Origin of the sequence: Thioalkalivibrio sulfidiphilus HL-EbGr7 (genome assembly GCF_000021985.1) — a bacterium.
In the GTDB taxonomy this organism is placed as follows: Bacteria; Pseudomonadota; Gammaproteobacteria; order Ectothiorhodospirales; family Ectothiorhodospiraceae; genus Thioalkalivibrio_A; species Thioalkalivibrio_A sulfidiphilus.
This window is the reverse complement of record NC_011901.1, coordinates 2,484,195-2,541,865: the sequence shown is the minus strand read 5'-3', so window position 1 is coordinate 2,541,865 and position 57,671 is coordinate 2,484,195. Positions and strand designations below refer to the sequence as shown.

Here is a 57,671-nt window from a genome sequence, read left to right as displayed (position 1 = left end):
GGACTCTGCGAGCGCATTCAGTCGAATCTGTCAGATGCCCCGAGACGCATTCTTTGTGGCGGGGATGCGCCGCGCATCCTGAGTCAGCTCCAGGGCCGTTACGAATACTGTCCCTGGCTGGTGCTGCAGGGGCTGGACGTGATGACGGGGGGGCGTGCATGCGAACCCTGGTCCTGATTCTGGTGCTGCTCAACGGGGCGTATCTGTACTGGCAGACCCAGGTCAAGCCGCCCCGGGAGGCCGGCACCCCGGTCGAGAGCCTCGAGACCCGTAACGCCACCCGGCTGGTACTCCTGTCCGAACGTATTGCCGGGCCTGCGCCTGAAGCCCCGGCGAGCCCGGAAACGCTCGGCACTGCTCCGCGCTGGCATTGCGAAACCGTCGGACCGTTCGTATCACGGATGGAGGCCCAGACCCTCAGCGCCCAGCTGGAGGCTCAGGGGCTGATGGGGGACCTGCGCAGCGTCAGCCGGGAGATCGTCTCCAGTTACTGGGTATTCCTGCCGCCACGGGCGACCCGCGAGGCCGCGCTCAACCTGGCCCGGGACCTGGCCGGGCGCGGTCTGCTGGATCTCTATGTCATCGGTGAGGGGGAGCACCGCAACGGTATCTCCCTGGGCCTGTTTTCCGAGCACGAACGGGCCAGAAGGCGTGTGGAGCAGGTCGAGGCCATGGGTTACGGGCCACGTATCGAGGCGCGTACCCGCACTCAGACCCTCTACTGGCTGGATCTGGCCGGACCCGAGGAATCCTACGCCGATGTCACCCTGCCCGATGGGGTCAACCGCATGGAGCGGGCCTGCCCGCCCCTTGTGGTGCCTTGATTGGCGCCTGTCCCCGCCCTGGAGTACACTTCTCGACCGGATTGCGCTGGCGTAGCTCAGTTGGTAGAGCGGCTGATTTGTAATCAGTAGGTCGCAGGTTCGACTCCTGTCGCCAGCTCCACGATTGCGCAGCTCGTCCGGGACTCTGGATCCTCCATCCGAGCCCGGAGACCGAGTTTCCCCTGCCTTTGCCAAGGACCCGGTGCCTTAAAACATTTGCAATCTTCTGAACGTACACTATGCTATGCATAATGTGACCTGTGTCACATTGCTGGCTCGGGGGCTCACCTCTTCCTGATGGGCCAATCCGACCAAAACCGGTTTCATTGCAAGGGTTTGTTCCGACGCTTGAATCCCCGGTGTGAAGGGCCTCTCAGGCCCAGGGCCCCCTGGTTCAGGAAGGGGTATCATGTTGTATCTGGGCAGTCCTGCAGCCGTCTCAAATCGGCTCGGATCGGCTGCCCCCACGGCCAAGGAGGCGTGTGGATCATGACGCAGAAAGCTGAATACAAGGCCGCAGTCCCCAGTGAGTCGGGCATGTCCGGCTTCAGCGGCCCGGATCGCAGGCGGGCAGGCGAACGCGGATCCGTCCAGGCGCCCGAGCATGGCGGCGGTACGGTCACCATGCTGCCGGTCGCTGAGCCTGCAAGACGTCAGAAACCACGCGGCATCCGCCTCAAACACAGTCACGTCCAGATCCTCGGGCGCGAACTCTCCACCCCCCTGGTGGTGCTGGCCATGGCCGAGGCCGTGATCATCATGGCGGCCTTCTATCTCGCCGTGCAGTTTCGTTTCCCCCAGGGCGCGGCCCCCGTTGTTTTTGATGGCCTGGGCCTGAAGCTGGTGATCTTTGCCGCCGTAAACATGCTGGCCATGCTCAGCATGGGTCTCTACCGGCGCGGGTTCCGGGATTCCACCCTTGCGGTGGTCCTGCGTGTGGTCGGCGCGTTCGCCCTGGGTGCCGCGATGCTGGCTGCACTGTTCTATGCCTTTCCCTCGCTCCTGTTCGGTCGCGGCATCATGGTGCTGGCCATGGCAGGTGCCTTTGCGGGCGTGATCGTGACCCGTCTGGTCGGTGTGCGTCTGCTGGATCTGGACGCGCTCAAGCGTCGGGTGCTGGTGCTGGGTGCGGGGAACACCGCCACCCTGTTCAACCGGCTGCGCCGTCGCAGTGATCGGCGCGGTTTTGAGCTCTTCGGGTTTGTGCCCCAGGCTCAGGAAGTGAGTCTGGTGCCACAGGACAGCCTGGTGCATCTGGATCAGCCCCTGGACCAGTACGTGCGCGCCCACCAGATCGATGATGTGGTCATCGCCATGGATGATCCTCGCGGCGGGTTCCCGGTGGATGAACTGATGGCCTGCAAGATGAACGGGGTCAACGTGCTGGATGTCTCGGATTTCTTTGAACGGGAGGGCGGGTTCCTCAAGCTGGATATCCTGCGCCCGAGCACCATGATCTTCTCCCGGGGCTTCCGTCAGTGCCTGTACCGGGACTACGCCAAGCGCATGCTGGATGTTGCGACCAGTCTGGTTCTGCTCGCATTGGCCTGGCCCCTGATGCTGCTGACGGCGCTGGGCATCTGGATCGAGAGCCGGGGCAAGGGGTCAGTGCTGTTCCGTCAGGTGCGGGTCGGGCAGAACGGCAAGCCGTTCACCCTGACCAAGTTTCGCAGCATGGTCATGGATGCCGAGGGGGATGGCGTGGCCCGCTGGGCCCAGAAGCAGGACCCGCGCGTGACCCGCTTTGGCAATTTCATGCGCAAGACGCGCCTTGATGAACTGCCGCAGCTGTTCAACGTGTTGCGGGGTGACATGAGCTTTGTGGGTCCGCGTCCGGAACGCCCGGAATTCGTGGAACAGCTGGCCGCCAAGCTGCCCTATTACCATCACCGTCACTGGGTCAAGCCGGGCCTGACCGGCTGGGCGCAGATCAACTATCCCTACGGCGCTTCCGAGAAGGATGCCTTCGAGAAGCTCCAGTACGATCTCTACTATGTGAAAAACCAGAGCATCGCACTGGACCTGCTCACCATCATCCAGACCGTTGAAGTGGTCCTGTGGGGCAGGGGTTCCCGCTAACTTTGGCAACCAGGTGACCTTGCTTGCATGGTCACCTGGTGACCCGCAGTCTCCTGCGTACAGAATCCCGGATCGTCCTATCATTCCTGCCGACGACCGGTTTTCCTGGTTCCATGCGCCAAACCTGTGAGACCTCCCGCTTGCCTGCGATCCGTGCCACGAGTCACGAGAAGCCACGGATGTCTGACCTGATATGCCGTCGGGATCGATAGCATGAACATCGGCCTGACCGGCTACCTCCTGTCCGCCATTGCCTTTTCGGCGCTGCTGGCAATCCTGCTGATCGGCTGGAGACGTCCGGGCCCCGTGGGACATGTCTTGATGTGGGCGGTCGCCGTCAGCGTGCTCTGGTCTGTCCTGTTCGCCTGGCAGTGGAGCAGGCCCGTCTTCAATCCCGGCTTCCTGTTCATCATCGAGGTGTTCCGGGACAGCGCCTGGCTCGGCTTCCTGTGGCTGTTGAACTGGAAAGCCACGGGGCCTGAGGATCGAGCCAGACGGTATCTGGCCGCCATCGGTCTGGTGGCGGGCGTGATCGCCCTTGCGCTGGTGGTCCGCTTTGTCATCTCGCCTGCCATTGTCAGCGATGAACCGCTGCGTGATTTGTTGCTTCTTGGCAAGCTTGGCCTTGCCCTGTGCCTGCTCGTGATGATTGAGCATCTGCTGCGTTCCACCAGTTCCGCAGACCGGTGGCAGGTTAAGTACGTGGCCCTCGGTCTGGGGTGCGTCTACGTCTTCGAGTTCTATATCCATGCCGAGGCGCTGATGCTCGGCGGCATGTCCCAGCACATGCTGGATGCGCGCGGTTACATCTTCGCGCTGATGGCACCGCTCATCGCCATCTCGGCCGCGCGCAATCCTCGCTGGGAGCTGGACGTGTTCGTCTCCCGAGGTGTGGTGTTCCAGGGCGTGACCCTGATGGCGGCAGGTCTGTATCTAGTGATCATGGCCGCCGCCGGGTACTACGTGCGTGTCTTCGGCGGCGACTGGGGCACAGTACTGCAGGTGGTGTTCCTGTTCGCGGCCCTCATGGTGCTGGTCGGCGCACTGTTGTCCGAGAGGCTGCGTGCCCGGCTGCGTGTGTTTGTCAGCAAGCACTTTTTCAGTTACCGCTTCGATTATCGTGACGAGTGGCTGCGGTTCATCGCCACCATGTCGGCCACAGATAGCCACGAGGATCTACCGGTCCGGGTGATCAGGGCGCTGGCCAATATCGTGGACAGTGGCGGGGGGCAGATCTGGTTGCGGGATGGTGGCCGAACCTATCAGCTGGCGGGCGCCATTGGTATGCCTGGGCAGGTGGCGACCGGGATTGCGATAGACGACCCATTGCCGGTATTCCTGCACGACTCTGAATGGATCGTGGATCTTCCTGAATATCTTCAGTATCCAGAACGCTACGGGAACCTGGTACTGCCGTCCGTGCTGGACGATAAGGATGCCGTTTGGCTCATCGTGCCCCTGTTTCATGACCAGGATCTGATGGGCTTCGTGGTGCTCATGCCGTCGCTTTCCGTATCCCGCTTGACCTGGGAAGAGCGGGATCTGCTCAAGACCGCGGGCCTACAGGCGGCCACGCACCTGGCCCAACTGGATGCGTCTCGTGCGCTCGCGGAGGTCCGCCAATTCGAGGGCTTCAATCGCCTCTCGGCGTATGTGCTCCATGATCTCAAGAATCTCATTGCCCAACTTTCATTGGTGGTCAGCAATGCCAGGCGACATGGTGACAACCCTGCGTTCCTGAAGGATGCCATTGCGACGGTGGAGAACGCGGTCAATCGCATGAACCGGCTCATGGAGCAGCTCAGGAACGGCGATGTGGAGCCCAGGTATCAGATCGTCGATCTAGTTGATCTGTCCATCCAGGCCGTTAATAGCCGCTCTACGCACAGGCCAGTTCCTGAACTTGAGGTCGGAGGAGGTCCGTTTGTCGTACGAGGAGTCCGCGATAGGTTGCTATCTGTGATCAATCATCTGATACAGAATGCACAGGAGGCAACACCGCCGGATGGGGAGGTGCGGGTATATCTATGGCGAGATGCGGACCAAGTATATCTTTCCGTGAAGGATACGGGGTGCGGTATGGATGCGGATTTTGTTCGCAATCGTTTGTTCAAGCCATTTGATACCACAAAGGGGTTGACGGGGATGGGTATCGGAGCTTACGAATGCCGTGAGCTAGTGCGTTTCCTCGGCGGCAATGTTCAAGTGAAGAGTGAACCTGGCAAGGGCACTGAGATTCAAATCCAGCTGCCCTCCGACGTGGGAGATAGGTCTGGTATTACAGACGCGACGCGATGACGCTCTTCCGCATCTGGTGTTATTTTGCCTATCAATACTTGATGGGCTGCAACAGCTGAATTTGGAAGCCCCGTGGTTAACTGGGTTCCTATAATATCAACAGGTCGACCCAATGAGACTGTCTGTTCATTCTGGAATGGCGGAGCCTGGCAAGGGATGTTTTCAACGGCTTCTGGCTGTTGTCATCCTGATTGCAGGAATTCTGATGATTCTTCCTGGGCAAGTGGGAGGGGCCGCATTGGATACGAATTTTCGGGGCGTGGTCATTATCGGGGCGTCTTACGCTGCTGGCTGGGAAATCGCAGCCATCGAAGGTATTTCTGTCGTAAACAAGGGTGTGGGTGGTCAGGAAAGTCATGAGCTTTTAGGTCGATTTTCGAACGATGTGATTGCGCTCAATCCCCAGTACGTGATTGTCTGGGGATTCATTAATGATATCTTTCGCAGTGACCCAGAGCAGGTAGATAGCCGCTTGGCCCGCACCCGTGCGGACATTGCGCAGATGGTGGATATGGCGCGCGGCGAGGGTATCCAACCGGTGCTTGCAACCGAGATCTTGATGGCACGACCCCAGGGCCTGGTGAACGCACTCAGGGCATGGGTGGGTGCATTGAGAGGCAAGCAAGCCTATGGCGAAAGAGTCAATCAGCACGTGATGCAAACGAATGCCTGGTTGCGTGCCTACGCAGAGGAAAACAAGCTTCCGTTACTGGATTTTGAGAGTGCGTTGTCAGGAGGAGACGGCTGGCGTAAACAGCATTTCGCTACGGAAGATGGAAGTCATATCAGTCCTGCGGGCTACCAGGCCTTGAATGACTATGTCCTGGAAAAATGGCCAGAGTTCATGTCACCTGTACCCTGACTTCAACATGAGTCATCTCTTCAAGGCGCTCGTGCTGCTTGTCATGCGCAGCAATTTACCATTACGAGTCTCCACAACTTAAACCGTTCCCTATGGAAGCCATGCTCCAGTTTCTGGTGTTGCCCTCTGGCCTCTTGGTGCTCTGTCTGGCGGGTGCGCTGGTACTGTCTCCCTGGCGGCGTATGAGGCCGGGGGCTGCGGGATTGGTGGCGCTCGCTGCGGTGATTTATCTTGTCTTTGGATCCGGCCCCGTCGCTCATGCCCTGCTTGGGGGCCTCGAGTACCGATATCCGGCACCGGAGAACATGCCTGAACTCGACCATATTGTGGTGCTTGCCGCTTATGGAGCCCATGATCCAAGGGTTTCTGTCATCAATCAGGTCAACAGTCATGCCTTGATCAGGCTGGTGGAGGCTTCACTGCTGGCGCGCGAGCATCCTGAAGCGATTCTGACGGTCACTGGTGGTGGGGAGGTGCCAAAATTGATGGCGGATGTCCTCATCGTGCTAGGGGTGCCCGAGAGCAGGATCCGGGTTGAAGCGCTCTCCAGCAATACCTTTGAGAGTGCGTTACATCTGCAGGCCGAACTCAAGGATCAGCGTTTTGCGCTGGTTACATCAGCGGGTCATATGTCCCGTGCCATGATGGTCTTCCGGGGACAGGGGCTGGAACCCATTCCAGCCCCGACTGATTATCTGTCTTTCGCAGATATCTGGTCAGCGCAAATTATGGCCAAGCCGGGAAACCTGCTGCTGTCTGATCTGGCCATTCATGAGTACATCGCCCTGGTTTGGTATCGCTGGCGAGGTCTTGATGGGCGTGGCGAGGACCCAGGTTCGCACTGAGTTGTCGACCTGGCCTGGCCTAGTCTGATCCCGTTCCTGGGCTGTACGGAGGACTTGCAGGTGACGCGGCACACCTGCCAATATGCTTATTCGGATCGCTTCCCCACAACCCTTCATGTAGCCAAATACCCATGTACCTTGAATTCTTCAACCTGGACAGGCCGCCGTTTCAACTCGCGCCTGATTCGGGCTTTCTCTACATGAGCAAGCCCCATGCTCGGGCGCTGGCATACATGAAGTACACAGTACTCAATCGGGACGGTTTCGCGGTCGTTACCGGGGAAATCGGTTCGGGCAAGACTATCGTTCTGGAGCGGTTGCTGGACTCCCTGGATGACTCGGTGACTGTCGCCCGGATCCACCAGACCCAACTCTCCGAGGTGGAGTTTCTCCAGCACCTGGCCACCATACTCGGGATCAAGTCACCCCAGGGTACCAAGGTCGAGCTGATTGAGAAGCTCAATCGGTACCTGGCCGATCAGGGCCGGCGGCGCCGTAGTGTGTTGCTGGTGGTGGATGAGTCGCAGAATCTGGGAGTTACTGCGCTGGAGGAGATTCGTTTGCTCAGCGATGGCGAATCATCCCGCAACAAGGTGCTCAGTGTCATTCTGGTGGGGCAGCCGGAACTGGCCGACCGGCTTGACGACCCTGTCCTGGAGCAGCTTGAGCAGCGTATCCGTTTGCGATTCCATCTTCGGCCACTGAATGTGGGCGAGATCGGGGAGTATATTCGCCATCGACTGGAGGTCGCGGGGTGGCAGGGCGCTGATCTGTTTGATGATCATGCTGTGGAACTTATACACCACTATACCGGTGGTATTCCCCGCCTGATTAACGTCTTGTGTGACACGGTCTTGCTTGCCGCTTTCATTGAGGAAACCAGGGAAGTATCACGCGAGCTCGTCGAGTCGTCCATTGAGGAGCTTCAATGGGTGCCTTTCGAGCAGAGGCGTGCGATTCTCCCTGTGACGGAGGAAGCAGAGACTGTATCTTCCGAGGCTATAAGGCCAGCTGCCGCCACTGGTGCCAGACTGGTCGTGAGCCTCAAAGACCGGGTGCTCTCAACTCATATGCTCACCGAGCCAGTGGAGAGCATTGGGCGCATTACCGATAACCGTATCCAACTGGCCCACATGTCCGTCAGCCGGCATCATGCAGCGATACTCCATGTGGACCAGCACTTTTATCTAGTTGATTTCAACAGCTTGAATGGTGTCAAGGTTAACGGGGAACCTGTTGTCCGGCATCAACTCAGGGATGGGGATCGGATAGGTGTTGGCTGCTACCAGATGACATTCCATCTGGCTGCCGGCATCACGGTCCCGCGCAACAGCGTGCAAGAAGACACCATTACCGCCGAGCGAGGTTTCCCAGATCGACTGCAACAGACCCGGGTGAGTTCCTCCCCCAGCTGAATTTGAGCGGCGAGTATCTCGGCAAGATGCATCTTCGTCTCTCTGTCTTCTGACACTTCAGTGCCTGTGCCTCCCGGTGATGCATGTTGGCACAAGGATTGCCTTGCCATCTGCCTCCCCTAGTGTCAATAAGAAAATCCTTGAAATGTGAAGCCCATCAACTGTAAATTGAGTCGTCACCTTAGGTGATTATCGACCATAATTGTGTAAATTATTTCGACAGTCACTGGTTGGAGTTGCGTCGCCTCTGGCGCACAGTGCAACTTAGCAATTCACGGATTGAGCCGCATGAGGAATTCGCACGCGATGGTTGATGGTGCTCGCCTGAAGGTGCCTTTGGAAGGCATTTGGGCTGGCAGTCCAGAGATGCTGCGTGTCTGTGAGGCAGCGGAACGTGTCGCGAGTACCGATGCATCAATCATGCTGCTCGGAGAGAGCGGCACGGGCAAGGAGTTGTTAGCCCGGGCGGTGCACCGCTTAAGTGCCTACAGCAACGGCCGGTTCGTGGCCATCAACTGCGCCGCTATTCCAGACAGTCTTCTTGAAAGTGAACTGTTCGGGTACGAGAAGGGTGCCTTTACGGATGCGGGTCAGCGCACCCGTGGAAAGATCGAACTGGCTCATGAGGGCACGCTTTTCCTGGACGAAATCGGAGATCTGCCCCTGTCGCTTCAGGCCAAATTGCTGCGTTTTCTGCAGGAGCGAACGATCGAGCGTGTCGGGGGCAGGACCGAAATACCCGTCAACACAAGGATTCTCTGTGCTACCCACCGTGATCTTCAGGGCATGATCTCTGAAGCAAGCTTCCGTCAGGATCTGTACTACCGGCTCAGCGAAATCACCTTCACTATCCCGCCATTGCGCGATCGCAGTGGCGAGGTCCTGCTTCTGGCGAAGAGATTTTTGGATCAATACAGCGCTGAACTCGCTCGGCCACTACGTGGTTTCAGTCATCAGGCATTGGCGGCGTTGGAGGAATACGACTGGCCCGGCAATGTCCGCGAGTTGGAGAACCGCGTGCGCCGTGCGGTCATTCTTTGCGACAAGATGGAAATCACGCCCCAGGATCTGGAGTTGAGCGGGGCAAAAATCCCCGAGGAGAGTTTCAAATTGCGTCATGTGCGCCGCCTGGCCGAGGAGCGTGCCGTACGCAAGGCCTTGGCGTATTGCGAAGGCAATATATCCAGGGCGGCCAGTCTGCTTGGCGTAAGTCGCCCCTCTCTCTACGACCTCATGCGCAAGCTGGGGGTGACATGAACACTGCTGCACTGGGCGGTCGTATCTCCAGCATGGTGTTGCCGTCGTTCTTGCTGATGCTGTTGTTGGGGCTTGTGCTACTGGTCTACCGGGATGTGTTCGCCGGATTGTGGAGCCTTTGGCTCAGTCCGGATGACTTCACCTACTCCCACGGAACCATGTTGTTGGCCCTATCGGTGGGTATTGCGGCACATACGCTTTGGCGTGACCCGGCTGCGCTTCGTTGGGCGCCCAGTTACTCCGGTGGCCTGGTTCTGATCGCGGCGGTGTCGCTGTGGATGCTTTCAACGCTCATGGTGGTCAAAGTGGGCGCCATGTTGAGTGCCTGGATGATTGTCGTGGGAACTGTCTGGGCAGCCTTCGGCATGCAGGGTCTGCGTCGGCTCGCCCTGCCATTAGGGCTGGTGGTGTTTGCCATACCCATGTGGTTCTTTATCAATGAGCCTCTGAGGCTCTTGACGGCCCATGCAGTCAGCCTATTGCTCGCCGCAACCGGTGTTCCCAATATTCTTGAGGGGGCGATCATAGGTGTGGTCCCCGGCAGTTTCTATGTGGATGACAACTGCACCGGACTGCGCCAGCTTGTAGTGGCGATGCCGCTTGCCCTGTTGTATGCCGCATGGGTGAGCCTGCGGCCGATCTATGGCGTGGTGGTGTTTGTCTCCGCCATTGTGCTGTCATTCGCCATGAATACCCTGCGCATCTACATCGTCGTCATGGCTGGCGTGATGACCGACATGCAGCATTATCTGGTGCGTGAGGATCACGTGACTCTGGGCTGGGTCCTGTTCGGTATTGGTATGGCCGGTTTCTTTTTTCTTGCCGGACGGCTGATGCCTGAGCGCTGGTACCGTGCTGACAGCACGACGCCCCCCGCACGTCCCGAGTCGCCCGCTACTACCCGGCCTGCTGCAAGCCTTTTGGTCATCCTGACCATTGCCATCGCCCTTGCCGTGCCGCTGGGCGTCAATCGCAGCGTCTCTGAAGTCGATGGTTTGGCCGGGCATGGGTTGTCATTGCCCGAGGCGTTTGGGCCCTGGCGCATGGAGACCGGTGCCTGGAAGCCGATATTGGCTGGGCGGTTTCGCGACCCGGACCTGCAAGGTCAGGTGGTCTATCGACGCGAGGACGGGGCACGGGTGCAGGTCCACGTGGCCTGGTTCCAGACACAAAGGGAAGAGCGCAAACTGGTGTCTTGGGACAATCGTGCTTTTGATCCAGCGCTTTGGCATCAGCAAGATTGGAATCGCCACAGCGTTTCAACGGACACGCAGCCCGCTGTGGTCCGTGAAGATCTCTTGAGTTCTGCTCAGCACGGCCAGCGTCTGGTGTGGTCCTGGTACCAATTGGCCGGTCGTACGTCTGCGAGCGATCGGTCTGCGTTGATGACGGGTATGCTCGGCGCCCTGTGTGGAAGACCCGACGGGGCTATGTGGGTGATCACTCCACTGGGTTCTGCGGGAGCCGAACGCGATCGAGTGTTGCTGGCTGAATTTCTGTATGCTGGCGGGATGCCATTGACGGATGCCGTACAGACATTGTCACAGCGGATCCATGCCTCATCATGGTGCTGAGCCAAGGGGCAAGGGTGACGGGAAACGCCGTATGTTCAGAGACATGATGCCCATGGTGTATGGAAACGACGGATCGGCTGGTCGTACTCTGCGTGCGTTCGTTGGGGCGATACTGCTTCTTGTGCTTGCAAACCTGCTGGGTTGTTCCCCGGGAGAGGACAGCGCCACTCGCCTGGAAAGGGCGCAAACGCTGGAGGCTGCGGGCGACGTGCGAGCCGCCGCCTTTGAACTGCGGCGCATCCTTCAGGATGATCCGGACCATGCTCAGGCACGCTTTGGCCTAGGGCGCTTAAATGTCCTGGCCGCACGAGGCGACGCCGCACAGCGTGAATTACGAAGGGCGCTGGAACTGGGTATTCCGGGCGATGAGGTGATGCCCTGGCTGATTGACGCACTCCTGATCCAGGAGCGGTTTGCCGATGCACTTTCAGAAGTTTCCTCCCTGCTCTCTGCAGACAATGCATCTACCGCCCGATGGCTGTTGCGCCGGGTTGAGGCGAACCTGGGTCTGGGGCGATACGATGAACTATCAACTGATCTGGACGCGATCGCCGATTACGGTGTCGAGCAGGCCCGCGTGTGGATGGCTCAGGCCCAGTTCGCTAACCACCAAGGTGATTCTGCTGCCGCGCTGAATCTGGCCCGCAAGGCCGCGCGGGCCGACCCCGATGACCCGCGAACCGCTTTCACGCATGGCTGGCTTGCCCTGAGGCAGGCACTGTTCCAGGAAGCGGAATCAGCGTTGCTGGAATCCACGCGCGCTGCACGTGCTCGTGCCAATGATTCTGATCTCACCCGTGCCAATCTGCTGCTGGTTGAAGCCCGTTTGGGGCAGGGCAAGACCTCAGAGGCCGAGGCGGTTATCGTTGAACTTGAGTCGCTGCTCGGTGACATCCCTGAGCTCAGCTATCTGAAAGGTCTGGTTGCCTATCGTCAGGGTAATTTTGGGGTGGCGCGGGATTCGCTACGGGATACGCTTCAACGCAGGCCCGAGCATCATCAGGCCAGGTTGCTTGCGGGAGGTACGGCCTTTGCGTTGAATGAGTACGAAGAGGCATCCCGTCAGTTGCGCCGCTATCTGGCCGTGGTGCCATCCAATGACGCCGCCCGCCGGTTGCTGGCTGCTGCTCAAGCCCGGCTGGGGCGTCACGGTGATGCCATGGCCGTCCTTGAGCCCTTGCGCGCGGGCGGTCAGGATGCCGAAAGTGTCGCATTGCTGGCCATGATTGGCCGCTCCGCCACGGTCTCAGGAGAATTTGAGACAGCAGAAAGTGCCTTCAGGGAGGCATTGGCCGCATCTCCGGGGGATCCAGCCTTGCGTGGGGACCTGGCGCGGCTGCATGCCGCCCAGGGTCGCTACGATGAGGCGATTGATCAGCTTTCCGCCCTGGTCAGGGAAGGGGATGCCGCCGCAGAACTGTTCCTGGTGCGCACGCTGGTGGCCAGTGGCAACGTGGCGCTGGCCTTGAGTCAGGCGCGGGCCCTTGCGGAGCGCAGTCCTGACCGTCCCGAGTGGCACACCTTGGTGGGCCTGATTCAATTACAGCAAGGTGAACGAACGCAAGGTCGAGCAAGCCTCATCAATGCTTTGAACGTGGATGATGCATATCTTCCGGCCCTGCTCGCCTTGGGTCGCCTGGGGCTCGAAGAAGGCAATCAGGCCTCTGCTGAGCGATACTTCAATGCGGTGCTGCGAATTGAGCCACGCCATGGTCTGGCCATGCTCGGGCTTGCCGAGTCAGCCGTGCGGCGCGGTGATGTTTCCACGGCGGAATCCTGGCTGCAACGGGCAGTCGAGGCCAATCCGGACGCTGTTCTGCCCCGGCTCTGGTTAAGTCGTTTTCATGCGCAGTCAGGCAATGCGGATGCTGCCATCAGCACGGCCCGTGAGGCCGTGGCTGCCTCACCCCGGGATCCACGCGCGCTTGGCCTGCTGGCCGAGTTGCAGGCTCGAAACGGTGATCTTGATGGCGCGGCGGATACCTATGGCATGCTCATCAATGTGGTTCCCGATGATCTGACCGGCCGGTTGGCCCTGGCAGGCATCGCGGCGCAGCAGGGCAGGGAGGGGGAGGCTCGTCAGCACATCAATGCCGCCCTTGAAGTGGCTCCACGGGATCTGCGTGTACTGGAACAGGCTGGCAGGGTCGAGCTGATCCTGGGCCAGGTGGATGCGAGCCTCGCCTATGCGCGTCAGGCGCGCGAGTCCTACCCGTCTTCCCCGGTCGGATGGATGCTGGAGGCTGATGCCCTTGTAAGTGCCGGGCGGCATGAACAGGCACGTGATGCTTACGCCCGGGCCCATCGCGTCTTGCCTGCCTCGCTGAGCGCCCGCCGTCTGGCGCAAATGGCGGAGCGCGCCGGTGACGAGCGACAGGCGCTTGAGGTGCTGCAGGATTGGCTGGAAACGAGTCCACAAGATGTTTCGGCCATGCTCAATCTTGCCATGCTGCACCAGCGACATGGACGTCGCAACGAGGCGGAGGTGCTCTATGGACAAGTGCTGACCTTTGACCCCGATCAGGTGGCGGCCCTGAACAATCTCGCCTGGCTCTATCATGAGCGGCAGGACAGCAGGGCACTGGAAATGGCACGCAAGGCCTATGAGCTTCAGCCGGGCGCTGCAACCTCGCACACCTATGGCTGGATGCTGGTCGAAAGTGGTGATGTGGCCAGTGGGCTGTCCCTGATTGAATCGGCGGCAGAGGCGGCCCCGATTCCGGAGGTGAGATACCGCCTGGCAGTTGCTTTGACCCGGGCCGGAGATGACCCACGGGCACGCCAGGTGCTTGGCCAGTTGCTGGGCGAACACGCTCAATTCCAACAGCGCACCGAGGCAGAGGCCCTTTACCGGAGTCTGCAGTAGTACCTGGATTGCGACGGCGAGCAAGAATGACAGGCAAGGGTCAGCCCGGGCATTCTGCGTCCAGCGTGGCGATTGTCCTGGCAGGCTCCCAGGCGATCCATTTTTGAGGATGCGCTGGATTAGATACAAAAACGCATGGTGGCAAGGAGAAGGGAAATGCTCAAGTCAATGTATGTGAGTAAGTGGCTGCGCTGGAGTGGTCTGGTGCTGGTTGTGATGTTGTTGGGTGCTTGTGCGGCGGGACCTGATGTGCCCTTGAGCGAGGCGCCGGCTGCACAGGCGGAACCCCGCTATACCATCGGGCCCGGTGACCAGCTCAACGTTTTTGTCTGGGGTAACCCGGACCTGACCGTGACAGTGCCGGTCCGACCCGATGGCAGGATCACGACGCCTCTGGTGGAAGATGTTCAGGCCAGTGGCAAGACGCCCACGGAACTTGCCCGGGACATCGAGCAAAGTCTGGCCCACTATGTACAGAACCCGATTGTAACCGTGACGGTCACCAATTTTGTGGGCACCTCTACCGAACAGATCCGGGTGATCGGTCAGGCCGTACAGCCCCGTTCCATTCCCTACCGTGTGGGCATGACCGTGCTGGACGTGATCATCGAGGTGGGAGGGCTCACAGAGTTCGCCGCAGGCAACCGGGCGACCATTATCCGGGGGCCAACGGGGGCGCAGCAGGCATTTCGCGTCCGATTGTCGGATCTTGTGACACGGGGTGATATCTCAGCCAATGTACCCATGCAGCCGGGCGACGTCCTGATCATTCCGGAATCCTGGTTCTGAAAAAACCGGGTGAGGATCGTCCCGCCAGTGAGGCAGTGCCCTAATGCAGAAGTTGATCGAAAAGCTGTTGTTACTGATACGCGGAATGTGGCGATTCCGTTGGTATGGAATCCTCGTCGCGTGGCTGGTCTGCATAGCAGGATGGTACGGACTCTCCAAGGTGGATAATGTCTATGAGGCGAGTGCCACGGTGTACGTCGATACCGACTCTATGCTACGTCCGCTGCTGCGGGGGCTGGCGGTGGATATCAATGTGGGTGAGAAGCTGGGCCTCATGAGTCGCCAGCTCCTGAGTCGCCCCAATCTTGAGAAGGTCATCCGTATGACCGATCTGGATCATGGTGCGACTACGCCCGCAGCACAGGAGCGGATCCTTCAAGACCTCACGCGCAACGTCAATCTGCAACAGACGCACGCCGCCCGGCCCCTGGCACCCAGGAGCCCGGACCTCTATGTGATCAGTTCGCGTCACAAAGATCCGGAGATGGCACGCAGAATCGTCGAAGCGTTACTTTCGACCTTTGTGGATGAAACCGCTGGAGAGAGACGGCAGCGTAGCGATGTTGCCCAACAGTTTCTTGTCCAACAGATTGCAGAGTATGAATCCCGTCTGGTCGAGGCGGAAGACCGACTCAGAGAGTTCAAGCGCGAGCATATCGACGTGCTTCCTGATCAGGAAGCCAATTACTATGGCCGACTGCAGGCAGCAAGGTCTAACCTTGAGGCAGTGGAGCTTGCGTTACGCGAGGCCAATTTCCGTCGCGACGAATTGCGTCGTCAGCTTGAGGGAACTCCTTCCACGCAGCGCGGCTTGTCAGCTGACGGCGCTCTTGTGCAGACGCCCACGGAAGAGCGCTTGCTTACTCTGCAGAGACGCTTGGACGAGTTGCTTCTTCGTTTCACGGAGAACCACCCGGACGTCGTCCAGACGCGCCGCAGTATCGAAGCCCTGGAAGTGCAGCGCGATCGAGAACTCTCGGGCATAGATCCCGCTTCCAGTAGCTCAGCGGTGGCCAATCCGCTGCACCAGCAGTTGCGACTTGCCCTCGGAGAGGTGGAAGGCGAGATCGCCGCGCTCAGGGTGCGTCGCGATGAGTTCAGCACGCGTGTCCAGCGATTGCAGCAGCAGCTGGAGATCATTCCCCAGGTTGAGGCGGAACTGCGGCGTCTGGATCGCAACTATGAAATCTACCGCGATCAGTACAATTCCCTTGTTGCCCGTCGTGAGTCTGCCCGGATATCTGAGGACGTGGAGCAGACGGGCCAGGATGTGCGTTTCCGCGTCATTGAACCACCTCGTACACCGGCCACCCCCATCTTTCCTGGCAGGCTCAAATTTTCCGCGGCCATCCTGCTGATGGGCCTTGGCGCCGGAGCCGGCGTTGCATTGCTCATGTCCCAGCTGTTTCCGGTGGTCCACGGCCGACGCATGCTTGGTGACTTGAGCGGGCGGCCCGTATTCGGTGCTGTAACCAGGGTATTGACGCCTCGGGCACGCTGGATGATGCGTCTTGATTTTGCGGCGTTTGCTACGGTTATCGCCTTGATGATTCCGGCCTTCCTGATGGCTGTGTACATGCAGCTGACGGGCCGCAGCCTCATGGCTGCGGTGACATCACTGGGGGGCCTTGTGTAATGGATATCTTCGAACGCGCTGTGAATAACGCCGGCGATGCTGTATCACCCCGCGTTGCAAAGCCAGTCAAGCTGCCTCTTGCCCGTGAGCAGGAGGCTAACGACAGGCAGGGTGTGGAGTGCCGTATAGATCTTGAGTCCCTGCACAAGTCCGGCTATCTGACGCCGGGCAGGACACAGACACGCCAGGCCGAAGAATACCGACTGCTCAAAAGGCCGGTGCTCATGAATGCCTTCGGTAAAGGCAGTGAACTTATTGAAAGGGGCAATCTGGTAGCAGTCACCAGCGCGCTGCCCGGAGATGGCAAGACGTTTACGTCGCTCAATCTGGCCATGAGCATTTCACAGGAGCAAGACAGAACCGTTTTGCTGATCGATGCTGATCTCTCCAAGCGGTCACTGAGCCACCTGCTGGGGCTGGATCAGGCCAAGGGGCTGATAGATGTACTCAAAGGCGATGACGTGAGTCTGTCGGACGTGATCAACCGAACTAATATTCCCAAGCTCAGGGTCATCCCTGCAGGTTCCCCCTCGCCCGATGTGACCGAATTGATGGCCAGTGAGCAGATGGAATCACTCATGGCGGAACTGGCTGCCCGGTATGACGATCGGATTATCCTGCTGGATACACCCCCGCTGCTCTCCACGAGCCAGGCTCAGATTCTCACCCACCTGGTGGGACAAACTCTCATGGTCGTCCGCGAGGGGAAAACGCCCCAATCCGCCATTGACGAGGCATTGGATATGCTCGAAGAGAATGACGTGGTCGGGATGGTCCTCAATTATTGCGGGCGTAGCAAGGGATCGTCCTACTACGGCGGATATTATGGCGGGTCTGAGGACCGGGAGGGCTGATGTCTGCAGGTTGCCATCTTCACCGTACATGGCGGAACATTCCCATGAAAGTGGCGGCGTCACACAGTTGTATCCACCGAGTCGGGCTCGTTGTGTTGTTTTGCTGTGCCGTCATTGTTGCCCCTGTCTGCAGCGCAAACTGGGAATTGACCCCGTCTGTAGCGGTGGGTGTTATCTATTCAGACAACATCAATCTTGAGCCCCGTGGTCAGGAGAACGCTGACCTGGTGATGGAGGTCACCCCGGGCATTGATGCCAGCTTTGATGGGCGGCGTGTGGATGCAGATATCCGCTACCGACTCCAAAGCTATTTTTATCGCGACAATTCAGATCTGGACGAGGTGTTTCACCAGCTCTCCGCCCGTGGAACTGCCGAATTGTCCGATGAGACATTCTATCTGGATGGCGGTCTTGCGGTGCGTCAGCAGGTCATCGATGCCAGTGCCCCGGTGCCGACAGGGACGATCGCCGGGGCCGGCAATCTTACCGACGAATACACTGCCTACATCAGTCCGCATTGGCGCACACAACTCACAGATACGGTACGGGCAGACCTGCGCTACGCCATCGGAATGGTGAGCTATGACGACAACACGCTCGATGACAGCGTGCAACATGCCGTTGCAGCCCAGGTCGAGAATACCTCCGTGGCAGACCGCTTGTATTGGGCCGCACGCTATCGGCTCTCCAGGGTGGATTACGAAGATCAGGACAGCATCACTCTGGAGCAGGCCACCGTTGAACTCGGCATTCCTATTACCACTCAGGCACGACTGGTGGTAATCGGGGGCGCTGAGCGCAACGAATTCGAGTTGACCGACGGCAGCGATGCGCCGGATGACACCCTCTGGGCCATTGGCATCCGGTCCCAGCGGGCCGGCCGGTACGAGTTTGAGGCATTGGTCGGGGAACGCTCGTTCGGGGACACCTACAGTCTGCGCTGGGTACAGGAAGGGCGCCGCTGGCGCACGCAGGCCCTGTACGACGAGGACTTTGTCACCTATGCGCAGACACGACTGGAGTTTGATCCCCGGTCACCAGAGTCAATTCTGCCCGGCCCCGCGCTGGGTACCGCGGTCGGCGAGGTCTATCTGAGGGAGCTTGGGCAGTTGGAGCTGGCTTTGAACACCGCCAGAACCACCACGACGGCGCGTGTATACAACGAACGGCGTCTTTATCAGACCACGGATCGTGAGGAGACCCTCAAGGGCTTCGATCTGACCTGGAACTGGGCGCTACGGCCTCGCACAACAGTGCTGCTCTCCGCTGGCGTTCAGGAATCCAGGTTGCTGGGTATCGACACGCCAGACGAGTTGACCCTGGTGAGTGCGGGTGTGCAACAGCAACTTGGGCGACGACTGTCGGGCACGCTGTTCCTGCGCAGAACCGATGTGAAGTCGGATCTTCCTGAGCGGGAGTACCGTGAACATTCCGTGGCTGCCCGTCTGATTGCCACTTTCTGACCTCGAGTGAAGCAGATGTCGGTTTCGTCCAGCAGCGGGCACATTGTCAACGCCATGACCGTCGATGTGGAGGACTACTTCCACGTCTCCGCCTTCGCCGATGCCATCGACCGCGCCGACTGGCATGACATGCCGTCCCGGGTGGTGGCCAATACCCATCGCCTGCTGGACCTGTTCGACGGACAGGGTGTGAAGTCCACCTTCTTCGTGCTGGGCTGGGTGGCTGAGCGGGAGCCGGGGCTGGTACGCGAGATCGTCGAGCGCGGGCACGAGCTGGCCTGCCACGGCTACAGCCACCAGCTGGTCTACAACCAGACGCCTGAACTGTTCCGGGAGGAGACCTTCCGCTCCAAGGATCTCCTGGAGCAGGCGGGCCAGGTGCCCGTGCGCGGCTATCGCGCGGCCAGCTACTCCATCACCCGCCGCTCCCAGTGGGCCCTGGATATCCTGGGCGAGGCCGGTTTTGAGTACGACTCCAGCATCTTCCCGGTGCGTCACGATCGCTATGGCATCCCGGGCGCCGGTCGTTGGCCCCACGAGATGACCCTCAATGAAGGCCGGCGCCTGGTGGAGTTCCCCCTCTCCACGGTGCGCTGGGCCGGCATGACCCTGCCCATGGCCGGCGGTGGTTATTTCCGGCTCTACCCCTATGCCCTGAGCCGGGCCGGTTTTCGCAACATCAACCAGGGCGCCGGCAAACCCTTCGTGTTCTACCTGCACCCTTGGGAGGTGGACCCCGGGCAGCCGCGCATCAAGGCCAAGGCCCTGTCGCGGTTTCGGCACTACAACAACCTGCACCGCTGTGAATCCAGGTTGCGCAGGCTGTTAAATGATTTCCGTTTCGCCCCCATGCGCGACGTGCTGGCGTCCATGGAGCTGGTGCCTGGCGAATCTTCGGCGCCCGTGGGCGCTGCGACCGCCCAGGGCTGATCGTCCATCATGTGCGGCATCGCAGGCATCCTGAACCTGAACGGCGGACCGGCCGTCGAACAGCGTGAGCTGGAATCCATGGTGGATCGTCTGTATCACCGGGGTCCGGACGGCCATGGCTTCTACCGGGATGCCCATGTGGGTCTTGGCCATGCCCGCCTGAGCATCATCGATCTCGAGGGTGGCCGTCAGCCCCTGCACAACGAGGATGCCTCGGTGTGGGTGGTGTTCAACGGCGAGATCTTCAACTACCTGGAACTGCGCGCCGAGCTCATCGCCCGGGGCCATCGCTTCGCCACCCAGTCGGACACCGAGGTCATCGTCCACCTCTACGAGGAATACGGCGACGACCTCGTCCACCACCTGAACGGCCAGTTCGCCATCGCCCTGTGGGACATCCCCCGCAAGCGCCTGGTGCTGGTCCGCGACCGGGTGGGTATCCTGCCCCTGTTCTATACCCTGCAAAACGGACGCCTGCTGTTCGCCTCGGAGATCAAGGCCATCCTGCCGCTCCTGGATGCTGCGCCGCGACTCAACGCCACCGCCCTGGACGAACTCATGACCTTCTGGGCGCCACTCACGCCCCACACCCTGTTCGAGGGCATCGAGGAGGTCTCGCCCGGGCAGCGTATCGTGGTGCAGAACGGGCACATCACCCGCGAAACCTACTGGGACTGGTCTTTCCCCATTGATGGCCGTTATCGGCAAGGAACCGAGGACGAACTGGCCGCCGAACTGGGCGAACTGCTCGTCGATGCCACGCGCATCCGGCTGCGAGCAGACGTGCCCGTGGGGGCCTATCTTTCCGGCGGCCTGGATTCCTCGGCCCTGGTTTCGATGATCCACCGCCAGGGCACCGCGCGACTTCGCACCTTCTCCATCGGCTTCGAGGATGAGGGCCTGGACGAGTCGGGTTTCCAGCAGCAGATGATCCGCCACGTGAATGCCGACCACAGCAGCATCCGCTGCGACACGGCCCGGGTCGGAGAGGCCTTCTTCGATACGATATTGCGTACCGAGGCCCCGGTGCTGCGCACCGCGCCGGTACCCATGTCCCTGCTCTCTGGCCTGGTGCGGGAGCAGGGCTACAAGGTGGTGCTGACCGGCGAGGGTTCCGACGAGGTGCTGGGCGGTTACGATCTGTTCAAGGAAGGCAAGATCCGCCAGTTCTGGGCGCGCAACGCCGATTCCAGCTGGCGCCCCCTGCTCATCAAGCGCCTGTACCCCTACCTGAACCTGACCCAGGCCCAGGGGCTGACTTATCTGAAGAGCTTCTTCGGTACCGGCCTGGATCAGCCCGAATCCCCCTTCTTCAGCCACATGACCCGCTGGCAGTCCACCGCCCAGTGCAAGGTCTTCTTCTCCGAAGAACTGGGCGCGCAGTTGCGGGGAGACGCCGTGGAGCGGCTGGCGGGTGGTCTTCCGGAAGGCATACAGCGTTGGCACCCCTTCAACCGGGGCCAGTACGTGGAGGCGCACACCCTCATGTCGGGCTACCTGCTGTGCTCCCAGGGCGACCGAATGCTCATGGCCAACTCCGTGGAAGGCCGTTTCCCGTTCCTGGATCACCGGGTCATCGAATTCGCCAACCAGCTGCATCCCCGCCACAAGATGCGGGTGCTCAACGAGAAATACCTGCTCAAGCGAGTCATGAGGCCCTATCTCCCCGAAGCCATCGTTGCCCGCCACAAGCAGCCCTACCGGGCCCCCGACATCCCGGCCTTCTTCAGCGGCGGCAAAACTGAGTACGTGCGGGAGTTGCTCAGTCCGGAAGTGGTGTCCCGGTACGGCTATTTCGACGCCGCCAAGGTGCAGCGTCTGTACCAAAAAATCGAACGGGGCAGGGCCATCGGTTACAAGGACAACATGGCCTTAGTGGGTATCCTCTCCACCCAGCTCTGGCATTACCATTTCGTTGAGCGTTTCCATGAGAATTTCCGTGTGGATGGGTCGGGATTGGTTCGGGGACTGGGCTGAGAAAACATCAAAAGCGTATTCTCTCGCGGAGGCGCAGGGGCGCGGAGGAAGGCAAGATAATTGATGGGTAGTCAGGTTGGTATATCAAGCTCTTTGATTGCAATGTCAGCTTGATGATGGGTGGGCACAGGGAGGTGTCTGGAATGACCGAGAATCAGATCGGCGACTATGTGGTCGAGGTGGCAATTCAGGTTCATCGTGATCTTGGACCGGGCTTGATGGAGTCGGTCTATGAGACCGTCTTGGAATATGAATTGTGTGGCTTGGGCCTGCGTGTGGAGCGCCAGGTTCCCATCGCGATCGAGTATCGCGGATTGAGGTTTGAGGAAGGTTTCCGTGCGGACATTGTTGTCGAGGACAAGGTGATACTTGAGCTGAAATGCGTGGAGCGTCTTAATGACGCACACAAAAAACAGCTTCTGACTTACCTTAGACTGACTGAAAGAAGATTGGGCTATTTGTTGAATTTCGGTGAAGCCCTCATGAAGAGGGGCATCGTGCGAGTTGTTAATGGTCTTGCAGAACCCGGGGCTTGATTCGTTTGGCATAGATTGGGCGGCATTAAGAGATGTTGAATTATTCGGCGGGCACGGCCCGCCCTATAACCGGTTTTCTCCGCGCCCCTGCGCCTCTGCGAGAGAACGATTTTTGTGTTTTGCTTGGGCATTTTCGCGGGCACGGCCCGCCCTATAAAGGGTTTTCTCCGCGTCTCTGCGCCTCCGCGAGAGAATAGTCTTTGATTTTCTGACTTGGGGTAAAAAATGGAACTGGAAAAAAAGATAAAGGGCTACATCCTCGAGAATTACCTCTTCACCGACGACGAGTCCCAGCTCGCCAGCGGGGACTCCCTGCTGGAGCGGGGCATCATCGACTCCACCGGCATCCTGGAAGTCATCATGTTCCTGGAAGACGAATTCGGCGTCACCGTCGACGACGATGAAATGGTCCCCGAGAACCTGGACTCCGTGGCCAACCTGGTGGCCTTCGTGCAGCGCAAGAAGGCCACGGCCTGAAGGGCCACTGCCCGGACGGGAAAGGAATATGCCGATCAAGCCCCAACGACTGCTCCACGAGATCCTGCCGCTCCATGCCCGGAACCTCCCGGACAAGGTGGCGGTTGTCGTCGGTGGGGAGTCCTATACCTACGCGCAACTGGAAGACCAGAGCGCCCGCCTCGCCGCGGCCCTGCAGCAACGCGGGCTCGGGCGTGGCGACCGGGTCGCCATCTACATGGACAACACCTGGCCCTGCGTGGTCAGCATCTATGCCGTGCTCCGGGCGGGCGCCACCTTCCTGGTGGTCAACCCCCAGACCAAGCACGACAAGCTTGCCTACGTGCTCAACGACTGCACGGTGCGTCACCTGATCACCGATGCTCACCTGGCCTTCGTGTTCCGGGAAGTGCTGCCGGATGTGCCCAGCCTCACCCATCTGATCGTCTCCGGCGGCGATAAGGTGGCGGAGCAGTGTGAGGGTCTATCCCCTGCAGCAGAGGTGTTCGAGACCGTGGTCGAAGGCGCCCCGGCCGAGGTCTTCGATCCGGGCACCATCGCCCTGGACCTGGCCTCGCTCATCTACACCTCCGGCAGCACGGGCAATCCCAAGGGGGTGATGCACACCCACCAGTCCATGCTGTTCGCCGCCCAGAGCCTGATCGAATACCTGCGCATGGACGAGCAGGAAGTGATCATCAACGTCCTGCCCATGGCCTTTGATTACGGTCTCTACCAGCTGCTCATGAGTGTGCAGATGGGCGCCACGCTGGTGCTGGAGCGCTCCTTCACCTACCCGGCGGAGGTGTTCAATCGCATGGATCAGCATGGCGTGACCGCCTTCCCCGGCGTGCCCACCATCTACTCCATGATCCTCGCGGCCCACGGCCGCAAGCCCTTGTGTTTCCCCTCCATCAAACGCATCACCAACACCGCCGCCGCGCTGCCGGCGGATTACGTACCGCGCTTGAAGGAGGTCTTCCCCAACGCCCTGATCTTCAAGATGTACGGACTGACCGAGTGCAAGCGGGTGAGTTACCTGGAACCGGAACTGGCCGAGGTCAAGCCGCGCTCCGTCGGCAAGGCGATCCCGGGCACCGAGGTCTATCTGCTGAGTCCCGAGGGCGAGCCCGTGCCGCCTGGCCAGCCAGGCATTCTCCACGTGCGTGGCCCGCACCTGATGCGCGGTTACTGGAACCTGCCGGAGAAAAGCGCCGAGATGCTCAAGGATGGCCCCTATCCCGGCGAGAAGGTGCTGCGCACCGGCGACTGGTTCCACATGGACGAGGACGGCTGCCTGTACTTCGAGGGCCGCAGCGACGACATCATCAAGACTCGGGGCGAGAAGGTCAGCCCGGTGGAAGTGGAGAACGCACTCTATGCCATCCCGGGGGTGGAGGAGGCGGCCGTCATTGGCGTGACCGACGACCTGCTGGGGCAGGCGGTGCGTGCCTACGTCGTGCTCACCGCGGGTTGTGAGTTGGACGAGCGGCGGCTCAGAAAGGAACTCACTTCAAGGCTTGAGAACTTCATGGTGCCCAGGGACATCCTGCTGGTGGACAGCCTGCCCAAGTCCGCCAACGGCAAGATCAACAAGAAGGACCTGGTTGGCATATGACTGATATGTGCAAAGAAGATCAAATGCGGTTTTCTCGCGGAGGCGCTGGGACGCGGAGAAAGTCACAATCATGATTTTGTATGAAGGCAGCAAGGCACGAAGCAATTAATGATGAGAACGCATTTCTTAGGGGCTTTGGCATCTAGGGGCAAATAATATGTTGCTTTTCTCCGCGCCTCAGCGCCTCCGCGAGAGAGAAGGATTTGGTGTTTTAAGCGCCATCGGGAGAAAGGAATGATTCGAAGTTCTATTCACGGTGAACAAGTGACGACCTCATGAACCATCCCCTCTATCTGCAGCTGCTGGCGCGACTGGAACAGGATCTCCAGGTCCTGCCCGACAAGCCGGACGAGACACCGCGCAATACCCTGGACTGTCTCTGGGCCCTGGCTGCCGGCCAACCGCTGGCGCTGAGCCAGGTGCGGGATGCGGTAATCGCTGATCTTGATCAGGCTGCCGAGGGGCTGTTGAACACCCTGGTAGACAAGCGCCTTGCAGGCACGCCGCTTTCGCATCTGACCGGTCGGCAGGACTTCATGGGTCTGGTGCTCAAGTCCTCCGAGGCGGCCCTGGTGCCCCGACGCGAGACCGAGATCCTGGGTCGTGCCGCCATCGGCAAACTGGCGGACGTGGAAGGGGAAAGCCCCAGGGTGGTGGATCTGTGCACCGGCTGCGGCAATCTGGCCCTGGCCATGGCCGTGAGCGCCCCCCGGGCCCGCGTCTGGGGCAGCGACCTTTCCGAAGAGGCCGTCGCCCTGGCCCGGGAGAACGCGGCGTTCATCGGACGTCCCGACGTGAGCTTCATGGCCGGCGATCTGGCGGCCCCCTTCGACAATGACGACTTCCTGGGCCGCATGGATCTGCTCACCTGTAACCCGCCCTATATCTCCAGTGCCAAGGTGGAGCAGCTGCCCGAGGAGATCTCCGGCCATGAACCCCACATGGCCTTCGATGGTGGTCCCTTCGGCATCAAGATCATCCAGCGCCTGATCAATGACGCCCCGCGCCTGCTCAAACCGGGCGGCTGGCTGCTGTTCGAAGTCGGCCTGGGCCAGGGCGAGCCCATGAAACATCGCCTGGAGCGCAATGACGCCTTCGACCAGGTGGAAACCTTCGCTGATTACCAAGGCGACGTCCGCGCCCTCGCGGCCCGGCGCGGTCATTGAGCAGCCATCCTCCTGCGACGGTGCAAGGAAATTCAAAAGCGATTCTCTCGCGGAGGCGCTGAGACGCGGAGAAAATCAAAAATCATGGTTATTCGTAAAGGCACCAAAATCACAAAAACCTTTTCTCTCGCGAAGGCGCGAAGACGCCAAGGAAACAATTTTTAAGTGCTTTTCTCTTAGCGTCTTTGCGCCTTCGCGAGAGATCATGATTTTGACTTTCTCCGCGCCTCAGCGCCTCTGCGAGAGAACATGATTTTGATTTTCTTAGCGTCTTCGCGAGAGAACAACGATTTGAACCTCAGTTCATGGAGAACAAGATGTCTCAGAAACTAAGCCCGGATGTCCTCAAGATCGACGCCGAAGCGGAGGTCGAGCGCATCAGCGCGGCCCTGCGGGAGATCCTGCGCAAGGACCTTAACCGTCGCGGGCTGATCATCGCCATTTCCGGTGGCGTGGACAGTGCCGTCTGCGCGGCACTGTGCGTCAAGGCGCTGGGGCCGGGCAAGGTCTTCGGACTGCTGCTGCCGGAGCGGGACTCCTCTTCCAACAGCGTGCGCCTGGGACGCATGGTGGCCGAGCAACTGGGTATCGAGTACACCGTGGAAGATATTGCTCCGACGCTTGAGGCCATCGGCTGCTACCGCTGGCGGGACGATGCCATCCGCAGCGTGTTCCCGGACTACGATGGGACCTGGAAGAACAAGCTGGTCATCCAGGGCGGTCAGCAGGGGCAGATCAACCGCTTCGCCCTTGTTGTGCAGAAGCCTAATGGAGAACTGGCCGAGGAACGCCTGGATCTCAAGAGCTACCTGCAGATCGTCGCTGCCACCAACTTCAAACAGCGCATCCGCAAGACCCTGGAGTACTTCCACGCCGACCGGCTCAATTACGCCGTGGTGGGTACCCCCAACCGCCTGGAATATGACCAGGGCTTTTTCGTCAAGAACGGCGACGGCTCGGCGGATGTCAAACCCATCGCCCATCTCTACAAGACCCAGGTCTACCAGCTCGCCCGTCACCTGGGCCTGCCCGAGGAGATCTGCACCGCCAAGCCCACCACCGACACCTACAGCCTGCCCCAGGGCCAGGACGAGTTCTACTTCGCACTCCCCTACGACAAGATGGACCTGGCGCTCTGGTCCCTGAACCACCAGGTTCCCGCCGAAGAATTGGCTGCTGTGCTCGGCTGCGAAACCAGGCAGGCGGAATGGATCTACCGTGACATTGAGGCCAAGCGGCGCACTACCCGTTATTTGCATGCCAGGCCGGCAATGGTGGGATCGCCTACGGCGGCGTCTGGAGTCGGCACGGGTATGGATTGATTCCAGCGACTGTCAAGGTGCAGCAAATGGGGCTTCTTCAGAAAGTGCAGCTGAGATTCGCTACATACCGTGCCCTGCGATCAGCAAGGTGTCAGACACTTGAACGCGCTGCTCAACTGGGATTCAGACGTATCCTGGTGATGTGTTACGGCAATATCTATCGTAGTCCACTTGTGGCTGCGTACCTGAGACGATCATTGTCAGGTCAGGATGGAATCGAAATCCGCTCCGCAGGTTTTCATCCGAAGCCCGGTCGCCGGTCTCCAGATGATTATGTGGGCCACGTCAGGTGTCTCACAGGCCTTGACCTAAGCCAGCATAAATCCAGAGTGATTGAACAGAGTGACCTTGAGTGGGCAGATTCGATTGTCATTATGGATCGTCATAACTGGCATGCCATAACTGGTCTGGGTCGAGTGTACGAGGCGAAGGTGGTATGGCTGGGGGCATTCTTGCCTGGTGGTCCGCTGGAGGTTGATGATCCATACGGACAAGACGTGCAGCGGGTCCTTGAATTGGTGGGTATGGCTGTGCGGGCGGCAGAGTCCATGTCGGCGAAAATTCTGGATGCTGTGAGCGAGTCATCGCAGAAAATCCACTAATTGATGCGCCTGTGCTCTTGAATGCTGATGATGCCCGATTCTCTGTACCTTTTCATACCAACAAATTTTCAGATAATGTTCTTCAAGAGAATCCATTAAGTGACAGTTCAGGCGAATATCGGCGAGAAGTACAGGGTGATGATCGTGAACTCTGCGCTCTACATCGGGGGCGCAGAAAATGTAACGGCAGCTTTGTGTCGTGGTTTGAACAGGAACCTTTTTGACATCTCTGTCGTTCACTTGAAAGGACATGGGCAGATTGCTAAAGATCTCGAGCGTGAAGGTTACGAAGTGATCGGTCTGCCCCCGAGAAAATCCGGGAGGCGTGACCTGCTGACCTTCTTAAAGCTTCGTCATTTGATGGCAGAGCGCCGTGTTCAATTGGTGCATACGCAGGATATTCATGCGATGGTCGATGCCAGTCTGAGTGTCATGACGCTGCCACATATCAAGCATGTAACGACATTCCACTATGGGAACTACCCACGAAACAACAGACGCTACCACTACCTCGAAAAATTCTTTCACCGGTTCCCAGATCGTTTGATTGCGGTTGGTGAAGTACAGCGACAATCAATTGCGCAAACTTACCATCTTGAATCGGAAGCCTTGTCCGTTATACGGAACGGAGTCACTGATTCTTATCGTCGGGCACGGATTGAGGACAAGGACAGGGTGAGGCAGGGAGCCGATGTTGTGATCGGCAGTATAAGCACGCTCATCGAGCAGAAGGGAATCGATGATCTGTTGAAGGCGGCGAGAATACTCGCGGACCAAGGCCTGAAATTCCGTCTGGTGATTGTCGGGGATGGACATCTCCGTGGCGCGCTCGAGGCCTATGCTCGGGAACTCAATCTCAACGGTTATGTAGAGTTCCTTGGCTGGATAGAAGATGCGGCTAGTCGTGTACTCCCATGGCTGGATATCTTCGTCCAGAGTTCACTCTGGGAGGCGATGTCCATGGTGGTCCTGGAGGCCATGTCATGTCGATGTGCTGTGGTTGCCACTACAGTGGGAGACAATCCCTATGTAATACGAGATGGCCAGAGCGGTGCCCTGGTCTCCTCGAATGCGCCGAAAGAGCTGGCGGCGAGTCTTTGTGTCCTGATCGGTGATTCTGAAATGCGCATGCGGTTTGCCGAACAGGCGAGGCGCGATTATGAAGCTAATTACACGGCCTCACGGATGTGCCTAGACTACGAAGCTATGTATTTGAATGTGATTCGCGGGGCAGATATCAAGGTCGACAGGTAGGCGAAGCGGTAAGCGCGAAACAGTATGGCTCACGATGCGTCTAATGTGTTTCTCATCATCCGCTAAGGTTTATTCCGTAGAAAGTAACCCACAAGTCTGTAGTGAAATGCGCATCTGAGTAGATGCATGGACACATCAAAACTGGACAAATAGCCTGTGCAAACTGAATCAAGTCAATCACACATTTACTTCCAATCGTTGGATGGATTGCGTGTCGTCGCGGCGCTCAGTATTGCAGTGTTTCATTTTTATGACCAATGGGCCGGCTACTTGGCGGTGGAGTTCTTCTTCATGCTGAGTGGCTTCTTGTTCGCACATGGATACTTGTCGCGAAATAAAGTACTGACATTGCGGAGCTACGCTCAACGGCGCTTTGCAAGGTTGTATCCTATGCATCTATTCTCCCTTGTTGTATTCGTACTTGTGTACTGGCTAATCGATGGGGGTCTCCCTTCCTACGCGGATGGGACACTCACGAGCTTCGTCAGTCATTTATTCATGATGCACGGTATCGGTCTGAATCCCCATGGTCTGACATGGAACTACCCGAGCTGGGCCATATCAGTCGAGCTTTGGGTCGGCGCGGCAGCTTTTTTTCTAGTGAGCGCGGGTTTGAGGTTGAGAGTGCTTTTGTCCATATCTCTTGTCTGCCTGCTCGTAATGTATCTGGCGGTCGGGAATCTGTCGGGAACGTACCAGAACATCAGCGGATTCTTAAATGCCGGCCTATTGCGCGGATTGTCAGCGTTTTTATTGGGCATAATGTCTTACGCGATCTTTTTGCGTTATCGCAAAACAGTCTGGTCCAGGTTTGAGTCAAACCGACTTGAGATGTTGATTCTCCTGGCAATTCTCTTGGTGGTGTTCGGCCGTACGGATGTTGTCAGCAAACTGGATTTTTTTGCACCATTTCTGTTTATGACCGGAATAGCTGTATTTGCGACTGAGAATGGTTATTTGTCGGCTTTGGTGGCTCAGCTTAGCGGTTGGTCTATGCTGTCCTACTCGATTTATCTTAATCAAGCGATGATGATCATGGTTGTCGAGCGTATATTTTCACAATATAACGATAATCCCATCTTCCCTCTGCTGACATATTTGTCAATGTTAATATTTTACTCATATATGACGCATTATCTTGTCGAGAGGCCGGCGAGAGCTTTTCTTTCAATCAGGCATCAACGGAATATGAGTGTGTGTCCCAAGAGAAATATATGAATTACATTGCTTCTGCCTCTAGAAGGTATGCCGGTCATTGATCTATTTAATCATTTAAATAGCGGGATGCGTCGTATTGCATGTTTTAAGAACCTCATGGGGTATGCCCGGACAAGGCGTAATACTTCATCCATTGTTTCCGTGCCAGGGGGCGCTACAACCGTGTTGGGATGAAAAATCCATACGTTATGACCAAACATCCTGTTTTCACGTGACAAGTGTTTCGTGTGACTGGGTTTGATATTGGAAAGAATTTTCTGATGAACGTCCTCTCTCGCCAGATATAGCTTGTTAGGGCTGATGGCAAAAGGGCGGAGCAGGGTAGCGTCGTCAGTGCAATATCTCGCAATGCCGGTTGCCACGTCAGGCCATTGTTCATTGAAGCAGTCATCGATAACAACAACACCATCTGGCAGTAGTACCTTCTCGGCTAGTTTAAGATCAGACAGTGTGCATATCTCGGTATGTCCGCCGTCAATAGATATGAACTGGCACTTGCCAACCAGGTTCAATAGCTCTTCGGGTTGAACATCGAGCGATGATCTCTTGATAACATGGACATGATTCAGCGACTTTGACCACTTTATTATGTTGCTTTTAAATTTATCGATATTTCCTAACCCTGAGTGGTCAAGGTTCAGATGTTGATCGTCGAATACATCTATTGCAAAACCCTGCGCATTCTGAGTCGCGAGCTTTAATAGAATAAACAGCTTGCCGTGGTGTACGCCAATTTCTCCATATGCGCCCTTTGTGCCGGATTCCCGCAGGATTTCGATAAGATCCGCAATGAATAGCGCGCTGTATGGTTCAAGCCATCCATGGACTTCGTAGATTCCACGTTCTATGTAATCCTTGAGTTCGGTGTCCACGTTATTTCCTGTATACAATTTGTCGTTATAGAGATTCTTTGAGGTGTCTGAATCCGCGTATGCTATTGCATCATGGCGTTCCCGGATCGCTGGGTGACGATGCCAGATGCTACATAGTGTCTTTTCTAGCCCTTATCGTTCAGCTTGTGTAATGAGGTACCTCGAATCACGATTTGCCAGAAATCTGGCTGGAACGCCACCCACTGTTATGCCTGGCGGTACGTCTTTAACAACCACTGCGTTAGCGCCAATAACCGCAGCGTCTCCAATGTTCACACCACCCACGATCTTGGCGCCAGGTCCGATGTAGACGCTGTTTCCGAGCCTGGGGGCGTCTCCTCTGTGTTCACCGATATTCACGCCTGCGTGTATCCTGCAATTCATTCCAATACTGGCTTTGCGGCTGACGACTATTCCGCATGGATGGACAACAGCCAGTCCTTTGCCAAATACGTTTGTGGGAATTTCCAGACCAAGGTAACGACCATGCTTTTTGAGGCGCCACTTGACGATTTTCAGGTGAAGCGAGGACAGGTTGCCGGCAGTGCAATTCGTCAGGTATTCGGCTTTTCTGAGCAGGCGAATGAAATAAAGGACATCATGTCTGAATCTGTAGTGCCATCGCCACTTTGTCAGGCCTGCCGCAGCCAGGTCTGCCGTGAGGTAATCCTTGTAGTCATCGCGATTTGTGATTGGCATTTGTTTTTGCCCGATTACCAAGGGTGGGACAAAGATCAAACATGGCCCAACAGTAACGGATTATTGCTTCTGCACTCTTGCTTATCACATACGGAAATCCTAATGTGACTTTGATCGTTTCGGAAACAACCAGTGTCGGCTCTCGTATATCCAGGGGCGAGGGTCTTCGAGAGAAAGTACTTCGTAGCGCAGACCCCTGCTCCACGGGACAAGAAAATCAAGCAGTGTACGCCAGCGGCCTGGATGATCGGGCGGGAGGTTAAGTTCTTCCCGGGATTTGAGAAACAAAGCCAGGATAGAATCTACATCACCCCACAACCACCGTGTGCGCACACCGATTCGGTATGAGAGAACCGGGGTGACATTGTCTTCGGCCATGATCCTTGCCATCAGTCTGGGGAAGTCCACTCCAGCATCAATGGCAAGCTGCAGTGATCCCCAGAGCCGGCCGTTGATCTCCATCAGTTTCAGGGAGTTGTCCCTCTGGTCCATCTTGAACTCCACCATGGCCGGGCCATGCCATGCCAATGCGCCCAGCAATGCCTGTGCGTGAGCATCGGCAGCGGGGTCTACCGGCACGGACTCCCTCAATACGCTGACCCCGCCTGAAGGGGGTTTTTCCCTGAGGCGTCTGTGGCTGAATAGCGCAACCAGTCGACCCCTGTCGTAGCAGGCGAATACTCCGACTCCCGGTCCTTCAATGCGTTCCTGAAGCAATACGGGAAACTGTGCGGGTACAAATTCGCGCAATGTTGCCTGGAGTTCTTCCGGCGTGCGTGCATAGGAGACCGCGTTGAACAGCCATTTTCCCTTGTACCAGACCCGGGACCGTGCGGGTTTGATCACCAGGGGGTAGGGCAGATCCAGGTCGCGCTCGGCGTCACGATGCTGTTCAAGCACGATGCTGCGCGGCACCGGGACACCGAGCTGCATGGCCAGTTCAAGCGTGGTCCGCTTGTCTGCAGCCGCCTCAAGTTTGTCCAGAGGTGGTGCACACATCCGGCAGTCCAACAGGCCATCCTGCATGGCGCGTGCGAGTGTCAGTGTCGTGATGTCCGACATGGGCATCACGGCATCCAAGCGATGCGTGCGTACTGCCTCGACGATGGCTGTGCAGAAGGCCTCCGGGTCCTTTTGAGGATCGGGCGTCTGGATACGCGCTCGACAGTAGCGTGATGAGGATGCCAGGGCCGGGTGATGATGGTGGGCAACGGCTACATGGTAGCCCGCTCGCCCGAGGGATCTTGTCGCGGCCAGTGCCGACCGGTTGTCTCCGTCAGTCACCAGGATGCGCAGTTTTGTGCCCCCGGTCATTAAAGGATCCCCAGGGTGCGACAGAGAAATAAAGGTTTCGTATCAGTGGCCGTCTCGTGGATATTCATGCGCGGCAGCACCAGCGGTGGCATGTCCGCTGACGCATATCCGGGTTGGGTGGTAAATGCCAGTTTATAACCGCAAGCCCTGGTGGTCGCCTCCACGGTTGGATCGAAATCTCCATTGGGATAGGCCACTGTAACGACGGCTCCGCCCAGGCGGGATTCCAGCAGACGCCTGGATTGCTCCAGTTCTTTTCCCATGGCGGTGCTGTCCAGACGGGTGAGGATGCGGTGTGAACAGGTGTGGGAAGCAATGCTGATACCGTTGTCAGACAAGTCTCCCAGTTGTCGCCAGTCCATGAACCGGTCGGGCGGTCTCAGGGCATCCTCGAATCCCCCTTCCCGAAGATCATCGCTCAGGTCTGCCATGAGGGCCTGGATATTGTCGTAGGTTTCTCTGCGGAAGCGGTCAACCACGCGCGCAATGTCTGTGCGCAGGGTGTGCTCGTCCCTGGATGGTTCCAGGTGGATCTCCCGTGCAGCCAGGGTGGCTGAACCGACGCCATGCCGGGTTGCCTCGTAGAGCAGATGACCGAGTTGCTCCTGCCAGAATGTGCGGGTGGTGCCGATGTAATCGGTGGCGGCAAAGACCACGGCAGGTAGAGCGCGTTCACGCAGCAGTGGCATGGCATAGCGATGATTGTCCGCCCAGCCGTCGTCGAAGGTGATCAGGCATGATTTGGGTGGGAAGCCTTGTCCCGAGTCCATGTATGACAGGAATTCCGGGAGCGACAGTGGTCGGAAATGGCGTTTCAGGATGTCCAGATGGCGTGCAAAGGTCTCCGGTGTGACGACGATGCCCGGGTGGGAGAAGGATTTGCTTGCCTCGTCACGGGGCAGGACCCGGTGGTACATCAACACGACTGCCCGGTTTCTCAGGCGGCGGCTTGCTAGAAGCCAGAGCAGACCCGTGCCGTAGAGCAGGGCGGCGGCGGCTCGTTTGATACGGGCTTTGATGAGGGACGGCGTCATGTCTGTGTGTTCCCGGTAAGGCGGTGCTGGCGGCGGAAGCGCATCATGACCATGGCAAACGCTCATCATAAACTATCCCGCCGGACCGGATCATGGCGCCCGGCTCAAGCTGGAGCGGCCCGGTCTGGCCGGCTTGTATGGCGACCGAGTCTGGTGCTTGCCAGATCCAGAAGGCCGCGCATGCCCTCGGCACTCAAGGGCAGACAGATCCGCGTCCCGTGGGACTCCCGGCGGGTAGGCCATGCCCCTTGCCAGTCCTCCGCAGAGCCCAGGAATTCATAGGCAGACAGGCCATTCTGGGCGGCGTGCCGGATGGTTTCCAGCGCCAGGTAGAGGCCGGGCGAAAGGTTGCGCCAGCGCTCGTCGTAGCCGATCTTGAGTACCCAGAGGACGCTGGCGAATGATACGGTGACATGCATGGCAACGGTATGCCCGCCAAGGCGCAGGTAGTAGAGATGGAGCGCGCCGTGTTCAGCCATGCGACGGCAATAGCGGTGAAAAAAATCGGCCAGGATCGGGTCTTGCCTCAGGGTGTTACCCCGCGAGGCCTTCCAGCCTGCCGCCTCAATGTCCATTGCCTGTTCCAGCAGGTCGTCCACCTGGGCCGGTACCGGTTTCTCCACCTGCAGTTGAAAACCGCCCTGGTCCCGTGCCCGACGTTCGAGACGGCGGAAGTCCGTGCGCCGGCTCTTGCGCATGGCAGACCAGACCCCGTCCCATCCCTCCTGAAGGTCCAGGACACAACGGTCCGCCCCGGGTCTGCGCAGCCATAGTCCCCTCGCATCGATGTGGATGCCGGGGCCCGTGAGCAGTGGGGAGCTTCCGGGCAGTCGTCCCAGGTCCAGGGGATGGCCCAGACGCGTCAGCGCCTGCATGAGTCTCTCCAGTGCTGCCGGATTCTCATAGAGCAGCCCGGCGGGCTCGTGCAGTTTTGAAACACCCATGATTTCCAGCCATCGCCCGTGTCTGCGTCGCACCTGGGCGAGGGGGGCGAGGGCGGTCAGCCGTCCATCTTCCTCCAGGGTGACCACGCGAAGCTCACCACCGGGGTAGAGTGCCTCTGCGCAGCTGAGGAACCATTCGTACTGCAGCAGCGGGGTCGGGAACCGGGCGCCGAGCGACTTCCAGTCGGGTGCCAGGGCATGCAGTCCCTCCAGGTTTGTGATGACTTCGATCCGTGTCATGGTCGGGCATCCCGGGGTGCCTTCAGGGCCCTGGGGTCACAATAGGTCACGGACCGCTCCTGGCCGCGGGGGCGCAGGCGGTCTCGCAGGCTGCTCAGCATGTGATACATGCGCCCCATGGCGGTGTTGTTGCAGATAACCACGGAACGGTGCCAGCGCAGGTCCTGTGTCCACTGGGTTTCCCATTCGTAGGGCTCCCCCGGGAAATCGAAAACCCGGACGCCTTCCTCAACGAGCATGCGAATCAGGCGTGCACGGGCCACGGTGGCGACCCCGTCCCGGCGATAGGCCTCGTGGAAGCTGGTCTTGAGGTAGTGATAGTTCCCGTGGGAGAGAAGGCCGAGGTTGTAGGCCACGGGAATGTCATCCAGATACAAGAAGGTGAGATGCAGGCGTCCGGCATCGAGAGCACCGGCAGCCATCTGGCGGTAGAAGCCGGTCTGATGCGGAACTGCGCTGATCGCGGTCCCGTGATCATGTTTCCAGCTCGTCCTCTCCACCTCCAGCAGGGTCTGGTACGCGTCGGAGAAGTCTGCCGCGCAATCCACCTTGAGGAAACGCAGTGTGCCCCTGGCGGACAGGTGTTTCTCCATGCGTCGCAGGTAGTTGCGGAATTTGGCACTCCGCCCCCGTAGATAGGTGTCGAAGTTGTCCGGCAGAGCCAGAAAGAAGGACGGCGCCTCCAGCCTGAATCGGGCAGGCAGAGCTGAATGCGCGACTGCCCGGGTCAGGACCCTGTCAAGCGTCGAATCCTCCAGAACGCGTGCAAAGCGCAGGATGTCCCAGTCGGGCACCCGTTGGCGCAGGGCATCGACCAGGCTCTCGCCGATGACATCGTCCAGACTGTCGCACAGCAGGTCGCTGTGGGTGTTGGAAAGCTCCGACAGGGCCCGCAGGCTGCGAAGCGGCAAGCCGCCCACACTCAGTCGTTCGGATACCAGCGGCACGAGCAGGCGGGTCCTGCCGTGTTCCTGACCTGATAACAGGTGAAACCGTTCCGCGCCTCTCAGGTGATGGTTGCGTAATGCCTCGGTCCATTCCAGTGAGACGGAGGGTTCATGGGAACGGGCAAGGTAGAGCCGCTCCCAGTCTGCCGCGAACAGGGACAGGTCTTCCGGCTCGGCATGCAGTGCGAATTCCATCAGCGGCCGGTACCCGGTCGCTGGCCCTTCCGCTGGCCCAGGCTCTGACGTAAGGCGCCGCCCAGCGCCATGAGCTTGAAGCCCACCCGGCGTGCGGGGTGGGGCATGAAAGACAGTATCCGCAGCAGGCGCTCAGGTCGGCCCGCCCGGACACAGGCGCCCAGATAGCGGCGGGCACGACGGGGATAATATCGGTCTGAATGCGCACTGCCCTCGTTGATAGACAGCATCGGCAGGGCGACGGCACGGCAGAGCCGGGCGGTCTGCTGATCCACGCGCTGCTGGTCGAGTTGCGGGATCCTGCGCTCGGGGTGTGTATGGAAACGGAAAACCCTGAGCAGGTCACGCTGTTTGGTGAGGTGCATGCGTGTGCCGGACGGGCCTGATGTGCTGGATACCTGGCCTGGATGATAGCGGAGCTGATAGGTGGGCACGTCCACAAAGGCCGCGGGTGCGGCGCGGCAGAGTCGCATGGCGAATTCGAGATCCGCGAATCTCCTGAAGTGCGGGGCGATCGCGCCCACCTGCTGGAATAACTCACGGCGAAATACCATGCTGTTGGTGAACACGATGGTGTTGAAAAGGTAGGCCTCGTACAGCTCGCCAAACCAGGCTCGGCGCATCAGCCATTCCGGCCGAGTGCCGGAGAGCGCCTCCCGGCCATAGTCCGTTTCCTCCAGCAGGCGGCTGTGGGTGAACAATTGCTCGTACTCTATGCCGCCCCTCAGGTAGGCCGATTCATGGTAGCGGCGCAAATGCCATTCGTCGAAAAAGCCCTCGTCATCAAAGCCGGAGAATTCGGAGTAGACCATGCCAATCTCCGGGTGCTGATCCAGCAGTCCGCATTGCAGCGCCAGCTTGTAGGGTTGATAGCGATCATCGGAGTCGAGCCAGGCGATGTACTCCCCTTGTGCGGCCTGCATGCCCGTATTGCGGGCACGGGAGACGCCGCCGTTGGGCTGTCGCAGGTACACGATCCGGTCCCGATAAGGCGCCAGCGCCTCGAATGTGCCATCGCTCGAGCCATCGTCCACCACGATGATCTCCAGATCGCTCATGGATTGCGCCAGCACGCTCTCGATCGCGCCGGTGATCATGCTGGCGCGATTGTGTGTGGGTATCACCACGGAGACCTTCATCGTGGATACCTCCCGCGCAGCCAGGGGGCGATCCCGAGTCTGCGCACCACGGCACGGGCGCCCCGATAGCCGAGATCCAGTGCCCGCGCCCGGTGATACTGGGCAGGCGTGCGAAAGAGTCTGAACTGTGCGTTGCTGCGCCTGAGGTTGCAGTAACGGTCCTTGAAGGCCTCCGCGCCGATGGTGAAATCGAGCTCCAGGCGGTTGTTGCGAACCACGTGCCTGAGCAGGTGCTCGATAAGGATGGTGCCCGGCGAGTGCCGGGCCAGGCGTGGCTCGAAGGAGGGCTTATACCAGATGACCCGGTCCTTGAAGTCGAAGCCGAAGTGGTAGGCGATGGGCTCGCCATCCAGTTCGGCGACCGTGAACAACAGGTGCCCGGCGGGCAGCAGGGACTCCACCAGGCGCTCGTAAAAGGCGCGCTTTTCAGGACGGTCGAACAGGCTCGGGGTCGGTGTCCCCTGCCAGCGGCGGACGTGCTGCTCGAAGAAACGGCTCAAGTGGGCACGCGCCTCCTGGGGGTCCGAGAGGTCTCGTACCGCCAGCCTGCCCTGCCGTGCGAAGTACCTGGATGCCCTGCGTACCCGGTACTTCTGCAGCAGGGTAGCCGGGCTGGGCGCCGGACCGTCACGGCACAGGGTGGGGCAGACTTCGTCATCCCCCCGCAACGGCCACAGCCCCAGTTTCTCGCAGAGGATCGGCAATGCCCGCGCGGTCTCACTGTCGCCCGGGATATTGCGCAATCGCAGTTCCGTCCAGCCCGGTTCCCGGGTCATTCGGGCCAGGGCCGCCTCCAGCCCCCGGACACGGTCCTCGGACCGGGCGATCAGGTCCAGGTAATCGGCTTGACCCTGGCCAAGGAACTGCAGTGGCGCCTGGGGCGCATGCTTGTCCTGAATCAGGGGAAGGAGGCCGGTCAGCCGACCCCCTTCAGTGAGGGAAATCAGACTCAGCCTGTAGCTTGAACCGAAGCTGGCCCACCAGGCCTCTATCCAGGGGCGGCTCTGGAATACCGTGGCGCGGGGATCCTCGGCCACGAGCCGGTCCCATTCCAGATGGGAGAAGGGAAGGTCTTCCAGGCTGTCTGCTACATGTACGTCCATGACAAGCGCCCAGGGATTCCGGTTTACCCGCACCGGGTGGCGGGTACATCAGGGTTCAGGCCCTGTAGTACCGATGAGATCCGTTCGATATCCGATGAGCTGACGTAGGGATGCGTCGGCAGTGTAACAATCCGCTCGGCCACCTCGCGCGCCCCGGGACAGGAGTCCAGGTCCTCCGCCAACAGGCGCGCCCTCAGTTCCGGGATGTCGGTAACCGCGGTGGGGTAGGATGCCGTGGCGCCCACGCCCGCGGCGTCCAGGGTCTGGAGGAGGCTGTCCCGGCTTTGCCGGTCCTGGGCAAGCAGGGGCAATCTGACGTAGACCGGCGTGGTGTCGGGCAGCGGGCTGATTGCCCTGAGCGGGGAATGCCTGGCAACGGCATCCAGGAGCCGCCGGGCGTTATCCCGCCGTTGCCCGGCCAGGGCGTCCAGCCGGCTGTATAGCACATGTGCCATCGCCCCCAGCGCCGGGCTGTAGCGCGTCAGGGGGCTGTAGGTCTGGTACGGGGTGCGGCCCAGGCCCAGAAAAGGCAGCTTGCGGGTGATGCCATATCTCGCCGGCGGCAGAAGGGCAGCGTAAATCAGCATCTTGGCCACCTGCAGGCCGGTGTCTCGCAGCGCCGGCGGCGGCAGGGCGTCCGCGCTCTCCTTCAGGGCTTCGGCAATCTCCGCGGACCGGGTCACCAGGATGCCGCCCTGCATGGAGGTGATGTTCTTGCCCTTGTCGAGGCTGAAGATCCCGGCATCACCAAAGCTGCCCACGGACCGGCCGCCATGGGTAGCGCCCAGGGCCTGGGCGGCATCGTCCACCATGAAAACCCCGTGCTTGCGGGCCAGGGCCTCGATGGCCGGCAGGTCGTTGGGGAGGCCGTACAGGTTGGCGCTGACCACCGCAAGCACCCGGGAAAAATCGAAGTTGTCCAGGCGTCGCAGGTCATAGCTCAGGGTGTCCGGGCTCACGTCGCAGACGCGCACGCGCAGGCCTGCCCGCTCGATGGAAGCCGGTACTGAATAACAGGTGTAGCCGGGAATGATGACCTCGGTTCTCTGTGGCTCGCCCCGGAATCGATAAAGGGTCTGCAGGAGCAATGTCATGCCGGCCCGGCCGGAGGAGACGAACTCGCAGCCACGCAGCTGGAACCGTTCCATGAGGGCGTCCCGAAACCGCTCAAGTCCTTTGTTTGCGTCAGGCAGGCCGCGCAGCCACTGCCACAGATCACTGGCCACGATGGGTGTTCCCGCCGGGGCGAGATAACTCACGGGATGCTCCGTGAGATCAGCGGGCCGATCAGGGTGGTGGCCTTGAGTGGCATCCGCCGCCAGGCGGCAATGGCCAGGCGGAATTTCGGATTGTCCACGTTGAGTTGGGGTGCGGGACCGCCCTTGGGCATGTAGTGATACCAGTAAAGCTGGGTTGCCTCGGCGTTCCATTTCTTCTTGAAGCCTTCACCGCCCGAATCCACCGTGGACCGGCCCAGGTGAAAGCGTGAAAAGCCCCGTTCGCAGGCGTCCTTGATCATTTCCCAGTACAGGGCGTAGCTGGCCTGCAGTTGTCGCGCCTCTGGACGGGAGCCCAGCCACATGCCCTCCACCACGCCATTGTATTCGCCGTTGAAGGCCACGGAGATGGGCTTGTCCCCTTGCCGGCAGACGAAAATCCGTGTTTTGTCAGGGAAACGGGACAGAATCTCCCGAAAGTAGGCCTTGCGATAGATGGGCGTGCCCAGGTTGCGCCAGGATTCCGCCAGCACGTCGTAGAATTCATCCAGCAGGTCCATGCCGCCGGCATGGACCTGGACGTCGTGTTTGTAGACCCGCCGCACGTTGGTGCGGTGCTTGGAAGCGAAGGCCTTCCACAGGGTGTCCGGATCCGGGTCCAGGTGGATGGTCATACTGACCTTGTGCAGCGAGGCGGCCATATCCGTGTCGAGCGGGTTCGCGGCCCGGATCTCCAGGTAATCGGCGTCAAGCCGGTCGGCGGTGGCTGCCGCCTCGCGCAGCAGGGAGGACTCGGCCTGGCCGTTGGCCGCCACGATACCGCCGAAATTGACGAAGGGCAGGGTGCAGAGGATGCGTCCGAACAGACGGCTGCTCAGCAGGACCAGCGGCAGCACCCCCTCGATCCGGCCCTGCCGCCTGGCAGCGAGGTAATGACAACGGTGACCGAACTGGGTCTGGTTGATCCCGCGCCAGCCATGCAGGTGATAGAAGGAGCCCCGTGGCTGGGTGCCAAGGAATGCATCCCAGGCGGCACCCTGATCGTCGCCGATGTCCTCTACCAGCAGGGGGGCTGCATCGCTGTCGGCCGGGGCGGGCTTGCCGTCCATGGGGTGGAGCGCGTTGTCCGTCGCGGAATATTGCATGTGAGTCCCATCGCCTCTCGATGTTCGTCCTGGCCCGACCGCAGGGCGGTGCCTGCACTAAGCAGGCTATCCGTATGCGGTTGACCCGTGGCCACGATTCTACGGCCGCGCTCCTCGGCTTGACCACTGCAGGTGCACCGGGTCAGGCGGTGGAGGCACCTTGCAGCAGGCTGCCGACGGCAGGTCACAATCATATCGGTCGCATCGTGACAGGGCCATAAAATGTGATGAAAATCACATTTATCCTTGCTAGGATACACCCTACAGGATTCTCCGGTCAGAGGCGGTGGGTTTGGCTTCCGCGGCCGGTGTCCTTCCGGCCATGGTTTACCTCAGGGGATCTGTGGGATCATGGTCATGTGGCGAGGGACGCCCGCATCCCGGGCGATCCTCCCGTCGTTGCGCCCGCGAACCCGAGTGTGAATGGCCATGGAACTTGCCTTCTGGGTATCTCTGTTTGCAGTAGGGTATGCCTATATGGGCTATCCATTGCTGCTCATGCTGCTTGGCAAGTTGGTCAGATGTCCGGTTGTCCGCGGAGATGCGTCGTACACGCCCAGGATTACGGTGCTGGTTCCCGCCTACAACGAAGCAGCGGTGATCGGTAAAAAGCTGGACAACCTCCTCAGCCTGGACTATCCGTCCGACGCCCTGCAGATCATCGTGGTCTCCGACGGCTCCACCGACGGCACCAATGCCCTGCTCGAAGACGCTGCGCGGGACGCGCGCCTCACGGCAGTGCTGCTCCCTGAGCGCCGGGGCAAGGCCAACGCGCTCAATCAGGGGCTCAGCCGGGCAACCGGCGAGATCGTCGTGTTCTCCGACTCATCCATCATGCTGGACGCCCGGGCGCTGCGGGAAATCGTGCGTCCCTTTGCGGATCCGGAGGTGGGCTGCGTCTCCGGCGAAGATCACATCCCCGAGGGTGGCGGCGAGGGGCTCTACGGGCGCTACGAGTTGTTCCTGCGCAACCGGGAGTCCGCCATCGGTTCCATCGTCGGGGCCAGCGGGTCCTTCTACGCCCAGCGTCGTGAGTTGTGCGAACCTTTCGTGGATGGTCTGGCGCCGGACTTCCTGTCGGTCCTCAACACCGTGGAGGCGGGTTTCAGGGCAATCACAGAGCCCGCGGCATTCGGATACATGGCTGCCGTCAAGCACCCCGGCGATGAATTTCGCCGCAAGGTACGCACCCTGCTCCGTGGCATGACCACCCTGTGGGTCAAGCGCAGTCTGCTCAACCCGCTACGCTTTGGTCTGTTTGCCTGGGTATTGTTCTCCCACAAGGCCATGCGCTGGCTGGTGCCGCTGTTCCTCCTGGCCGTCTTCATCACCAATCTTGCCCTGGTCGGTCATCCTTTCTACGCCGTCATCTTCCTGTTGCAGTTGCTGTTCTATGGTCTTGCCGTACTGGCCTGGCAACAGGTCTCAAACGTTCAGGATCGCATCTACGGCAAGGTGCCGCTCTACTTCAGCGCCGCCAATCTGGCGGTCGCCTGGGCCTGGGGCAAGTTCTTCATGGGGACCCGCCAGGAACTCTGGGAGCCCTCCCGGCGTGTGTGATGCCCCTGTGCTGTCGGTGTGATGTCGCGATGAATGAAACGCCATTCTTCTTCCCCAACGGTGCCTGTGAGCTGTTCGGTGTCCTGCATCGCCCCGAGTCAGCGGCGACGGGATGCGGTTTTGTCTTTTGCCACCCGTTCGCCGAGGAGAAGCTCTGGGCTCACCGGGTCTATGTGAGTCTCGCCCGGGACCTGGCGGCACGTGGGCATGCGGTGTTGCGCTTTGATCACATGGGGCATGGCGACAGTGACGGCGAATTTGTGGCTGCCTCGGTGGAGACGCATCTGAGCGACATCTCCGCAGCCGTTGAGCGACTGCGCGAGTCCGTGGCGGGGCTGAATCGGATCAATCTGTTCGGGCTGCGCCTGGGGGCGACCTTCGCGGCGCTCGCGGCCACCCGCAGGGAGGACATCGATCGCCTCGTGCTCTGGGAGCCCGTCGTGGAGGGCGGCCGCTACATGCAGGAGGTGCTGCGCGGCAATCTCACATCACAGATGGCAGCCTACGGGCGGGTCCTCCAGGACCGCAAGGCCCTGGTCGAATCCCTGCAGGCTGGCAAGCCCATCAACGTCGATGGCTACGAACTGGGGCTTGCCTTCTACGAGCAGGCCTCGTCCATTGACCTGCTGGCGAGGGCCGGCAGCTTCAGCGGCCAGGTGTTGATACTTCAGGCGGGCAAGCCCGGACAGCCACCTCGCAAGGAACTGGTATCGCTCGCGGAAGGCTATCCCGACGCCCATCTGGAAGCCCTGGTCGAGGAGCCGTTCTGGCGGGAAATCAAGCCTTTCTACCAGCGGGCCGAAGCCCTGTCCGCGGCGACACTGAGCTGGCTGGATGCCCCATGCGATGTCCGGGAGCAGGCCCATGGCTGAGCGCGAGGCGGTGGTTTTCCCCAACCGGGACGGTTTGCGCCTGTTCGGTGTCCTGCATCGGCCGGGGGGTGTTGCCGAACGTGGCGATGTGGCAGTGATCTTCCTGTCCCCGGGGGTCAAGACCCGGGTGGCCCCCCACCGTCTCTACAACAAGATGACCGAATCGGTGCTCAAGCTCGGGTTTCCTGTGCTGCGCTTTGATTTCTACGGGCTTGGCGATTCCGAAGGCGAGTTGCCGGAAACGCAACTGGTCGACCTGTATGCCTCGGTGCAGGATGGGCGTTACCTGGACGACACCCTGTGTGCCATGGACTGGCTGGAGCAGCGGCTCGGGGTGCGACAGTTCATCCTGGCCGGTTTGTGTGGTGGGGCCTTGACCGGGCTGTTTGCTGCCGGCCGCGATCGGCGTGTGTGTGGCGTGCTCGGACTGGGTCTCCCGGTGGCCCTGGATGGGCGCGAGACCGATCCTTCCCGCTTCATGACACAGGGTCAGCTGGAGGATCTGGGCAGCACTTACCTGAGCAAGCTATTCAACCCGCACGCCTGGTGGCGCCTGCTCACCTTCAAAAGTGACTACCGTCTGCTTTTCAGGGCGGTGCAGCGCCGATTGCTGGGTAAGCAAAAGACCGCGCCCAAACCGGTGACGGCCAGTGAGCCGCAGGTGTCCAATCTCAACCCTTTGGTACCCCCCGCGTTTTTCGATTTCCTCAGTGCGGGCGGGCACCTGCTGTTGGTGTTCAGCGGCGCTGACCGTCTTGCCTGGGAGTTTGAGGAGAAATTTGCTCAGCCCTATGCCGGTCGTCTTGCGGGCCTGGGGAATCACTACGAGATGCACACCATTGCCCATGCCAACCACATCCTGTCGGATCCCCAATGGCGTAATGAAATGCAGGAATTGTCTGATGACTGGCTTCTACGTCACTTTTGTCACGGCAGGGATTCTTCCATGAAGGGTAGAGGAACACTGCAAAGGGTAGAGGAACACTGCAGTGAATGAGCCGTCGGTAAGCGTGATCATTCCCGCTTACAATTGTGGCGCCTTCATCCGCCGCGCGCTTGATTCCGTGTTGGCGCAGTCTGATGAAACTGTAGAGGTCATCGTCGTGGATGATGGTTCTACCGATGACACGCCCTCGATTCTTGGGGCGTACAATTCCCGTATTCGGCTTATCCAGCAAAGCAATCAGGGTGTGGCCATGGCAAGGAACAGGGGCATTGCAGTTGCTCGTGGGCGATGGCTTGCTTTCCTGGATGCAGATGATGTCTGGCACGCCAACAAGATCAAAAATCAGTTGCGTGCGGAAAGCCAGTTCCCGGATGCAGGTTTGATATTTACTGATTTCAGGCTGGTGGATGAAGAGGAGTGCTGCCTTGTCGACGCGGCGGCCAAATCCTACTACGGTGTGTTCCGTCGTCATGATCTTGAATGGTCGGATATATTCGGACAGATGGTAACGACCTCGGATGATGCGGTCATGTATTACGGAAATTGTTTTAAGTCACTTTTCCTCGGAAATTTCATCAAGACATCCACCGTCATGATTCGCCGTGATTGTATCCAGAATACAGGGGCCTTTGATGCGTCGCTCACAACGGAAGAAGACTATGATCTGTGGCTCAAGGTCTCTTTGGAACAACCCATGGCATATCTGAACATGCCGTTGGTCGATGTGCGGCGCAGGCCCGGGCAGCTGACATCATTGGGTAATGCAGCTTTGGTCGCTGAAAACTCGGCACGAGTGGTAACGAGAATTGCTGATGTAGCAGGGAAACGGCTAGGCGAGTCTGTTGTGCGTCAGCGCCTGTCGGTCATCTACAGGCATCTGGCACGTGTCAGGTTGTTAGCGGGAAATCATGCGCTCGCGCGACAGGCTGCGCAGCAATCCCTTGAATTTAAAAACATGGATCTCGCGTTGTTCGGAATCATGGTCTGGTCTTATTTTCCGGAAGTTCTGACGCGCTGGTTGGCTGATGGATTCCGTGCGACCCGCCGACTTGTTTCAATGGCTCATGGTGGCTCATGAGATCTGAGATGCCGGAATACGCTATTCTGCCGTCCAGCGAAGTATCGGATTCCGATGCCGGAAAGCCTATCACTGTGCTGGATCTGAGAGATTCCCCCTGGGTGGATGGACCGGGTCGAACCATTCTCGATTGTGCTGAGACGATTGATCCGACTGTCTGTCGGATTGTGGTCTGTGCCTTTGATGGCGGTCTACAGGATGGAACGTCCTACGAGGAGGAAGCGCGTCGGCGAGGTTTGCTTGTCGAGCGTATCCATGAGCGCCGATCTTTGGATGCGCGAGTGCTGAAGCAGATCCTGGATCTGGTTAAGAAGCATGATGCGGATATTTTGCATAGCCATGATTTCAGAACAGATCTTTTCGGCCTGCTTGCTGCGAAGCTGCTCGGCAAGCCCTTGGTATCCACTGTCCATGGGTGGATTGCCAATACCCCAAAAGGCCGGCTCAGCACGCGTCTTGATCAAGTCCTGTTGCGGTTTTCCAGCCATATCATTTCCGTTTCCGATGAGACCCGCAGAAGGCTGGGTAAATGGGCTCGCGAAGATCGATGCACTGTGATTTCAAATGCATTACGAACGGAAAAATACCATCCGCAGAAAGGGCGGGGGCTATTTCGTTCCAGCAACGGTATTGAAGATGGCGAGATATTGATCGCCAACATAGGAAGACTGAGTCCGGAAAAGGGGCAGATGCCTTTCCTGGAAGCTGCGCGGGTATTGCTGGAACAGCATGATGGGCTGAGATTTGTATTGTTTGGTACTGGTCCTGACCAGTGTCTGCTTGAAGACTTTGTTGATCAGCATGATATGGGTGAAGCTGTGATCTTTGCGGGGTATCGCACGGACATGGATCAAATCTACAACGAAATTGATCTGGTCGTGCAATCCTCATACACGGAGGGGATGCCCAATGTCATCCTTGAGGCCCTGCTGATGGAGGTGCCGGTCATCGCCACGTCCGTGGGAGGGACCGGCGAGGTGGTGAAAGATGGCGAGACCGGCATACTGATCCCCCCGGGGGAACATGCTTCGCTCGTGAATGCCATCTCAGATTTTGTCAGGCAGCGGAACCGCTTTGCTGATATGGCTCGTCGTGGCAGGAGTGACGTTCTGGATCGGTTTGATCACCGGCGTCGCGTTGAACGTCTTGTTAGCGTATACAGAGCGCATGCCGGTCTCCCGCAGGGTGGGCGTTGATGCTTTTCGTTGGCTTATTGCTGGTCTTCGTCCTGGATTACACTCGCCCGGATCAGTTTTTCCCGTTTATTATCCAGCTCAAGCTCTACTCCCTGATTCCGTTGAGTGTGTTTGCCGCGAGCCTGATCGTTGAATCGCGGAATCCCAATGGAGACATCCTGGGTTCTCAACAGGGGAAGCTTTTTATTGCGCTTCTGCTGTTGGCGACAGTGTCCATGATGTTTTCAATCAACAAGGATCAATCCTGGCTGATTTGGAAGGCATTGCTCGGGTATATGTTTTTGTTCTTCATGGTGGCCAAGCTTTGTGATGATGTGAATAAGATCAAATGGCTGTTCGTCGTCATCATCGGCGTCCATGTCTGGCTCATATTTCAAAACCCAGCCCTTCTTACCGACCCGAACCAACGAACCTATGTCCGCAATGTCACCTTCCTGGGTGACGGGAATGATTTTTCCCTGTCGGTGGCCATCGCCCTGCCCATGTGCCTGTACCTTTTCCAGTCCTCACGGAGTTTTCTGGGCAAGCTGATCTGGGTCATGGCCGCGATCGTGCTTCTCGGCGCAGTCATGGGAACCCAGTCGCGTGGGGCCGCCCTGGCGATCATTGCCATCGTGTTCTATCTCTGGACCCTGTCCCAGAAGAAGGGCGTTGGTGTGGTGATGATCGTCGGAGGTCTTCTGGTGGTCATGGCCGTGGCCTCCGAGACCTACATCACCCGGATGCAGACCCTTACCACCTATCAGGAGGATGGCTCGGCCATGGGGCGCATTACCGCCTGGAAAGGTGGAATACAGATGGCCAATGACCGCCCCCTAACGGGCATGGGGCCGGGTACTTTTTCCATCGCCTTCGGTAGCCGCTACGCACCGCCCGGCTGGCCGCCCCTGACAGCCCATTCCGTCTACTTTCTGACGCTGGGGGAGCTGGGCTACCCGGGCCTGCTCTTGCTGCTCTGGTTGCTCTGGACCCTGTTCCGGGACAACCAGCGAACGATCAAAGCCATCCCCCTTGACGGGGACCCGGTGAAACTGGAGTACAGGCGCCTCATGGTGGCCGTGACGGGCAGCCTGATCGCCTTCGCTGTTGCGGGCGGATTCCTGTCGGTTCTGTACTACCCCCATCTCTATGTGATCGCGGGCATCATTTTCGCCGCACGCCGGGTCTATCTGCTGGATTGTCCGAAGACGGGTGAGAATGCCGTGGAGGCTGTCCCTGTCAGCCCTCGTGAAGCGCGGCGGTCCAGGGCTTCGTCGGGTCGGGCAACCAGGCGCAAGAGGCATACATCATCATGAAAGTCCTGTTTCTGAGCCAGATCGTCCCCTATCCACCCCATGGCGGTGTCCTGCAGCGGGGATTCAACATCGTCCGCGAGGTCGCGAATCGTCACGAGCTGCATCTGCTGGCCTTCGTGCACCGGGACATCCTCAAGACGCCCGAGGAGGTGGAGCACAGCCGCCGGGTGCTGGGGAGTTTCTGTGAATCCGTGGAATACTTCGACCTCTGGCCCAAGCGGTCACAACTGGACAAGCTGCTGGCCATCGGGGCAGGCCTGGCACTGCCCGAGCCCTTCAGCGTCATCGCCCATCGTTCTCCCGCCTTCGGCCGGCGTATCCGAGACATCGTTCAGGAGCGGGGCATCGATGTGATTCACTACGACACCATCGCCCTGGCACGCTTCATGGGGAGCGCCCCGGGACTGCCCTCGGTGCTGACCCACCACAATATCGAATCCCAGCTCATGGACAGACGCGCGGCCGTGGAACGCTGGCCGGCCAGCGCCTACCTATCCATGCAGACCCGCAAGCTCCTGGCCTACGAGGCGTCCATGAGTCCCCGGTTCGATGTCAACGTGATGATGTCTGATGTGGATGCCAGCGCCCTGCGAAAGATCGCACCGGGCGTTGAAACCGCGGTCGTGCCCAATGGTGTGGACGTGGACTACTTCGTGCCGGGCAATGAGCCCGAGGAACCGGCGATGATCTACACCGGCGGCATGAACATGTTCGCCAATCGCGACGCGGTGATGCATTTCGTCGATCACATCTGGCCCCTGGTCAAGGCGGCCCGGCCCGATGCACGCTTTGACATCGTGGGACAGGACCCTCAGCCGGAGTTGCTGGAGCGCGCCCGCGCGGATAGTGGTCTGCGCGTTCACGGTTACCTCGATGACGTCCGTCCACTGGTGAGAAAGGCGGCAGTCTACGTGGTGCCGATCCGGGTCGGCGGCGGCACGCGCCTCAAGGTGCTGGATGCCCTGGCCCAGGGAAAGGCCATCGTGTCCACCGCTGTGGGTTGCGAGGGCATCCAGGTGACCCACGACAAGGATATCCTCATCGAGGATGACCCGCAGGCCTTCGCCCGCCTGGTGGTGTCACTCCTCAATGATCCGGAGCGTCGCCGCTCGCTGGGTGACAGGGGCCGGGATCTGGCGGTATCGCGCTATGCCTGGGGGCCTATAGGGGGGCGTCTGATCACGGCCTATGAAGACGCCATCCGGCGTCATCAGGGCAGGTCGGAGCGCGCCGCATGAATCCACTCGTCAGACAGGTCTATGACGGCCTCCCGGCCCCGCTCCAGAATGCCGTGGTGAGTGGCTTTGGATGGTGGCTTGACCGCAAGCGTTACGGCGGGCGTTTCCGCGAGTACCAGTCATTCCTGGAAGAGAGCCAGTGGTGGTCACCTGAACAGCTCGGGGTGTGGCAGGATGAGCGCCTGCGCGACATCGTCAGGCATGCCTTTGAACAGGTGCCCTTTTACCAGCGGCGCTTCGCGGACTACGGTCTACGACCCGAAGATATCCAGTCCCGGGACGATCTGCACAAGCTGCCCCTGCTCACACGCAAGGACATCATCGAGCACTTCGACGATCTGATCGCCCGTAACGTCAGCCGGCGTTCACTGCAACTGGGCCATACCAGCGGCACCACCGGTTCGCCCCTGGAGGTGCTGTACGATGCCGACACCACCCAGCTGACCTATGCCATGCTGGATCGCCAGTATCGCTGGGCAGGGGTCAATTTCGGACACGGGGGCGATCGGGTGGCGGTGCTGCGGGTAACGTGATCGTGCCCCTTGAGCAGAAGCGCCCGCCCTTCTGGCGTCACAACCGCTACCACAACCAGCTGCTGCTCTCGGCGTTCCACATGTCCAATGCCAATCTGCCGCAATACCTGGCGGCGATCCGGGATTTCGGGGCGGCTGTACTGGACGGTTATCCCTCGACGCTCTATGTCCTTGCCCGTTTTGTGCTCTCCAGCGGAGAGAGGCTCCCGCTCAAGGCCGTGATCTCCGCGTCCGAGACCCTTTACGACTTCCAGCGCGAGGCGATCGAACAGGCCTTCCAGTGCCGGGTGTTCGACTACCTGGCTGCAGCCGAGCGGGTGGTGTTCAGCGCTGAATGCGACCGGCACGAAGGTCACCACCTGTGCCTCGAATACGGTGTTTCCGAGTTCATCGGAGAGGACGGTGCCGCCGTTCCAGCCGGACAGCCCGGCAAGCTGGTCTGCACCACCCTGCACAATCGCGGCATGCCGCTGATCCGCTATGTCAGCAACGACGTGTCGGCCATGAAAACCGTCACCTGCTCCTGCGGCCGCGGGCTGCCCCTGATGGAGGATGTGACCACCAAGGCCGAGGACATCCTGGCCCTGTCAGACGGCCGGATGATCTCCCCGTCGGTGCTGACCCATCCGTTCAAGCCCATGCACACGGTGGAGGCCAGCCAGATCGTCCAGGACGACCACGACAGCATCGAGATCCGTGTCGTCCCGGGCCCCGGCTACAGCGATGCAGACACCCAGCACCTGCTGCGGGAGTTCAAACAACGCCTGGGCGAGGGGGTGAGGGTGCGGGTCACGCAGGTTTCCGAACTGGAGCGCTCCCGGAGCGGCAAGTTCAAATGGGTGATCTCGAAGGTAAAGGGCAGTGTACAGGTCACATGAGGAACGGCGTGTCTCCTCTCGCGGAGGCGCAGAGCCGCGGAGAAAAAGTTGATTGGATGAAACCGTGTTGTTGCCGGATGATTGTCGAGGCGAGATCTGCGAATACGATGATTTTCGTCTCTAGCAATATAACAGCAGGGCAAAGAAGGATAATGCATCCAGATATTGACACTCTTGTCCTGCGTCCCCGCGCCTCCGCGAGAGAAAAGCTTTTCTTGGCATTTTGGATTACTTGTATGAGTTTCGATTTTCTCCGCGCCTCCGCGCCTCCGCGAGAGAGTGGATTTTCAGACATGGAGCATTCATAGCAATGTGCGGAATTGTCGGAGTCGTCGGTCGCGACGGACAGCCCCTGGACCGGGAGGTGTTTCTGCGCGCGCGCGACACCATGACCCATCGCGGACCCGATGACGGCGGTTTCTACCAGGATGGCCCCGTGATGCTGGGGCATCGCCGTCTGAGCATCATCGATCTGGGCGGCGGGCATCAACCCATGTCGGCTGCCGATGATGCCGTCTGGATCGTATTCAACGGCGAGATCTACAACTTCCGGGAGCTCAGGAAGGAACTGGAGGCCAAGGGACATCAGTTCCGCTCCCATTCCGACACCGAGGTGATCCTGCATCTCTACCTGGAAGAGGGCGTATCCGCATTTGAACGGCTCAACGGGATCTTTGCTTTTGCCATCTGGGACCGGCGTTCGGGCGAGTTGCACCTGGTCCGGGATCAGATGGGCATCAAGCCCCTGTACTATGCGGAGTCGCCCGGGGGCCTGGTGTTTGCATCCGAGATCAAGACGCTCCTCGCCACCGGCCTGGTCCAACCGGAGATGGAGGCTGAAGCGTTACCGGAATACCTGCTGTTTCGAGACGTTTCCGGTGAGCGTACCCTGTTCAGAAATGTGCGTCGGCTGCTGCCGGGCCATCGTCTGACCTTCTCGGGCGGAAGCCCTGTCATGCATCGCTACTGGACCCTTCAGGCTCCCGAGGCTGAGCCCTTTGCCGGCGGTTTCGAGGCGGCGGTGGATGCCCTCGAGGTTCTGCTGGACGACGCAGTGCACATGCAGATGGTCAGTGATGTTCCGCTTGGCACGTTCTGCAGCGGCGGCGTTGATTCCAGCCTGATTACCGCGCTTGCATCCCGACATGCCTCTGCGCCGATCAACACCTTCTCGGTGGGTTTTGACGAATCGGCCTTTGACGAAAGTCAGTATGCCCGCCTGGTCTCGGCCCGCTGCGGCACCCGGCACCATGAGATCCGATTGTCCAACCAGGCCTTCACCGATGACCTGGAACGACTCATCTGGCACAACGATGAGCCGCTGCATTTTCCCAATTCGGTACATATCCATGCAGTCAGCCAACTGGCCCGTAAGCATGTCACGGTGGTCCTGACGGGGGAGGGGGCAGATGAACTCTTTGCGGGTTATCCCCGCTACCAGATCCCGGTTCTATTGCGGCGCTGGCGCAGCGTGCCAGGGCCGGCTCGTGCCCTGTTGCGCTCCACGGCGCGTCTGCTGGGTGATCATCGGGTGCAGAAGCTCGACCGTTTCAGCGACCTGCCGCAGGGGTGGGACGTGCTGATGAATTCCGCGGCCACCGACCCGGACAGGCTGCGCACCCCGGTGGAGCTGGCCCAGGCTGTCTCGCCATACCGGCGAGCGGCCTTCGAAGCCACCCAAGGGGACGTCGTCCGCCGGCTGTCGCTGCTGGATCAGCAGACCTATCTGGTCTCGATCCTGAATCGTCAGGACAAGATGAGCATGGCCACCAGCATCGAATCCCGCGTGCCCTTCCTGGATCCCCGGGTCGTGCGTTTCGCTCTCAGCTTGCCCACCGCCTACAAGCAGGGTCGCATGGACAACAAGCGGGTGGTCAAGGCCCTGGCGCTGAGACACCTGCCCGCCGAGGTGATCAAGCGACGAAAATCCGGCTTCGGCGTGCCGCTGGCCGACTGGTTCAGGGCTTCCGAGGGCCTGGGTGACCTGGTGAGTGTGCTGCATCAGGATGATCTGGTGACCGAAGTGTTCGGTCGTGCAACCCTCCGTGGACTGCATGATGAACACCGGCAGGGTCAGGCCGACCACAGCGATGTCCTCTGGGCCGCCCTGAATCTTGCCCTCTGGCGCAAGGCGTTCAATGTGACCAACGGACTGCGGGAAGCGGCATGATCCTGTTATACCCGACCAATTCGTATAAGACTTGCATGTGGGTATCTGCTGTAACCGATGTCCCGATACACTCGGCACATCCGCGCATCGAAACTGAATCGAGCCTGGTGTTAATTGATTTTCTCCGCGCCTCCGCGCCTCCGCGAGAGAAAAGCTTTTCCTGACTTTGAGCGCTTCGAGCGATCACGATTCAGGCTGACCAACAATCCATCAAGAAATCAAGGGCCAGGGAATATGACTGACAAGGTGTTGAAGATCGCAATACTCGGTGGCGGCAAGATGGCAGGCCAGCATGCCGCCGCCATCGCCACCCTGAAGAATGCTCGGCTCGTGGCCGTTGCCGATCCGCTGATTCCGGAGGAGGATCTGAAGACGCGTTTTGGTGCCGGCGTGGGCTTTTACAGGGATGCCGAGACACTGCTCAAGGAGGCCGACCCCGATGTCGTACACGTGGTCACACCACCGGCGACCCACGTGGATCTGGCCCGCCTGGCACTGGAGCATGGCGCCCATGTATACGTCGAGAAGCCCTTTGCCCTGTCTGAGGACGATGCCCGCGCAGTGCTCCAGCTGGCGGATGAAAAGGGTCTCAAGGCCTGTGCGGCCCATCAGGTCCTGTTCCAGGATTCCGGTCGCAAGTACCGGGACTACATGCACCTGATCGGCGACGTGGTCCATGTGGAGAGCTATTTTTCCTTCAAGACCGTGCGTCGGCGCGCCGATGGCAAGGGCAGTGTCACGCCGGTTGAACAGCTGATCGATATCCTGCCGCATCCGGTCTACCTGTTGTTGAGTGCCTTTGAGAAGGATGGCGTTACACCGGAGATGGAATTACGGTCCCTCGATGTCTCCCCGCAAGGCGAGGTGCGGGCGCTGGTGTCGATCCAGGGCCGACCCGCCATGCTGGTGGTCACCCTGCGGGGCAGACCCATCGAGTCCTATCTGAAGATCGTGGCCACCAACGGCTCCATCAATGCGGATTTCATCCTGGCTGGGGTCACCAGGCTTCCCGGGCCCGGCGCCTCGGCCCCCGCCGTCGTCCTGAGGCCCTTCAGCCAGGCGAGACAGATGGTGTTCGGTTCCCTGGCAACCCTGTTCAAGATGTTCTTCCGGCGCCACAAGAGTTATCCGGGCCTCGCCGACCTGTTGCAGGGTTTTTATGCCAGTATCCATGGCGAAGGCAGCGTGCCCGTCACCCGGGAGAGCATCATCCAGACGGTGAAACTCTGCGAGCAGATCGGTGACAGGCTGATGGAGGCCGAGCGGCAGGCCGAGGTGGAGGCTGCCGAGGCCCTGCGACAGGCGGAGGCCGCCCTTGCCCCGCCCGAATCTGGCCGCAAGGCGATCCTGGTGACCGGAGGCACCGGCTTCCTGGGCCGCGAGGTGGTGACCGAGCTGCGTGGACGTGGCTGGTCGGTGCGGGTGCTGGCCCGCCGCATGCCTGCATTTGCCCAGCGGGTGCCCGGTGTCGAGTACATCGAGGCGGACCTGGTGGGCGAGTTGCCCGAGCAGGCCTTCACGGACGTTGAGGCGGTCGTGCACCTGGCCGCGGAGACCGTGGGCGGCAAGGAGGCCCACGAGCGTAACACCATCCGTGCGACCCGCAACGTGCTGGATACCGCAGGCCGGCTGGGTATCCGCAAGGTCATCGATACCAGCAGCATCGCGGTGCACAAGCCCAGCAGTGAGGTGGGGCACCCCCTGAGCGAAAGCGATCCGGTGGATGAGGGCAATCTCGGGCGAGGACCCTATGTCTGGGCCAAGGCCGAGGCGGAGCGCATCGCCCGCGAGCTGGGCAAGGCCCATGGATTCGGGACGCGCACAGTCCGGCTTGGGCCGCTGGTGGACTATCGTCACTTCACGCCACCCGGACGCCTGGGGCGGGAAGTGGGTCCGCTGTTCGTCGCCGCCGGCACGCCTTCCAGTGAGCTGAGCGTGTGTGACGTCACCACGGCGGCGCAGGTGATCCGCTACCTGGTAGAACGCTTCGATGAGGCGCCTTCGGTCGTGAACCTGGTCGAGGCACCGCCTCCCCGCCGACGTGACCTGGTACGCCGTTTACGCGAAGCGCGTCCTGACTTGCGCTTCATGTGGTTGCCGTTCACTGTGATCAGGATGCTGGGCGGGATGCTCAAGGTGGTCCTTAGGCTCCTCAAGCCGGGAAAGGCGCCGCTCGATCTCTATTCGGCCTTTGCCAGTGAGCGATATCAGACAAATCTGGCAGAAACCGTCATCCGCAAGGCCCGTGAACAGGAGGGGATTGGATCTGGAAATGTTGCCGGGATCGGTGCCGAGCATCGCTCACCTGCCACCGCAGACTAATTAATGATCTGGATTCCGTTGCCACAAAACCCAGTAGAGATCCATGGCCGCAAAGGCATGCATGATGTCTGTTGAGCGACGAAAGAAGACAGGCCGGCAGGCAGCGGATAAGCGGCCCCGTTCACTCGTGGTCACGCTGGGGCCATGGCACGATAAGCCCTGGTGGTGGACGCATCTGGATGCTGACAAGGACCTCTGTGCCCTGGATTATGAACGCCTGACCTACAAGGGCAAACACTCCCAAACGATCTCCACACTGGAACTGCCCTGGGTGATGCTGAAGGTTTTGTGGCATCTGATCGGTTGGAGGCGTCGCTACGAATATGTATTCACGTTCGAGTGCGACCTTGTCGGTCTGTCCATCGCCTTTTGGCAGTCCCTGACAGGCATGAGGCGTCCGAAGCATGTCATATTACAGTTCATCATGAGGGAGAAGCAGCCGACGTTTAGATCCAGGGTCAAATATTCGTTGATGCGACTTCTGCTGTCCTCGGTTGAACGTGTAATCGTCTCATCAAGACACGAGATCAACTATTACAGTCATGTGTTTGGCTGGTCAAAAGACAAGCTGGCGTATGTGCCTCTGCACACATCGCCTGTACTTTTGGAGAAAACAGTAGATCAGGTTGAGGGCTACATTATTGCTGCCGGAAGGTCATTTCGGGACTACTACACACTGATCAAGGCTGTTTCGGGAACGGAGATCAGGCTTGTGATCGTTGGTGGAACAGGTACCGCTGACAGTTTACCCAGGAATGACAACGTGACTGTACTGGAGAATATCCCGGTCAATGAGCTTGAACTGCTTATTCTGCGCGCGCGTGCGGTAATCGTACCACTTGAACACAGATCTATATCCACGGGTCAGAGCGTGGTGCTCCAGGCAATGGCTTTGGGTAAGGCGGTCATTGCAACAAAAACGGCAGGTACAGTGGATTATATCGATCACATGGTGGATGGTTTGCTGGTGCGGCACAAGGATCCTCAAGCCCTCAAGGACATGATCCGATTGCTCAATGCTGACCACGATCTGTACGAGCGACTGGGTACAAATGCGCGACGAAGAATCGCGAATGCGCATCTTCCTTGTCATTACACGAAAATGGTCAGGGAGGCGCTCAGAGGCTGATGCTTCAGGCTGTTGTGTAAGAGCCTAACGCCCTGCGGGAACTCATGATCAGTGCGCGCTGTGTAATAAACATAAAGCTATGCGGCGGATGGATGATAATGAGTGTGTGGTTGCCAGTAATGGCTGATGCAGGCAATGCGCCGAACGTTCTCCATGGTGAGCATTTTGAATAATAAGGTGCTGTATCTTGAACACAACACGGATGGCACAGTGGGCGGGTCGCACGTATGCCTACTGGCGATATGCCGTCATCTGGACCGGGAGAATTATCAGCCGATCGTTTGCTTCTATGAAAACACTGAGATCAAAGACGACTTCGTCGCTTCAGGTGCGCGAGTGATGGTCCTGGATACGCCGAAACCTATCATCCTGCCGTCACCAAAGCTCAGATGGTTTGCCGTTATCACCAGATTGTTGCAGTCCGCTGTGAATTTCGTGCGTGTACTGATTTTGAATACATACAAATGGTTGCGTATTTTGCGCCGAGAGAAAGTCAGTATCGTGCATCTAAATAATTCGAGTGGAGGGGATCTGGACCTCATACTTGCGGCCAGAATGCTTGGGCTAACTGTTATCGCCCACCAGAGAGGCTTTCCGCCCGATTTTGGGCGTATGTCATATTTCGGTACGAAGTTGATCCATCGGATCATTAGTGTTTCGGATATGGTTAAAGATGATCTTCAGAGACGTGGTGTATCGCCAGGAAAATTGATTCGAATCTATGATGGCATTGAAACAGAGCGTTTGAGAAACAGCGCCGATCCCGTTGGATTAAGGCATTCTTTGGGCATTGATGAGGGCGTTCCAGTAGTCGGAATGCTTGGCAATATCAAGTGGTGGAAGGGACAAGAGGTTCTAATCAGATCTCTACCTGCAGTGGTCGAGTCTTTTCCTGACTTGAGATGCGTGTTCGTTGGCAAGGTCGCGGACAATAATTATTACGATCGAATTCTCGACCTTGCTGACTCCTTGGGTGTGGCAAGGAAGATCATATTTACGGGTTATCGCAAGGACGCGACAGACCTGATGGACATCATGGACGTAGTCGTCCATGCGTCGGTGGAAGCAGAACCATTTGGTCTGGTCGTTCTCGAGGCCATGGGAAAGGGACGTCCGGTGGTTGCAGCTGATCTCGGTGGGCCAAAAGAAACCGTTATTCCAGGTGAGACCGGCATGCTGTTTCGCTCGGGAGATCATGTTGATCTTGCGGATAAGCTGGTGGCGCTGATCCGGGATCCAGGGCTCAGGCATCGTCTTGGTGAGGCTGGTATCGTCCATGTCAAAAGCAGATTCACTGCCGAAGTCAATGCTCAATCAATACAGGCTGTCTACGAGGGCGTGATTAAATCATAAATGATTAATCGTGCGTCTCTGCGATTTTGAATTATTTGACCCCATTTTCTGGCCCTGGCATTTCTCTCCAATTGACCTGGTTAGGATAGGTATTTGTGATAGCGATATTCAAAACGATGTATGACATGCTTGAGCGAAAGGAAAGGCGCCGGGCCATGTTTGTATTCCTGCTAACGCTTATTATGGCATTGGTTGAAACCATGGGTGTGGCATCCATCATGCCATTCATCGCCGTACTTTCAAATCCAGGTGTCGTGGAAAGCAACCAATACTTGTTTGCTGTTTACTCATATCTGAATTTTGAGGACAGAAGTGAATTTCTGTTTTTCCTTGGGTCGGCAACATTCCTCTTGCTGATGTTCAGCATCCTGCTACGGGCGCTTACGTTATGGGCCCAGCTTCGATTCATGC

The 57,671-nt window shown here is 59.2% G+C and carries 49 protein-coding genes and 1 tRNA gene (2 of these 50 cut by a window edge); 40 read left to right on the top strand and 10 right to left on the bottom strand.

Annotated features, from left to right (window positions below; genetic code table 11):
• The 25 genes from TGR7_RS12045 to TGR7_RS11925 form a co-directional block, all read left to right on the top strand.
• Positions 1-177, top strand: the end of a protein-coding gene (locus TGR7_RS12045; RefSeq protein WP_012638955.1) for a type III pantothenate kinase. It extends 585 nt beyond the left edge of the window; the window shows 177 of its 762 coding nt (coding positions 586-762); the start codon falls outside the window, past its left edge; the stop codon is at positions 175-177.
• Complete coding sequence (locus tag TGR7_RS12040) at positions 159-824, top strand: SPOR domain-containing protein (protein ID WP_012638954.1); 666 nt, start codon at positions 159-161, stop codon at positions 822-824. Before TGR7_RS12045 ends, TGR7_RS12040 begins: the two co-directional genes overlap by 19 nt.
• Before the next feature lie 45 nt (positions 825-869).
• Positions 870-945, top strand: a tRNA-Thr gene (locus TGR7_RS12035).
• Positions 946-1,313: 368 nt separating this feature from the next.
• Positions 1,314-2,903, top strand: coding sequence for a TIGR03013 family XrtA/PEP-CTERM system glycosyltransferase (locus tag TGR7_RS12030; protein WP_245522980.1), 1,590 nt, complete (start codon positions 1,314-1,316; stop codon positions 2,901-2,903).
• A 213-nt stretch (positions 2,904-3,116) separates the two neighbouring features.
• Positions 3,117-5,201 (top strand): XrtA/PEP-CTERM system histidine kinase PrsK, encoded by a 2,085-nt coding sequence (gene prsK / locus TGR7_RS12025; protein ID WP_012638952.1) that lies wholly within the window; start codon positions 3,117-3,119, stop codon positions 5,199-5,201.
• Between the two features lie 112 nt (positions 5,202-5,313).
• Entirely contained in the window at positions 5,314-6,063 is a 750-nt protein-coding gene (locus tag TGR7_RS12020; protein ID WP_081434292.1) for a GDSL-type esterase/lipase family protein, read from the top strand.
• A gap of 101 nt (positions 6,064-6,164) precedes the next feature.
• Entirely contained in the window at positions 6,165-6,908 is a 744-nt protein-coding gene (locus TGR7_RS12015; RefSeq protein ID WP_041441796.1) for a YdcF family protein, read from the top strand.
• 131 nt (positions 6,909-7,039) lie between these two features.
• Positions 7,040-8,323 carry an AAA family ATPase gene (locus tag TGR7_RS16830; RefSeq protein WP_012638949.1) on the top strand — a complete coding sequence of 428 codons (1,284 nt, stop codon included), beginning with the start codon at positions 7,040-7,042 and terminating at the stop codon, positions 8,321-8,323.
• A gap of 288 nt (positions 8,324-8,611) precedes the next feature.
• Positions 8,612-9,580, top strand: coding sequence for a sigma-54 interaction domain-containing protein (locus tag TGR7_RS12005; RefSeq protein ID WP_148211503.1), 969 nt, complete (start codon positions 8,612-8,614; stop codon positions 9,578-9,580).
• On the top strand, positions 9,577-11,154 hold the full coding sequence (locus tag TGR7_RS12000; RefSeq protein WP_012638947.1) for an exosortase C-terminal domain/associated protein EpsI: 1,578 nt from the start codon (positions 9,577-9,579) through the stop codon (positions 11,152-11,154). The genes TGR7_RS12005 and TGR7_RS12000 overlap by 4 nt, the downstream gene beginning before the upstream one ends.
• A gap of 31 nt (positions 11,155-11,185) precedes the next feature.
• Entirely contained in the window at positions 11,186-14,020 is a 2,835-nt protein-coding gene (prsT, locus tag TGR7_RS11995) for an XrtA/PEP-CTERM system TPR-repeat protein PrsT (protein ID WP_012638946.1), read from the top strand.
• Positions 14,021-14,176: 156 nt separating this feature from the next.
• Positions 14,177-14,809 (top strand): XrtA/PEP-CTERM system exopolysaccharide export protein, encoded by a 633-nt coding sequence (locus tag TGR7_RS11990; RefSeq protein ID WP_012638945.1) that lies wholly within the window; start codon positions 14,177-14,179, stop codon positions 14,807-14,809.
• Positions 14,810-14,852: 43 nt separating this feature from the next.
• A complete protein-coding gene (locus tag TGR7_RS11985; RefSeq protein WP_012638944.1) occupies positions 14,853-16,445 on the top strand; it encodes an XrtA system polysaccharide chain length determinant in 1,593 nt (530 codons plus the stop codon).
• A complete protein-coding gene (locus tag TGR7_RS11980; RefSeq protein ID WP_012638943.1) occupies positions 16,445-17,299 on the top strand; it encodes an XrtA-associated tyrosine autokinase in 855 nt (284 codons plus the stop codon). The genes TGR7_RS11985 and TGR7_RS11980 overlap by 1 nt, the downstream gene beginning before the upstream one ends.
• Before the next feature lie 44 nt (positions 17,300-17,343).
• On the top strand, positions 17,344-18,762 hold the full coding sequence (locus tag TGR7_RS11975; RefSeq protein WP_012638942.1) for a TIGR03016 family PEP-CTERM system-associated outer membrane protein: 1,419 nt from the start codon (positions 17,344-17,346) through the stop codon (positions 18,760-18,762).
• Between the two features lie 15 nt (positions 18,763-18,777).
• Positions 18,778-19,692 carry an XrtA system polysaccharide deacetylase gene (locus TGR7_RS11970; protein ID WP_012638941.1) on the top strand — a complete coding sequence of 305 codons (915 nt, stop codon included), beginning with the start codon at positions 18,778-18,780 and terminating at the stop codon, positions 19,690-19,692.
• 9 nt (positions 19,693-19,701) lie between these two features.
• Complete coding sequence (asnB, locus tag TGR7_RS11965; protein WP_012638940.1) at positions 19,702-21,669, top strand: asparagine synthase (glutamine-hydrolyzing); 1,968 nt, start codon at positions 19,702-19,704, stop codon at positions 21,667-21,669.
• Between the two features lie 143 nt (positions 21,670-21,812).
• Positions 21,813-22,205, top strand: a complete 393-nt coding sequence (locus TGR7_RS11960) for a GxxExxY protein (protein ID WP_012638939.1) — start codon at positions 21,813-21,815, stop codon at positions 22,203-22,205.
• Positions 22,206-22,430: 225 nt separating this feature from the next.
• The gene (locus tag TGR7_RS11955) at positions 22,431-22,682 is read left to right on the top strand and encodes an acyl carrier protein (RefSeq protein WP_012638938.1); all 252 of its coding nucleotides are present in this window, start codon (positions 22,431-22,433) and stop codon (positions 22,680-22,682) included.
• Positions 22,683-22,710: 28 nt separating this feature from the next.
• Positions 22,711-24,279 (top strand): class I adenylate-forming enzyme family protein, encoded by a 1,569-nt coding sequence (locus TGR7_RS11950; protein WP_012638937.1) that lies wholly within the window; start codon positions 22,711-22,713, stop codon positions 24,277-24,279.
• Between the two features lie 275 nt (positions 24,280-24,554).
• The gene (gene prmC, locus TGR7_RS11945) at positions 24,555-25,445 is read left to right on the top strand and encodes a peptide chain release factor N(5)-glutamine methyltransferase (RefSeq protein ID WP_012638936.1); all 891 of its coding nucleotides are present in this window, start codon (positions 24,555-24,557) and stop codon (positions 25,443-25,445) included.
• A 317-nt stretch (positions 25,446-25,762) separates the two neighbouring features.
• Positions 25,763-26,767 (top strand): NAD(+) synthase, encoded by a 1,005-nt coding sequence (nadE, locus tag TGR7_RS11940; RefSeq protein WP_012638935.1) that lies wholly within the window; start codon positions 25,763-25,765, stop codon positions 26,765-26,767.
• A gap of 26 nt (positions 26,768-26,793) precedes the next feature.
• On the top strand, positions 26,794-27,369 hold the full coding sequence (locus TGR7_RS17235) for an arsenate reductase/protein-tyrosine-phosphatase family protein (RefSeq protein ID WP_012638934.1): 576 nt from the start codon (positions 26,794-26,796) through the stop codon (positions 27,367-27,369).
• Positions 27,370-27,468: 99 nt separating this feature from the next.
• On the top strand, positions 27,469-28,623 hold the full coding sequence (locus TGR7_RS11930; protein ID WP_041441783.1) for a glycosyltransferase family 4 protein: 1,155 nt from the start codon (positions 27,469-27,471) through the stop codon (positions 28,621-28,623).
• Positions 28,624-28,779: 156 nt separating this feature from the next.
• Positions 28,780-29,841, top strand: coding sequence for an acyltransferase family protein (locus TGR7_RS11925; protein WP_012638932.1), 1,062 nt, complete (start codon positions 28,780-28,782; stop codon positions 29,839-29,841).
• Positions 29,842-29,891: 50 nt separating this feature from the next.
• Here TGR7_RS11925 and TGR7_RS17230 read toward each other — a convergent pair whose 3' ends face one another.
• Positions 29,892-30,713, bottom strand: coding sequence for a class I SAM-dependent methyltransferase (locus TGR7_RS17230; RefSeq protein ID WP_012638931.1), 822 nt, complete (start codon positions 30,711-30,713; stop codon positions 29,892-29,894).
• A 132-nt stretch (positions 30,714-30,845) separates the two neighbouring features.
• Complete coding sequence (locus TGR7_RS18035; RefSeq protein ID WP_425358076.1) at positions 30,846-31,097, bottom strand: serine O-acetyltransferase; 252 nt, start codon at positions 31,095-31,097, stop codon at positions 30,846-30,848.
• On the opposite strand from TGR7_RS18035, the gene TGR7_RS17775 reads away from it, so the two are divergent.
• On the top strand, positions 31,056-31,520 hold the full coding sequence (locus TGR7_RS17775; RefSeq protein ID WP_245522979.1) for a hypothetical protein: 465 nt from the start codon (positions 31,056-31,058) through the stop codon (positions 31,518-31,520). The genes TGR7_RS18035 and TGR7_RS17775 overlap by 42 nt on opposite strands.
• Here TGR7_RS17775 and TGR7_RS11920 read toward each other — a convergent pair.
• The 8 genes from TGR7_RS11920 to TGR7_RS11885 form a co-directional block, all read right to left on the bottom strand.
• The gene (locus TGR7_RS11920; protein ID WP_012638929.1) at positions 31,512-32,726 is read right to left on the bottom strand and encodes a carboxylate--amine ligase; all 1,215 of its coding nucleotides are present in this window, start codon (positions 32,724-32,726) and stop codon (positions 31,512-31,514) included. The two genes, TGR7_RS17775 and TGR7_RS11920, sit on opposite strands and share 9 nt — an antisense overlap.
• Positions 32,726-33,760, bottom strand: coding sequence for a polysaccharide deacetylase family protein (locus TGR7_RS11915; RefSeq protein WP_012638928.1), 1,035 nt, complete (start codon positions 33,758-33,760; stop codon positions 32,726-32,728). The genes TGR7_RS11920 and TGR7_RS11915 overlap by 1 nt, the downstream gene beginning before the upstream one ends.
• 104 nt (positions 33,761-33,864) lie before the next feature.
• Positions 33,865-34,944, bottom strand: coding sequence for a GNAT family N-acetyltransferase (locus TGR7_RS11910; RefSeq protein ID WP_012638927.1), 1,080 nt, complete (start codon positions 34,942-34,944; stop codon positions 33,865-33,867).
• Positions 34,941-36,086, bottom strand: coding sequence for a GNAT family N-acetyltransferase (locus TGR7_RS11905; protein WP_012638926.1), 1,146 nt, complete (start codon positions 36,084-36,086; stop codon positions 34,941-34,943). The genes TGR7_RS11910 and TGR7_RS11905 overlap by 4 nt, the downstream gene beginning before the upstream one ends.
• On the bottom strand, positions 36,086-37,225 hold the full coding sequence (locus TGR7_RS16825) for a glycosyltransferase family 2 protein (RefSeq protein WP_012638925.1): 1,140 nt from the start codon (positions 37,223-37,225) through the stop codon (positions 36,086-36,088). Before TGR7_RS16825 ends, TGR7_RS11905 begins: the two co-directional genes overlap by 1 nt.
• A complete protein-coding gene (locus tag TGR7_RS11895) occupies positions 37,222-38,328 on the bottom strand; it encodes a GNAT family N-acetyltransferase (RefSeq protein ID WP_012638924.1) in 1,107 nt (368 codons plus the stop codon). Before TGR7_RS11895 ends, TGR7_RS16825 begins: the two co-directional genes overlap by 4 nt.
• Positions 38,329-38,351: 23 nt before the next feature.
• Complete coding sequence (locus TGR7_RS16820) at positions 38,352-39,587, bottom strand: DegT/DnrJ/EryC1/StrS family aminotransferase (protein ID WP_012638923.1); 1,236 nt, start codon at positions 39,585-39,587, stop codon at positions 38,352-38,354.
• On the bottom strand, positions 39,584-40,690 hold the full coding sequence (locus TGR7_RS11885) for a FemAB family XrtA/PEP-CTERM system-associated protein (protein ID WP_012638922.1): 1,107 nt from the start codon (positions 40,688-40,690) through the stop codon (positions 39,584-39,586). Before TGR7_RS11885 ends, TGR7_RS16820 begins: the two co-directional genes overlap by 4 nt.
• Positions 40,691-41,257: 567 nt before the next feature.
• Here TGR7_RS11885 and TGR7_RS11880 point away from each other — a divergent pair.
• The 14 genes from TGR7_RS11880 to TGR7_RS11805 form a co-directional block, all read left to right on the top strand.
• On the top strand, positions 41,258-42,250 hold the full coding sequence (locus TGR7_RS11880) for a glycosyltransferase family 2 protein (protein WP_049764661.1): 993 nt from the start codon (positions 41,258-41,260) through the stop codon (positions 42,248-42,250).
• Positions 42,251-42,279: 29 nt separating this feature from the next.
• Complete coding sequence (locus tag TGR7_RS16815; protein WP_187148398.1) at positions 42,280-43,122, top strand: alpha/beta fold hydrolase; 843 nt, start codon at positions 42,280-42,282, stop codon at positions 43,120-43,122.
• Positions 43,115-44,119 (top strand): alpha/beta fold hydrolase, encoded by a 1,005-nt coding sequence (locus TGR7_RS11870; protein ID WP_012638919.1) that lies wholly within the window; start codon positions 43,115-43,117, stop codon positions 44,117-44,119. The genes TGR7_RS16815 and TGR7_RS11870 overlap by 8 nt, the downstream gene beginning before the upstream one ends.
• Positions 44,120-44,132: 13 nt before the next feature.
• On the top strand, positions 44,133-45,146 hold the full coding sequence (locus tag TGR7_RS16810) for a glycosyltransferase (protein WP_049764659.1): 1,014 nt from the start codon (positions 44,133-44,135) through the stop codon (positions 45,144-45,146).
• Between the two features lie 8 nt (positions 45,147-45,154).
• Positions 45,155-46,342: a glycosyltransferase family 4 protein gene (locus TGR7_RS17220; protein ID WP_012638917.1), complete on the top strand. Its 1,188-nt coding sequence runs from the start codon at positions 45,155-45,157 to the stop codon at positions 46,340-46,342.
• The gene (locus TGR7_RS11845; RefSeq protein WP_012638916.1) at positions 46,342-47,637 is read left to right on the top strand and encodes an O-antigen ligase family protein; all 1,296 of its coding nucleotides are present in this window, start codon (positions 46,342-46,344) and stop codon (positions 47,635-47,637) included. Before TGR7_RS17220 ends, TGR7_RS11845 begins: the two co-directional genes overlap by 1 nt.
• The gene (locus tag TGR7_RS11840) at positions 47,634-48,875 is read left to right on the top strand and encodes a glycosyltransferase family 4 protein (protein WP_012638915.1); all 1,242 of its coding nucleotides are present in this window, start codon (positions 47,634-47,636) and stop codon (positions 48,873-48,875) included. Before TGR7_RS11845 ends, TGR7_RS11840 begins: the two co-directional genes overlap by 4 nt.
• Complete coding sequence (locus tag TGR7_RS11835) at positions 48,872-49,408, top strand: phenylacetate--CoA ligase family protein (protein ID WP_041441757.1); 537 nt, start codon at positions 48,872-48,874, stop codon at positions 49,406-49,408. The genes TGR7_RS11840 and TGR7_RS11835 overlap by 4 nt, the downstream gene beginning before the upstream one ends.
• The gene (locus tag TGR7_RS11830) at positions 49,405-50,286 is read left to right on the top strand and encodes a phenylacetate--CoA ligase family protein (RefSeq protein WP_041441754.1); all 882 of its coding nucleotides are present in this window, start codon (positions 49,405-49,407) and stop codon (positions 50,284-50,286) included. Before TGR7_RS11835 ends, TGR7_RS11830 begins: the two co-directional genes overlap by 4 nt.
• Positions 50,287-50,596: 310 nt before the next feature.
• On the top strand, positions 50,597-52,456 hold the full coding sequence (asnB, locus tag TGR7_RS11825) for an asparagine synthase (glutamine-hydrolyzing) (protein ID WP_012638914.1): 1,860 nt from the start codon (positions 50,597-50,599) through the stop codon (positions 52,454-52,456).
• A 234-nt stretch (positions 52,457-52,690) separates the two neighbouring features.
• Positions 52,691-54,778 (top strand): Gfo/Idh/MocA family oxidoreductase, encoded by a 2,088-nt coding sequence (locus tag TGR7_RS16805; protein ID WP_012638913.1) that lies wholly within the window; start codon positions 52,691-52,693, stop codon positions 54,776-54,778.
• Positions 54,779-54,821: 43 nt separating this feature from the next.
• Positions 54,822-55,907 (top strand): glycosyltransferase family 4 protein, encoded by a 1,086-nt coding sequence (locus TGR7_RS11815; protein WP_041441746.1) that lies wholly within the window; start codon positions 54,822-54,824, stop codon positions 55,905-55,907.
• A gap of 126 nt (positions 55,908-56,033) precedes the next feature.
• Positions 56,034-57,260, top strand: a complete 1,227-nt coding sequence (locus tag TGR7_RS16800) for a glycosyltransferase family 4 protein (RefSeq protein WP_012638911.1) — start codon at positions 56,034-56,036, stop codon at positions 57,258-57,260.
• Positions 57,261-57,415: 155 nt separating this feature from the next.
• A protein-coding gene (locus tag TGR7_RS11805) for an ABC transporter ATP-binding protein (RefSeq protein WP_012638910.1) crosses the window boundary here: on the top strand, positions 57,416-57,671 show its beginning. Its footprint extends 1,496 nt past the window's final position; 256 of the gene's 1,752 nt are visible here — the first part of the coding sequence; its start codon is at positions 57,416-57,418; the stop codon falls past the right edge of the window.

Excerpts from the sequence above, each read along its gene's own strand:
- TGR7_RS12040 (WP_012638954.1), top strand. The coding sequence starts at position 159 with ATGCGAACCCTGGTCCTGATTCTGGTGCTGCTCAACGGGGCGTATCTG.
- TGR7_RS12030 (WP_245522980.1), top strand. The coding sequence starts at position 1,314 with ATGACGCAGAAAGCTGAATACAAGGCCGCAGTCCCCAGTGAGTCGGGC.
- prsK (WP_012638952.1), top strand. The coding sequence starts at position 3,117 with ATGAACATCGGCCTGACCGGCTACCTCCTGTCCGCCATTGCCTTTTCG.
- TGR7_RS12020 (WP_081434292.1), top strand. The coding sequence starts at position 5,314 with ATGAGACTGTCTGTTCATTCTGGAATGGCGGAGCCTGGCAAGGGATGT.
- TGR7_RS12015 (WP_041441796.1), top strand. The coding sequence starts at position 6,165 with ATGCTCCAGTTTCTGGTGTTGCCCTCTGGCCTCTTGGTGCTCTGTCTG.
- TGR7_RS16830 (WP_012638949.1), top strand. The coding sequence starts at position 7,040 with ATGTACCTTGAATTCTTCAACCTGGACAGGCCGCCGTTTCAACTCGCG.
- TGR7_RS12005 (WP_148211503.1), top strand. The coding sequence starts at position 8,612 with ATGAGGAATTCGCACGCGATGGTTGATGGTGCTCGCCTGAAGGTGCCT.
- TGR7_RS12000 (WP_012638947.1), top strand. The coding sequence starts at position 9,577 with ATGAACACTGCTGCACTGGGCGGTCGTATCTCCAGCATGGTGTTGCCG.
- prsT (WP_012638946.1), top strand. The coding sequence starts at position 11,186 with ATGTTCAGAGACATGATGCCCATGGTGTATGGAAACGACGGATCGGCT.
- TGR7_RS11990 (WP_012638945.1), top strand. The coding sequence starts at position 14,177 with ATGCTCAAGTCAATGTATGTGAGTAAGTGGCTGCGCTGGAGTGGTCTG.
- TGR7_RS11985 (WP_012638944.1), top strand. The coding sequence starts at position 14,853 with ATGCAGAAGTTGATCGAAAAGCTGTTGTTACTGATACGCGGAATGTGG.
- TGR7_RS11980 (WP_012638943.1), top strand. The coding sequence starts at position 16,445 with ATGGATATCTTCGAACGCGCTGTGAATAACGCCGGCGATGCTGTATCA.
- TGR7_RS11975 (WP_012638942.1), top strand. The coding sequence starts at position 17,344 with ATGAAAGTGGCGGCGTCACACAGTTGTATCCACCGAGTCGGGCTCGTT.
- TGR7_RS11970 (WP_012638941.1), top strand. The coding sequence starts at position 18,778 with ATGTCGGTTTCGTCCAGCAGCGGGCACATTGTCAACGCCATGACCGTC.
- asnB (WP_012638940.1), top strand. The coding sequence starts at position 19,702 with ATGTGCGGCATCGCAGGCATCCTGAACCTGAACGGCGGACCGGCCGTC.
- TGR7_RS11960 (WP_012638939.1), top strand. The coding sequence starts at position 21,813 with ATGACCGAGAATCAGATCGGCGACTATGTGGTCGAGGTGGCAATTCAG.
- TGR7_RS11955 (WP_012638938.1), top strand. The coding sequence starts at position 22,431 with ATGGAACTGGAAAAAAAGATAAAGGGCTACATCCTCGAGAATTACCTC.
- TGR7_RS11950 (WP_012638937.1), top strand. The coding sequence starts at position 22,711 with ATGCCGATCAAGCCCCAACGACTGCTCCACGAGATCCTGCCGCTCCAT.
- prmC (WP_012638936.1), top strand. The coding sequence starts at position 24,555 with ATGAACCATCCCCTCTATCTGCAGCTGCTGGCGCGACTGGAACAGGAT.
- nadE (WP_012638935.1), top strand. The coding sequence starts at position 25,763 with ATGTCTCAGAAACTAAGCCCGGATGTCCTCAAGATCGACGCCGAAGCG.
- TGR7_RS17235 (WP_012638934.1), top strand. The coding sequence starts at position 26,794 with ATGGGGCTTCTTCAGAAAGTGCAGCTGAGATTCGCTACATACCGTGCC.
- TGR7_RS18035 (WP_425358076.1), bottom strand. The coding sequence starts at position 31,097 with ATGAATTGCAGGATACACGCAGGCGTGAATATCGGTGAACACAGAGGA.
- TGR7_RS11920 (WP_012638929.1), bottom strand. The coding sequence starts at position 32,726 with ATGACCGGGGGCACAAAACTGCGCATCCTGGTGACTGACGGAGACAAC.
- TGR7_RS11915 (WP_012638928.1), bottom strand. The coding sequence starts at position 33,760 with ATGACGCCGTCCCTCATCAAAGCCCGTATCAAACGAGCCGCCGCCGCC.
- TGR7_RS11910 (WP_012638927.1), bottom strand. The coding sequence starts at position 34,944 with ATGACACGGATCGAAGTCATCACAAACCTGGAGGGACTGCATGCCCTG.
- TGR7_RS11905 (WP_012638926.1), bottom strand. The coding sequence starts at position 36,086 with ATGGAATTCGCACTGCATGCCGAGCCGGAAGACCTGTCCCTGTTCGCG.
- TGR7_RS16825 (WP_012638925.1), bottom strand. The coding sequence starts at position 37,225 with ATGAAGGTCTCCGTGGTGATACCCACACACAATCGCGCCAGCATGATC.
- TGR7_RS11895 (WP_012638924.1), bottom strand. The coding sequence starts at position 38,328 with ATGGACGTACATGTAGCAGACAGCCTGGAAGACCTTCCCTTCTCCCAT.
- TGR7_RS11885 (WP_012638922.1), bottom strand. The coding sequence starts at position 40,690 with ATGCAATATTCCGCGACGGACAACGCGCTCCACCCCATGGACGGCAAG.
- TGR7_RS16815 (WP_187148398.1), top strand. The coding sequence starts at position 42,280 with ATGAATGAAACGCCATTCTTCTTCCCCAACGGTGCCTGTGAGCTGTTC.
- TGR7_RS11870 (WP_012638919.1), top strand. The coding sequence starts at position 43,115 with ATGGCTGAGCGCGAGGCGGTGGTTTTCCCCAACCGGGACGGTTTGCGC.
- TGR7_RS17220 (WP_012638917.1), top strand. The coding sequence starts at position 45,155 with ATGCCGGAATACGCTATTCTGCCGTCCAGCGAAGTATCGGATTCCGAT.
- TGR7_RS11845 (WP_012638916.1), top strand. The coding sequence starts at position 46,342 with ATGCTTTTCGTTGGCTTATTGCTGGTCTTCGTCCTGGATTACACTCGC.
- TGR7_RS11840 (WP_012638915.1), top strand. The coding sequence starts at position 47,634 with ATGAAAGTCCTGTTTCTGAGCCAGATCGTCCCCTATCCACCCCATGGC.
- TGR7_RS11835 (WP_041441757.1), top strand. The coding sequence starts at position 48,872 with ATGAATCCACTCGTCAGACAGGTCTATGACGGCCTCCCGGCCCCGCTC.
- asnB (WP_012638914.1), top strand. The coding sequence starts at position 50,597 with ATGTGCGGAATTGTCGGAGTCGTCGGTCGCGACGGACAGCCCCTGGAC.
- TGR7_RS16805 (WP_012638913.1), top strand. The coding sequence starts at position 52,691 with ATGACTGACAAGGTGTTGAAGATCGCAATACTCGGTGGCGGCAAGATG.
- TGR7_RS11815 (WP_041441746.1), top strand. The coding sequence starts at position 54,822 with ATGGCCGCAAAGGCATGCATGATGTCTGTTGAGCGACGAAAGAAGACA.
- TGR7_RS16800 (WP_012638911.1), top strand. The coding sequence starts at position 56,034 with ATGCAGGCAATGCGCCGAACGTTCTCCATGGTGAGCATTTTGAATAAT.